Annotated in this window: 54 protein-coding genes, 1 riboswitch and 1 other annotated feature (1 of these 56 running past the window's edge); of the genes, 41 read left to right on the forward strand and 13 right to left on the reverse strand. The window is 28.8% G+C overall.

Going from position 1 to position 57671, the window contains the following annotated elements:
• Positions 1–323: 323 nt before the first annotated feature.
• The 25 genes from rimP to gdhA all read left to right on the forward strand — a co-directional run bounded on the left by rimP (position 324) and on the right by gdhA (position 25827).
• The gene (gene rimP / locus FNZ64_RS12075) at positions 324–782 is read left to right on the forward strand and encodes a ribosome maturation factor RimP (protein WP_142415233.1); all 459 of its coding nucleotides are present in this window, start codon (positions 324–326) and stop codon (positions 780–782) included.
• Between the two features lies 1 nt (position 783).
• Positions 784–1863: a transcription termination factor NusA gene (nusA, locus tag FNZ64_RS12080; RefSeq protein WP_142415236.1), complete on the forward strand. Its 1080-nt coding sequence runs from the start codon at positions 784–786 to the stop codon at positions 1861–1863.
• 24 nt (positions 1864–1887) lie between these two features.
• Positions 1888–2157, forward strand: coding sequence for an RNase P modulator RnpM (gene rnpM, locus FNZ64_RS12085; RefSeq protein WP_142415237.1), 270 nt, complete (start codon positions 1888–1890; stop codon positions 2155–2157).
• A complete protein-coding gene (locus FNZ64_RS12090; RefSeq protein ID WP_142415239.1) occupies positions 2147–2458 on the forward strand; it encodes a ribosomal L7Ae/L30e/S12e/Gadd45 family protein in 312 nt (103 codons plus the stop codon). Before rnpM ends, FNZ64_RS12090 begins: the two co-directional genes overlap by 11 nt.
• 21 nt (positions 2459–2479) lie before the next feature.
• Entirely contained in the window at positions 2480–4552 is a 2073-nt protein-coding gene (infB, locus tag FNZ64_RS12095; protein ID WP_142415241.1) for a translation initiation factor IF-2, read from the forward strand.
• A 12-nt stretch (positions 4553–4564) separates the two neighbouring features.
• Positions 4565–4918 carry a 30S ribosome-binding factor RbfA gene (gene rbfA / locus FNZ64_RS12100; RefSeq protein WP_142415243.1) on the forward strand — a complete coding sequence of 118 codons (354 nt, stop codon included), beginning with the start codon at positions 4565–4567 and terminating at the stop codon, positions 4916–4918.
• A 1-nt stretch (position 4919) separates the two neighbouring features.
• Positions 4920–5885, forward strand: a complete 966-nt coding sequence (locus FNZ64_RS12105) for a DHH family phosphoesterase (RefSeq protein WP_142415245.1) — start codon at positions 4920–4922, stop codon at positions 5883–5885.
• Positions 5875–6747, forward strand: a complete 873-nt coding sequence (truB, locus tag FNZ64_RS12110; RefSeq protein WP_142415247.1) for a tRNA pseudouridine(55) synthase TruB — start codon at positions 5875–5877, stop codon at positions 6745–6747. Before FNZ64_RS12105 ends, truB begins: the two co-directional genes overlap by 11 nt.
• 17 nt (positions 6748–6764) lie before the next feature.
• Positions 6765–7688 (forward strand): bifunctional riboflavin kinase/FAD synthetase, encoded by a 924-nt coding sequence (locus tag FNZ64_RS12115; protein ID WP_142415249.1) that lies wholly within the window; start codon positions 6765–6767, stop codon positions 7686–7688.
• Positions 7689–7806: 118 nt separating this feature from the next.
• A complete protein-coding gene (gene rpsO, locus FNZ64_RS12120) occupies positions 7807–8070 on the forward strand; it encodes a 30S ribosomal protein S15 (RefSeq protein ID WP_142415251.1) in 264 nt (87 codons plus the stop codon).
• 110 nt (positions 8071–8180) lie between these two features.
• Positions 8181–10277 (forward strand): polyribonucleotide nucleotidyltransferase, encoded by a 2097-nt coding sequence (locus tag FNZ64_RS12125; RefSeq protein WP_142415253.1) that lies wholly within the window; start codon positions 8181–8183, stop codon positions 10275–10277.
• 103 nt (positions 10278–10380) lie between these two features.
• Entirely contained in the window at positions 10381–11649 is a 1269-nt protein-coding gene (locus FNZ64_RS12130; RefSeq protein WP_142415255.1) for a M16 family metallopeptidase, read from the forward strand.
• Positions 11650–11711: 62 nt separating this feature from the next.
• Positions 11712–11972 (forward strand): YlmC/YmxH family sporulation protein, encoded by a 261-nt coding sequence (locus FNZ64_RS12135; RefSeq protein WP_142415257.1) that lies wholly within the window; start codon positions 11712–11714, stop codon positions 11970–11972.
• A 15-nt stretch (positions 11973–11987) separates the two neighbouring features.
• The gene (dapG, locus tag FNZ64_RS12140; protein WP_142415259.1) at positions 11988–13172 is read left to right on the forward strand and encodes an aspartate kinase; all 1185 of its coding nucleotides are present in this window, start codon (positions 11988–11990) and stop codon (positions 13170–13172) included.
• A gap of 60 nt (positions 13173–13232) precedes the next feature.
• A complete protein-coding gene (locus FNZ64_RS12145) occupies positions 13233–13931 on the forward strand; it encodes a ClpP family protease (RefSeq protein ID WP_142415261.1) in 699 nt (232 codons plus the stop codon).
• Positions 13932–14003: 72 nt separating this feature from the next.
• Positions 14004–16268, forward strand: a complete 2265-nt coding sequence (locus tag FNZ64_RS12150; protein WP_142415263.1) for an FtsK/SpoIIIE family DNA translocase — start codon at positions 14004–14006, stop codon at positions 16266–16268.
• A 31-nt stretch (positions 16269–16299) separates the two neighbouring features.
• Positions 16300–17631, forward strand: coding sequence for a 30S ribosomal protein S12 methylthiotransferase RimO (rimO, locus tag FNZ64_RS12155; RefSeq protein WP_142415265.1), 1332 nt, complete (start codon positions 16300–16302; stop codon positions 17629–17631).
• Entirely contained in the window at positions 17615–18160 is a 546-nt protein-coding gene (gene pgsA, locus FNZ64_RS12160) for a CDP-diacylglycerol--glycerol-3-phosphate 3-phosphatidyltransferase (RefSeq protein ID WP_142415267.1), read from the forward strand. The genes rimO and pgsA overlap by 17 nt, the downstream gene beginning before the upstream one ends.
• Positions 18161–18336: 176 nt before the next feature.
• Positions 18337–19404, forward strand: coding sequence for a recombinase RecA (gene recA, locus FNZ64_RS12165; protein WP_142415478.1), 1068 nt, complete (start codon positions 18337–18339; stop codon positions 19402–19404).
• Positions 19405–19702: 298 nt separating this feature from the next.
• Positions 19703–21247: a ribonuclease Y gene (rny, locus tag FNZ64_RS12170; RefSeq protein ID WP_142415269.1), complete on the forward strand. Its 1545-nt coding sequence runs from the start codon at positions 19703–19705 to the stop codon at positions 21245–21247.
• Between the two features lie 273 nt (positions 21248–21520).
• On the forward strand, positions 21521–21781 hold the full coding sequence (locus FNZ64_RS12175) for a stage V sporulation protein S (protein ID WP_142415271.1): 261 nt from the start codon (positions 21521–21523) through the stop codon (positions 21779–21781).
• A gap of 226 nt (positions 21782–22007) precedes the next feature.
• Positions 22008–22721: a pseudouridine synthase gene (locus FNZ64_RS12180; protein ID WP_207705530.1), complete on the forward strand. Its 714-nt coding sequence runs from the start codon at positions 22008–22010 to the stop codon at positions 22719–22721.
• Positions 22722–22732: 11 nt separating this feature from the next.
• Positions 22733–23278 (forward strand): tRNA 5-(aminomethyl)-2-thiouridylate-methyltransferase MnmM, encoded by a 546-nt coding sequence (mnmM, locus tag FNZ64_RS12185; protein ID WP_142415275.1) that lies wholly within the window; start codon positions 22733–22735, stop codon positions 23276–23278.
• A 110-nt stretch (positions 23279–23388) separates the two neighbouring features.
• Positions 23389–24267, forward strand: a complete 879-nt coding sequence (locus tag FNZ64_RS12190; RefSeq protein WP_142415277.1) for a MurR/RpiR family transcriptional regulator — start codon at positions 23389–23391, stop codon at positions 24265–24267.
• Between the two features lie 192 nt (positions 24268–24459).
• Positions 24460–25827, forward strand: a complete 1368-nt coding sequence (gene gdhA / locus FNZ64_RS12195; RefSeq protein WP_142415279.1) for an NADP-specific glutamate dehydrogenase — start codon at positions 24460–24462, stop codon at positions 25825–25827.
• Between the two features lie 31 nt (positions 25828–25858).
• On the opposite strand, the gene FNZ64_RS12200 is transcribed toward gdhA, so the two are convergent.
• Positions 25859–26587: an HAD-IB family hydrolase gene (locus FNZ64_RS12200; RefSeq protein ID WP_142415281.1), complete on the reverse strand. Its 729-nt coding sequence runs from the start codon at positions 26585–26587 to the stop codon at positions 25859–25861.
• Positions 26588–26723: 136 nt separating this feature from the next.
• On the opposite strand from FNZ64_RS12200, the gene FNZ64_RS12205 reads away from it, so the two are divergent.
• Positions 26724–28025 carry a CCA tRNA nucleotidyltransferase gene (locus tag FNZ64_RS12205; protein ID WP_142415283.1) on the forward strand — a complete coding sequence of 434 codons (1302 nt, stop codon included), beginning with the start codon at positions 26724–26726 and terminating at the stop codon, positions 28023–28025.
• A 159-nt stretch (positions 28026–28184) separates the two neighbouring features.
• Positions 28185–29306 (forward strand): IS4 family transposase, encoded by a 1122-nt coding sequence (locus FNZ64_RS12210; RefSeq protein ID WP_142412845.1) that lies wholly within the window; start codon positions 28185–28187, stop codon positions 29304–29306.
• 272 nt (positions 29307–29578) lie between these two features.
• Here FNZ64_RS12210 and asnA read toward each other — a convergent pair whose 3' ends face one another.
• Positions 29579–30586, reverse strand: a complete 1008-nt coding sequence (gene asnA / locus FNZ64_RS12215; protein WP_142415285.1) for an aspartate--ammonia ligase — start codon at positions 30584–30586, stop codon at positions 29579–29581.
• Between the two features lie 50 nt (positions 30587–30636).
• Positions 30637–30890 (reverse strand) — a binding site (T-box leader).
• A 161-nt stretch (positions 30891–31051) separates the two neighbouring features.
• On the opposite strand from asnA, the gene FNZ64_RS12220 reads away from it, so the two are divergent.
• From FNZ64_RS12220 to FNZ64_RS12230, 3 genes are all read left to right on the forward strand, one after another.
• Positions 31052–32218 carry a CapA family protein gene (locus FNZ64_RS12220; RefSeq protein ID WP_142415287.1) on the forward strand — a complete coding sequence of 389 codons (1167 nt, stop codon included), beginning with the start codon at positions 31052–31054 and terminating at the stop codon, positions 32216–32218.
• A 76-nt stretch (positions 32219–32294) separates the two neighbouring features.
• Positions 32295–32981, forward strand: coding sequence for a cysteine hydrolase family protein (locus FNZ64_RS12225; protein ID WP_142415289.1), 687 nt, complete (start codon positions 32295–32297; stop codon positions 32979–32981).
• Positions 32982–32996: 15 nt separating this feature from the next.
• The gene (locus FNZ64_RS12230; RefSeq protein ID WP_142415291.1) at positions 32997–34382 is read left to right on the forward strand and encodes an ADP-ribosylglycohydrolase family protein; all 1386 of its coding nucleotides are present in this window, start codon (positions 32997–32999) and stop codon (positions 34380–34382) included.
• Positions 34383–34421: 39 nt separating this feature from the next.
• On the opposite strand, the gene FNZ64_RS12235 is transcribed toward FNZ64_RS12230, so the two are convergent.
• On the reverse strand, positions 34422–35597 hold the full coding sequence (locus tag FNZ64_RS12235) for an NAD(P)/FAD-dependent oxidoreductase (protein WP_142415292.1): 1176 nt from the start codon (positions 35595–35597) through the stop codon (positions 34422–34424).
• Between the two features lie 204 nt (positions 35598–35801).
• Positions 35802–35909: riboswitch (TPP riboswitch) on the forward strand.
• A gap of 79 nt (positions 35910–35988) precedes the next feature.
• Here FNZ64_RS12235 and thiC point away from each other — a divergent pair.
• On the forward strand, positions 35989–37293 hold the full coding sequence (gene thiC / locus FNZ64_RS12240) for a phosphomethylpyrimidine synthase ThiC (RefSeq protein ID WP_142415294.1): 1305 nt from the start codon (positions 35989–35991) through the stop codon (positions 37291–37293).
• A gap of 67 nt (positions 37294–37360) precedes the next feature.
• Complete coding sequence (locus FNZ64_RS14745) at positions 37361–37513, forward strand: hypothetical protein (protein ID WP_185903772.1); 153 nt, start codon at positions 37361–37363, stop codon at positions 37511–37513.
• Positions 37514–37549: 36 nt separating this feature from the next.
• Here the strand turns inward: FNZ64_RS14745 and FNZ64_RS12245 are convergent, their stop codons facing one another.
• Complete coding sequence (locus FNZ64_RS12245) at positions 37550–38041, reverse strand: YajQ family cyclic di-GMP-binding protein (RefSeq protein ID WP_142415296.1); 492 nt, start codon at positions 38039–38041, stop codon at positions 37550–37552.
• Between the two features lie 283 nt (positions 38042–38324).
• On the opposite strand from FNZ64_RS12245, the gene potA reads away from it, so the two are divergent.
• From potA to FNZ64_RS12265, 4 genes are read left to right on the forward strand one after another with little or no spacing between them, the layout of a single operon-like run.
• The gene (gene potA / locus FNZ64_RS12250; protein ID WP_142415298.1) at positions 38325–39380 is read left to right on the forward strand and encodes a spermidine/putrescine ABC transporter ATP-binding protein; all 1056 of its coding nucleotides are present in this window, start codon (positions 38325–38327) and stop codon (positions 39378–39380) included.
• Positions 39377–40198, forward strand: coding sequence for an ABC transporter permease (locus FNZ64_RS12255; RefSeq protein WP_142415300.1), 822 nt, complete (start codon positions 39377–39379; stop codon positions 40196–40198). Before potA ends, FNZ64_RS12255 begins: the two co-directional genes overlap by 4 nt.
• The gene (locus FNZ64_RS12260) at positions 40192–40968 is read left to right on the forward strand and encodes an ABC transporter permease (RefSeq protein ID WP_142415302.1); all 777 of its coding nucleotides are present in this window, start codon (positions 40192–40194) and stop codon (positions 40966–40968) included. The genes FNZ64_RS12255 and FNZ64_RS12260 overlap by 7 nt, the downstream gene beginning before the upstream one ends.
• On the forward strand, positions 40968–42011 hold the full coding sequence (locus tag FNZ64_RS12265; RefSeq protein ID WP_142415303.1) for an ABC transporter substrate-binding protein: 1044 nt from the start codon (positions 40968–40970) through the stop codon (positions 42009–42011). The genes FNZ64_RS12260 and FNZ64_RS12265 overlap by 1 nt, the downstream gene beginning before the upstream one ends.
• 45 nt (positions 42012–42056) lie before the next feature.
• Here the strand turns inward: FNZ64_RS12265 and FNZ64_RS12270 are convergent, their stop codons facing one another.
• Entirely contained in the window at positions 42057–42485 is a 429-nt protein-coding gene (locus FNZ64_RS12270) for a CBS domain-containing protein (protein WP_142415304.1), read from the reverse strand.
• Between the two features lie 269 nt (positions 42486–42754).
• Entirely contained in the window at positions 42755–42967 is a 213-nt protein-coding gene (locus FNZ64_RS12275; RefSeq protein ID WP_142415305.1) for a DUF378 domain-containing protein, read from the reverse strand.
• A gap of 181 nt (positions 42968–43148) precedes the next feature.
• On the opposite strand from FNZ64_RS12275, the gene purB reads away from it, so the two are divergent.
• On the forward strand, positions 43149–44579 hold the full coding sequence (purB, locus tag FNZ64_RS12280; RefSeq protein ID WP_142415306.1) for an adenylosuccinate lyase: 1431 nt from the start codon (positions 43149–43151) through the stop codon (positions 44577–44579).
• Positions 44580–44907: 328 nt separating this feature from the next.
• Positions 44908–45897, forward strand: coding sequence for a tyrosine recombinase XerC (locus FNZ64_RS12285; protein WP_142415307.1), 990 nt, complete (start codon positions 44908–44910; stop codon positions 45895–45897).
• A gap of 52 nt (positions 45898–45949) precedes the next feature.
• On the opposite strand, the gene FNZ64_RS12290 is transcribed toward FNZ64_RS12285, so the two are convergent.
• Entirely contained in the window at positions 45950–46402 is a 453-nt protein-coding gene (locus tag FNZ64_RS12290) for a hypothetical protein (RefSeq protein WP_142415308.1), read from the reverse strand.
• Positions 46403–46607: 205 nt separating this feature from the next.
• Between FNZ64_RS12290 and lexA the strand changes: the two genes are divergently transcribed.
• Positions 46608–47216: a transcriptional repressor LexA gene (gene lexA / locus FNZ64_RS12295; RefSeq protein ID WP_142415309.1), complete on the forward strand. Its 609-nt coding sequence runs from the start codon at positions 46608–46610 to the stop codon at positions 47214–47216.
• A 101-nt stretch (positions 47217–47317) separates the two neighbouring features.
• Here lexA and FNZ64_RS12300 read toward each other — a convergent pair whose 3' ends face one another.
• The 6 genes from FNZ64_RS12300 to miaB all read right to left on the reverse strand — a co-directional run bounded on the left by FNZ64_RS12300 (position 47318) and on the right by miaB (position 55944).
• Positions 47318–48601 carry a methionine gamma-lyase family protein gene (locus tag FNZ64_RS12300; protein WP_142415310.1) on the reverse strand — a complete coding sequence of 428 codons (1284 nt, stop codon included), beginning with the start codon at positions 48599–48601 and terminating at the stop codon, positions 47318–47320.
• Positions 48602–48674: 73 nt separating this feature from the next.
• Complete coding sequence (gene hfq / locus FNZ64_RS12305) at positions 48675–48917, reverse strand: RNA chaperone Hfq (RefSeq protein WP_142415311.1); 243 nt, start codon at positions 48915–48917, stop codon at positions 48675–48677.
• 89 nt (positions 48918–49006) lie between these two features.
• Positions 49007–49948 carry a tRNA (adenosine(37)-N6)-dimethylallyltransferase MiaA gene (gene miaA / locus FNZ64_RS12310; RefSeq protein WP_142415312.1) on the reverse strand — a complete coding sequence of 314 codons (942 nt, stop codon included), beginning with the start codon at positions 49946–49948 and terminating at the stop codon, positions 49007–49009.
• Between the two features lie 23 nt (positions 49949–49971).
• Positions 49972–51846 (reverse strand): DNA mismatch repair endonuclease MutL, encoded by a 1875-nt coding sequence (gene mutL, locus FNZ64_RS12315; protein WP_142415313.1) that lies wholly within the window; start codon positions 51844–51846, stop codon positions 49972–49974.
• Between the two features lie 12 nt (positions 51847–51858).
• Positions 51859–54597, reverse strand: coding sequence for a DNA mismatch repair protein MutS (gene mutS / locus FNZ64_RS12320; protein WP_142415314.1), 2739 nt, complete (start codon positions 54595–54597; stop codon positions 51859–51861).
• A gap of 21 nt (positions 54598–54618) precedes the next feature.
• Positions 54619–55944 carry a tRNA (N6-isopentenyl adenosine(37)-C2)-methylthiotransferase MiaB gene (miaB, locus tag FNZ64_RS12325; RefSeq protein WP_142415315.1) on the reverse strand — a complete coding sequence of 442 codons (1326 nt, stop codon included), beginning with the start codon at positions 55942–55944 and terminating at the stop codon, positions 54619–54621.
• A 178-nt stretch (positions 55945–56122) separates the two neighbouring features.
• Between miaB and FNZ64_RS12330 the strand changes: the two genes are divergently transcribed.
• Both FNZ64_RS12330 and FNZ64_RS12335 read left to right on the forward strand, forming a co-directional pair.
• Positions 56123–57295, forward strand: a complete 1173-nt coding sequence (locus tag FNZ64_RS12330; RefSeq protein WP_142415316.1) for an aminotransferase-like domain-containing protein — start codon at positions 56123–56125, stop codon at positions 57293–57295.
• A gap of 119 nt (positions 57296–57414) precedes the next feature.
• Positions 57415–57671, forward strand: the 5' portion of a protein-coding gene (locus FNZ64_RS12335; RefSeq protein WP_142415317.1) for a pyridoxal phosphate-dependent aminotransferase. 940 nt of this gene lie beyond the right edge of the window; 257 of the gene's 1197 nt are visible here — the first part of the coding sequence; the start codon lies at positions 57415–57417; the stop codon falls past the right edge of the window.

Consider the following 57671-nt stretch of genomic DNA (forward strand, 5'->3'; position numbering starts at 1 on the left):
TAGGGGTAAGTATATCTATTTTTGCGACCTATCGGTCTGCGGGCTTACCAGCCCTTTAAGTAATTGTAAAAAAATATAATTCCAGTAAAAATAAAAATTTCACTGGAATTTAGGTGCTAAATCTCTGGGTATTATATAAAAAACTTGCAAACCAATATGTTTTATGATAAAATCTTAAGTAGTAACTTTGTATAATTTTTGTAACATTTCGAAGAGTGGGTTTTTTACCCGCTCTTTCTATTTGTTTAAAACGCAGCTCATGTTGCGTTTTAATTATAATAATTTTTAAAATTCAGTAAAAACTAAATAAGAGGAGGGATAGCATGAATAATACTTTAACGGATAAATTAATTAAAATAATAGAACCTTTAGTGGTAGAAGCTGAATATGAATTATATCACTTAGAGTTTGTAAAAGAATCAGGAGAAGACTACTTAAGAGTTTATATAGATAAAGAAGAGGGCATTAATCTAGATGATTGTGTAAAAATTAATAAGATTGTAAGTGAGGTTTTAGATTTAGAAGATCCAATTCCTGGTTTCTATTATTTAGAAATTTCTTCGCCGGGGTTAGATAGGGTATTGCATACAGATAAACACTTAAAAAGATATTTAAACCACACTGTTAAAGCGAGATTAAAGAACTTGATTATGGGAAAGAAAAAAATAGAAGGAAATTTAAAAGATTTTACCTCTGAAAGTGTTATAATAGATATAGACGATGAGGATATAACTTTAAACAGAGATAATATTATTAGCATAAGTTTAAAAGGGGAGTATTAAGATGAATGAAGAATTTATAGCTGCGCTTAAAGAAATTGTAAAAGAAAAAGGTATTACAGAAGACTTTTTATTCGATGCTATAGAGGATGCCTTAGTTTCAGCTTATAAAAAGAATTATTCAAAATATACAAATAACAGTCAAAATGTTAAGGTTACTATAGATAGGGTTTCAGGGGAAATTCATGTATATGCTCAGAAAAAAGTAGTTGATGGACTTTGGGATGACATAACTGAAATAGAACTTGAAGATGCCAAAGAAATAGATCCTCGTTATGAAGAAGATGACATAATTGATATTGAAGTAACACCAAGAGAATTTGGAAGAGTAGCTGCTCAATCTGCAAAACAGGTAGTTGTTCAAAGAATAAAGGAAGCAGAAAGAAATGTAATCTATGAAGAATTTTTGGAAAAAGAATTTGATATAATAACTGGTACAGTACTTAGAAAAGATAAAGGAAATGTTTTTGTAAATCTTGATAGGTTAGAAGCAGTTTTAGGTCCTAATGAACAAATTCCAACAGAAAAATATGAATTTAATCAAAAAATTAAACTTTATATTGTAGAAGTTAAGAAGACTACAAAAGGACCTCAGATTATTATCTCAAGAACACATCCAGGCTTAGTAAAAAGGTTATTTGAATTAGAAGTTCCAGAAATTTTCGAAGGTGTTGTTGAAATCAAGGGAATATCAAGAGAAGCTGGATCTAGAAGTAAGGTTTCCGTATTTTCAAAAGATGAAAATGTAGACCCTATGGGTGCATGTGTTGGACCTAAGGGAATTAGAGTTCAAAACATAGTAAATGAGCTAAATGGTGAGAAAATTGATATTATTCAATGGGATAAAGATCCTAAAGTATATATATCAAATTCTTTAAGCCCAGCAAAGGTATTAAAAGTAGTTATAGAAGATGAGGAATCTAAATCTGCTAAGGTTATTGTAGATGATAGTCAACTTTCCTTAGCTATAGGAAAAGAAGGGCAAAATGTTAGGTTAGCAGCAAGGCTTACTGGTTGGAAAATAGACATAAAGAGTAAATCTCAAGCACAAGACATAGACTATACCCTAATAGAAGAAGAATAATATCTAAATTAGGAGTGGTTTTTTATGAAAGTAAAAAAAACACCTGAGAGAATGTGTGTAGGTTGTATGGAAATGAAACCCAAGAAAGAATTAATAAGGATAGTTAAAAATAAAGAAAATGAAATTTTTATGGATATAACGGGTAAAAAGCCAGGCAGAGGAGCTTACATATGTAGAAGTACATCATGCTTAGAATCTGCTTTTAAAACAAAAAGATTAGAAAAAAATTTATCCCATAAGGTAGATGAAGAGATTTACCTTAAATTGAAGGAAGAAATTGAAAATGGAGAGTAAAGATAAGTTCTATAACCTTCTTAGAATAGCTTCCAAGGCTGGAGCTATAGCAGAGGGATACAATAAAGTAGAAAATTGTATTAAAAATAAAAAAGTTTTTTTAGTCTTTATTTCTAAAGATTTATCATTAAACTCACAGAAAAAATTTAGAAATTATGCACTAAAGTATAAATTTGATCTAGTAGAAGATGCTGATTTAGAAGAAGTTGGAAGTTTTTTAGGAAACACTAGTTTAAAAGTACTGGGAATAACAAATGATTCCTTTAGTACTAGTCTAAAATCTTTATATATTAAAGATTAAGTTAATTTGGGGGTGAATAGTTTGGCGAAAATAAGAATTTATGAGTTAGCTAAAGAATTAGATACATCAAGTAAAGAATTAATTGACTTATTAATGGAAGAGTTTGATATAAAAGTGAAAAACCATATGAGTGCAATTGATGAGGAAGATGCAGAATTAATAATGGAACTATTTGAGGCTAAAGGTACTGATAAGGAAAAATCTGATATAGTAAGCCATTATGAAAAATTAGAAGATAAGAAAAAAAATAATTTTAAAAAGAAAAAAGTGAAAAATGAAGAAGCAAGTAATAACGAAGAAATCTATTCTAATGAAGAATCAGAAGATACTATTGTTGTACAAATGAGTGAAACAATTACAGTAAAAGAATTTGCAGATAAAATAGATAAACCTGTAACAGATGTTATAAAACAACTTATGTTATCAGGTGTAGTAGCTGGTATAAATCAAGAAATTGATATTCCTACTGCTGAAAAAATAGCAGAGAAATTTAATGCTGTAATTGAAGTTATAAATAGAGATGATGTTTTAGATAAAGAAAATGAATTAATGGACACTATAGAAGATCTTGAAGAAGATTTAGTAAAAAGACCACCAATAGTTACTGTTATGGGCCACGTTGACCATGGAAAAACTTCACTTTTAGATGCAATTAAGAAAACTAAAGTTACAAATACAGAAGCAGGTGGAATTACTCAACATATAGGAGCTTATACTGTAGAACTAAATAAAGAGAAAATAACTTTTTTAGATACTCCAGGACATGAAGCTTTTACAGCAATGAGAGCTCGTGGAGCTCAAATTACAGATATAGTTATACTAGTTGTTGCTGCAGATGATGGTATTATGCCTCAAACTGTAGAAGCTATAAACCACTGTAAAGCTGCAGGTGTTTCCTTAATAATTGCAATTAATAAAATTGATAAGCCAGCAGCAAATATAGACAGAGTAAAGCAAGAATTAACAGAATATGGATTAGTAGCAGAGGACTGGGGTGGAGACACTGTATGTGTTCCAGTATCAGCTCACACTAACGAAGGGATTGATAATCTCCTAGAGATGGTAATCTTAAGTGCTGAAATGCTAGAATTAAAAGCAAGTCCAAATAGAAAAGCAAGAGGAACAGTAGTAGAAGCACAACTTGATAAAGGTAGAGGACCAGTAGCTACATTAATAGTTCAAAATGGTACTTTAAACGTAGGTGATTCTATAGTTGTTGGAACAAGTTATGGAAGAATAAGAGCTATGTTTAATGATAAAGGAAAGAATATAAAATCAGCAGGTCCTGCTATGGCAGCTGAAGTTTTAGGGTTGTCAGAAGTTCCAGAAGCTGGTGACAAATTTGTGGTAATGAAAGATGAAAAAACTGCAAGAAATACTGCTGAAAAGAGAAAAGATAAATTAAGGGAACAAAAACTTTTAAAATCTCATAAAGTTTCCCTTGAAGACTTATACAACCAAATTCAAGAAGGTAAAGTTAAGGAATTAAGTTTAGTTGTTAAAGCTGACGTTCAAGGTTCTGTAGAAGCCTTATCTCAATCTTTAGAAAAACTAAGCACTGATTCTGTAAAGGTTAGAGTAATTCATGGTGCAGTAGGTGCTATTACAGAAACAGACGTAATATTGGCATCAGCTTCAAATGCTATTATTCTTGGATTTAATGTTAGACCTGATGTAAATGCTACTATATCAGCTGAAAAAGATGAAGTAGATATTAAAACATATAGAATAATATATGATGCCCTTGATGATGTTAAATCTGCTATGTTAGGCTTATTAGATCCAGAATATAAAGAAGTTGTTCTTGGAAGCGCTCAAGTTAGACAAATTTATAAAATTTCTAGTATTGGAACTATAGCTGGATGTTACGTTTTAAATGGTAAACTAACAAGAAATAGTGGTGTTAGAGTTATTAGAGATGGAATAGTAATATTTGAATCTACTCTAGCATCTTTAAAGAGATTTAAGGATGATGTTAAAGAGGTAAATACAGGTTACGAATGTGGACTTGGAGTTGAAAAGTTTAATGATTTAAAAGAAGGAGATATAATAGAAGCTTTCACCATTGAAGAAATAAAGCCACAAAGTTTATAAAGGAGTGGTATTATGGGCAAATATAGAAGTGGAAGAATAAACGAAGAAATAAAAAAATATGCAAGTGATATTATACAAAATAAAATAAAAGATCCAAGACTGCAAGGAATGATTAGTGTTACTCATGTTGAAGTTACAAGAGATTTAAGTTATGCAAAGATATATGTTAGTATTTTCGCAGATGAAAAAGTTGAAAAAGAATCCTTGGAAGTGTTAAAAAGCTCTTCTGGATTCATAAGAACAGAACTTAGCCGAAATTTAAAACTAAGGCATATTCCTGAGATTATAATTGAAAATGATAAGAGCTTAGATTATGGTATGCATATAGATTCAATACTTAGAAAAATAGAAAAAAAAGAAGAATAATATGTTAAATAAAATAGTAGATAAAATAAAGAACTCCAATAAAATAGGAATCACCTTTCACACTTCTCCAGATGGTGATTCCTTAGGAAGTTCTTTAGCACTTTTACAAATTCTAAGAAAACTAGATAAAGAATCTTATATTATATGTAAAGAAAACATACCAGAAATTTTTAAGTTTTTACCTAATTCTGAGGAAATAAGCTCTGAAATCAGTACCCCAAAGGAAGAAACTGATTTAATTATTGTTTTAGATTGTGGAAATATAGAAAGAATTAATGGTGATATAGATTTAAATAGTAAAGAATATGATGTAGTAAACATAGACCATCATAAGTCAAATGGAAACTATGGATCATTGAATTATGTAAACACAGAAGCCGCTGCTGTTTCTGAAATAATATTTACCTTAATGGAATTACTTAAAGTGGAATTAGATAAAGATATAGCAACTTCATTGTATACATCACTTTTAACAGATACTGGCTCATTTAGACATTCCGGCACTTCAAAAACGACCCACAAAATAGCGGGAGAACTTATAGGTACTGGAATAGATTTTTCTGAAATTCACAGAAGTATTTTTGATAATAAACCATTTAACAGGATAAAACTATATGGGAAAGTTATAGATAACATGGAACTTTCTTCAGATGGTAAAATTGCTTTTATATACGCTAAAAAAGAGTATTTTAAAGAACTTAATATAGAAGAAGCTGACACTTCGGATTTGTTAACCTTTGGAATGAAAATTGATACAGTAGAGGTAGTAGTTTTATTTAAGGAAAAAGATGATAAGTTAAAGGTAAGTTTAAGATCTAAGAATTTTATTGATGTTAGCCGTATATCAGAAAGTTACAATGGTGGTGGACATGTGAGAGCCGCAGGATTTGTAACTAAATTACCTTTTTCTCAAATTAAAAATGATTTAATATTTAAAATAGAAAGTGAATATAGAAATGGACTATAATGGGATTATTGTTATTGATAAACCTGAAGGAACAACTTCTTTTGATGTAGTAAAGAAGGTTAGAAGTCTCACAGGTTCAAAAAAAGTAGGTCATACAGGGACTTTAGACCCCTTAGCAACAGGGGTCTTACCTGTATGTATTGGTAAAGCTACTAAAGCTGTAAACTATTTAATAAAAGATAACAAAGAGTATATTGCAGAGATAAAGTTAGGTGAAGTTACAGATACTTATGACAGGGAAGGACAAATACTAGAAACAAAAGAAGTGAATTGTTCTACTGAAGCCGTAATATCTGTTATAAACTCTTTTAAAGGTAAAATAATGCAAGCACCACCAAAGTATTCTGCCTTAAAAATTCAAGGTAAAAAGATGTATGAACTTGCTAGAAAGGGAATAGAATTTGAAATTCCCAAAAGGCCTGTTGAAATCTATAAAATAGATATACTGGATATAACTTTGCCTTATATAAAAATTAAAGTTCTTTGTTCCAAAGGTACATATATAAGAAGTCTTGCTTATGACATAGGAGAAAAATTAGGAGTTGGAGCTCACATATATAACTTAAGACGAACCTGCTCTGGGAATTTTAACATAGAAACTTCTACTAAACTAGAGAGTTTAAATAATGATAACTTAATAAAAAATATAATATCTATAGAGGAAATTTTTTTAGGCTTTAATAAAATCGAATTAGATCCTTACTTTGAAAAATTATTTCTTAATGGTGTTCCTATAAAGGATAAAAGATTAACCTCTAAACTTATAGAAAAAGGACATTATACAGTGTATAATGTTAGTGGAAACTTTTTAGGTTTAGGTAATCATATAGAAAATTATTTTAAAATGGAAAGTTTATTTTAAGAAATAGAGGTCATATCATGATAATTATAGAAGATAACTTCAAAGAAAAACTTTTATATAATACTTATATTGCATTAGGAAGCTTCGATGGACTTCATAAAGGGCATTTAAGTCTTATAAGAAAAGCTGTAACCTTAGCTAAAGAGAATCACTGTAAAAGCATGGTATATACATTTAAAAATCATCCTATGAGTATTATAAATAAAGAAAGAATGCCTAAACTAATTCAAAGTAATAAGGATAAAATTAAAATCTTAGAAAAAGAAGAAGTTGACATATTAAATTTTGCTAACTTCAACCAAGAGTATATGGAGATTAAACCGGAAGAATTTATAAAGAAGCTTTTAGAGTTTTATAAGGCTAAAGGTATTGTTGTGGGGTTTAATTATAAATTTGGATATAAAAATCAAGGCAACATTGAATTACTAAAAGAGCTAAGTAAAGTCTATGACTTTGAACTTTTTGTATTTGAACCTGTAAAATGTAATGAAGATATAATTAGTAGTACATACATTAGAAATCTTATAAAAAATGGAAGCGTTGCAGATGTTGTATCCATACTAGATAGACCTTTTTCTATAGAAGGTATCGTTATAGAGGGCAAAAAGCTTGGAAGACAATTAGGGTTTCCAACTATTAATTTAAAGTTTGATGATCAGATGATAATTCCTAAAAGAGGTGTATATTTTACAGCAGTAGAGTATAAAGAGAAAGTTTTTAAGGGAATTACAAATGTAGGATTTAATCCAACAGTAAATGGGACTTCATTAAGTATTGAAACTTATGTATTAGACTTCCATAAGGAAGTGTACGGTGAGGAAGTAAAAGTTTATTTCTTAGAAAGAATACGAGATGAAGAAAAGTTTAGTTCCTTAGATAAGTTGGTAGAAATATTAAAACAAGATAAAGAATATGCAGAAAAAAAAGAATTTAAATTATAATTAAAAAGAATTTACAATTAGTTGTTTATTTGCTATAATTGTTATGAACCTTAGACTAAGATTTACGATTTGCCAACGTGTTCTTGGATTAAGGGGATAATTTTTGGAGGTGTTTTTAATGGATAAGGCAACAAAAGAACAAATAATCAAAGAATTTGGTAAACATGAAGGAGATACTGGTTCTCCAGAAGTTCAAATTGCACTTTTAACTCACAGAATTAATCATTTAAATGAGCACTTAAAGTCTCATAAAAAGGATTTCCACTCAAGAAGAGGTCTTTTAATGATGGTTGGTCAAAGAAGAGGATTTTTAAACTATCTTATGAAAGAAGATATTGAAAGATACCGTGCAATAATTGAAAAATTAGGATTAAGAAAATAAAAATAATAGAGCGGCTCAGCCGCTCTATTATTTTAAAAAACTTTAAATAAGAATTAAATTTAATTTATTAGATAATATAATACTATATTATTGTTTTTGGAGGTATGCTAATGAGTCGTGTACATGAAATAGAATTAGGCGGAAGAAAACTTAGAGTAGAATCTGGCAAGGTAGGTATGTTATCAGATACTGCTATATTCATCAGTTATGGTGAGACTGTTATAATGGTCAATGTAAATGCATCAAAAGAACCAAGAGAGGGTATTGACTTTTTTCCATTAAGTGTAGAGTATGAAGAAAGACTTTATGCTGTTGGAAAGATTCCTGGTGGGTTTATAAAGAGAGAAGGAAGACCTTCTGAAAAGGCTATCTTAAGTGCTAGAGCAATTGATAGACCAATTAGGCCTCTTTTCCCTAAAGGATATAGAAATGATGTTCAAGTAGTTTGTACAGTACTATCTGTAGAGCAGGATAATTCACCAGAAATTTTAGCAATGAATGGTGCATCAACGGCTCTTTGTTTATCAAGTTTACCATTTACAATTCCTGTTGCAAATGTACTTGTAGGTCTAATAGATGGTGAATTTATTTTAAATCCAACTACAGAACAGAGAGAAAAAAGTATACTTCATTTAGTTGTTAGTGCTACAGAAGAAAGAATAATGATGATTGAAGCAGGTGCTAATGAAGTTGATGAAGAAACCATGATAGAGGCTATAAACTTTGGATTTAAATATTGTCAGGAAATTGTTAAATTCCAAAAAGAAGCTATGAAACTTTTTGGAAAAGAAAAACCAGAGCCAGTTTTATATGAAGTTTCTGAAGAATTAGAAAAAGAAATTAGAGATTATGCATTTTCTATGATAAAGGATGCTATGTATATTACTGATAAAGATAAGAGAAATGACAAGATTGACGAAGCTAAGATTAAAATTCAAGAATATCTTGGGGACAGATACGATGAAGTTGCAAAAGATGTTGCTGATATAGTATATAGAATTCAAAAAGAAGTCGTAAGAAATATGCTTCTAAACGAGAAAAGAAGACCTGATGGAAGGGCTTTTGATCAAATTAGACAAATAGAATGTGACGTTGCAATCTTACCTAGAACTCATGGCACAGGATTATTTAGAAGAGGTTTAACTCAAGTAATGACTGTTGCTACCTTAGGAGCTTTAGGTGATGTACAGATAATAGATGGTATCGGTGAGGAAAATTCAAAGAGATACATGCACCACTATAATTTCCCAGCTTACAGCGTTGGAGAAGTGAAACCGCTTAGAGGACCTGGAAGAAGGGAAATAGGTCATGGAGCTTTAGCAGAAAGAGCTTTAGAGCCATTAATTCCATCAGAAGAAGAATTTCCTTATACAATTAGACTTGTTTCAGAAGTTTTAAGTTCTAATGGATCAACTTCACAAGCCAGTGTTTGTGGTAGTACTTTAGCATTGTTGGATGCAGGAGTTCCTATTAAAAGACCTGCTGCTGGAATAGCTATGGGGCTTATTACTAACGAAGATTTATCTAAAGAAGAAGTTATTACTGATATACAAGGTTTAGAAGATTTCTTTGGGGATATGGACTTTAAGGTAGCTGGTACAGAGGAAGGTATAACTTCAATACAAGTTGATACTAAAATTAAAGGATTATCAGAAAAGGTAATTCATGATGCTATATATGGAGCTAGAAAAGCCAGACTTCATATATTAGAAAAAATCAAAGAATGTATAGCTGAACCAAGAAAAGAACTTTCACCATATGCACCAAGAATGCTAACAATGAAAGTAGACCCAGAAAAAATTAGAGACGTTATTGGAGCAGGTGGAAAAACTATTAAAAAGATCATTGCAGAAACTAATGTTACAATCGATACAAATGATGATGGAACAATTGTTATAATGTCTAGTGACATGGAAGCTGCAAATAAAGCCTTTAAAATTATAGAAACTATCACAAAAGATGTAAAACAAGGGGAAGTATATTTAGGAAAGGTTACTAAGATAACTGCTTTTGGAGCTTTTGTTGAGGTATTACCAAATAAAGAAGGCCTTGTTCATATTTCAAAACTTGATAATAAAAGAGTTAATAAAGTTGAGGATGTAGTATCATTAGGAGATGAGATTCTTGTAAAGGTTGTTGAAATCGACAGCCAAGGAAGAATTAACCTTTCTAGAAAAGATGCTATGGAGCAAAACGAAGAAAAATAATTTTTAAAATAAAAAATAGTTTTTACGTAGAAGGGCATAATAAAAATGCCTTTTTATTTTTGCTAAAATAGAATATAATATTATAATATTTAGAGGTGATGATATGTATGAAATGATTACTTTAAAAAATGGATTAAGAGTAGTCTTAGAACATATAAGTTATGTAAATTCTATTAGTATAGGTGTTTGGATTGAAAATGGTTCTAGAAATGAAAATGCTTATAATAATGGTATTTCTCATTTTATTGAACATATGCTTTTTAAAGGTACCCACAATAGAAGCTCAAAAGATATAGTTGAAGTTATTGAAGATGTGGGAGGACAGATAAATGCATTTACCAGTAAAGAAGTAACTTGTTTTTATACTAAAGCTTTAGATACTCATTTAGAACTATGTTTAGATGTATTATCTGATATGATATTAAACAGCAAATTTGAAGAAGAAGATATTGAAAAGGAAAAAAAGGTGATTTTTGAAGAAATAAAGATGGGAGAAGACAGCCCAGAGGATATGTTATCAGATATACATAATATAGCAATTTGGGGTGAAGATCCTATTGCTATGCCAATACTTGGTACTTATTCTAGTTTAGAAAATTTAAATAGAGACACTATGCTAAACTATTTAAAAAAATACTATGTTCCAGAAAATGCTGTAATATCTATTTGTGGTAACTTTAAAAAAGATACTATATATAATATACTAGAAAAGTATTTTGGGGAATGGAACAGCTCATTAGGCAAAAAAATTAATTATACTACCCCTAAAATATTAGATAAAAAATTATTTAAAGAAAAAGATATAGAACAAACACAATTTAGTTTAGGAATTGAAGGACTTCCAATGGGACATGAGGATATGTATTCATTAGCGCTACTAACTAATATGTTTTCAGGTGGAGCTTCTTCAAAACTTTTTCAAAAAATACGAGAAAACTTAAGCTTGTGCTATACAATATATGGATACACTTCATCTCTAATAAATACAGGTGTAGTTACTATATATACAGCATTAAGCTCTGAGTATGTAAAAGAGGCATACATGGAAATTGAAAAGGAACTATATAAGTTTTCAAAAGAAACTTTATCAGAAGATAAACTGATAAAAGCTAAGGAACAATTAAAAGGTAATTATATATTAGCATTAGAAAGTACTACTAGTAGGATGTTCAGTAATGGCAAATCTTGCCTAATACTAAATGAAATTAAAACACCAGAAGATATATTAAATAAAATAGAAGCCATTAATAAGGACTCTATAGAGAGGGTAATGGATAATACCTTTAGAAAAGGAATCTGTAATGCAGCATTCTTAAGTAAAAACTATGAAGAAGTAAAAAAATCCCTTCCATTTGATATTATAAAGTTATAGTAAGTTATACTCCTCCCCTTATACTCATAAAATATATAAATGTATATAAGGGAGGAATTTTTATGGATAATACTAAATTTTTTAGTGAGATGGAGCGATATGAAATAATCAATATAAATGATGGTGATAAATACAGTTTTTTAGGAAATAACGATGTTGCTATAGATGAGCATGGAAATTTAAAATTATTATTATTAAATGATTCTAAATCTAGCTTTAGCCTCTTTAGTAAAAGCGATTTTTTTGAAGTACCTTGGGAGTGTGTTAAAAAAATTGGATCAAGAACTATAATAATTGATATGGAAAGAGAAGAAAATAAGTAAATTGTAGGTGATATAATGAAATTAATAGTACAAAAGTTTGGTGGAACATCAGTTTCCACTGATAGTAGAAGAAAGCAGACTGTAGAAAAAATTAAAAATGCAATTAATGAAGGCTACACACCAGTAGTTGTAGTATCAGCTATGGGAAGAATGGGAGCACCCTATGCCACAGATACCCTAATATCACTTTTAAGTAAAGATTTTAGGAAAAAAAATTTACAAGCTCAAGATACTTTAATAAGCTGTGGAGAAATAATAAGCACTGTAGTAATGTGTAATGAACTTTTTAATGAAGGTATAGATGCCATACCATTATCAGGCGGACAAGCTGGTATAATAACAGATAACTCCTATAGTAATGCAGGTATATTAAAAGTTGATGAAAATAAAATTTTAGAAATTTTAAAGGAAGATAAAATACCTATAGTAGCTGGATTTCAAGGTGTTACTGAAAAAGGATTTACAACAACTTTAGGAAGAGGTGGCAGTGATGTTACTGCAGTCTTGCTTGGTGTTGCTATAAAAGCTGAGAAAGTTGTTATATATACAGATGTGGATGGAATTATGACTACAGATCCTAGAATAGTTCCAGAAGCTTCTTTAATTAAAGAAATAAATTATGAAGAAATTTTTCAATTTGCAGAACAAGGTGCTAAAGTTATTCATCCTCGTGCGGTGGAAATTGCTAAGAAAAATAGTATGCCGCTTTTAATTAAAAACACCATGAGTGAAAGTGGTGGCACTTTAATTAGTAATTTTTATGATTCAGATTTAAATAAAGTTGTAACAGGTATTACCAATATTAATGAAAGAGTACAATTTAGAGTGAAAAATTCTAATGAAAATTATTTTAAATTGTTTGATACCTTTGCTGAAAATAATATAAGTTTAGATCTTATAAATGTATTTCCTCAAGAAAAAATATTTACTATTGATAAAGAGGATAAGGATAAGGCAAATGAAATTATAAATAGTCTTAATCTTAAATGTGAAGTTGTTGAAAATTGTAGTAAGATTTCTATAATAGGTTCTGGAATGAAAGGAATGCCTGGAGTTATGGCTAGAATTTTAACAGCACTTACAAGAGAAAAAATTGAAATTTTTCAAACTGCAGATTCACACAATACTATTTGGTGTTTAATAAAAGAATGCGATGTAATTAAAGCCTTAAGATCCCTACACAAAGAGTTTAAACTATAAAGTTAATTGCATAAAAATCCTTCTAAAGCAAACACTAAGTTTAAGTTAGGAGGGATTTTAATGTTTGATTTAAAAAATAACGCAGAAGAAGAAAGAGAAAATGAAGTAGAGGAAACTCGTGAAAATATTAAAGAATTAGGATTGCCTAATATAGCTAAAGTAGACGATAGTATTCAAGTAGTACCTATAATAGGTCAAATAGAAGGTCATATGGCTCAAAATCCTCAAACAAAAACTACAAAATATGAGCATATAATACCGCTATTAATCGCCATGGAAAGGGATAAAAATGTTAAGGGTATTTTAACTGTTTTAAATACTGTTGGTGGAGATGTGGAAGCTGGTCTTGCAATATCTGAGATGATAAGGAGTATTAGCAAACCCACGGTATCTTTAGTTATAGGAGGCGGACATTCTATAGGTGTTCCCTTAGCTACGGCTGCATCCTATTCTTTTATATCCCCTTCAGCAACTATGATCATTCATCCTATAAGAATGAATGGACTTGTAATTGGAGTTCCTCAAACCTTTGAATATTTTAATAAAATGCAGGAAAGAATTACTGAATTCATAGTTAGAACATCCCATATTGATAAAGAAACAATAAATAAATTAATGCTAGAAACTAAAGACTTATTGAATGATATGGGTACTATACTAATTGGTAAGCAAGCAGTAGATTGTGGGCTTATTGATGAAGTTGGTGGCATAAAAGAAGCACTTTGCAAATTAAATGAACTAATAGGAAAAGAATCATAGTTCACACTATGATTCTTTTTTAAAGGAAATATATAATTTATGTAGAAATAATAAAAGTGGAGGTGATATTTCGTGGCAAGATCTAAAAAAACTACGAGTAATAAAGAGATTAAAGGAATAATACTAATTACTGTAGGCATATTAATTTTACTAAGTCTATGTTCTATATTCTTTGAAAATTCTTCTCCAGGAATTATAGGTAAATTTATTAGAAACATATTATTTTCTTTTTTTGGATTAGGTTCATATGTCCTCCCCTTTATTCTAATATTTATAGGAAATTGTTATATTATTAAAAAGGGTAAAATACAGTTTAATGAAAAGTTCTATGCTGGTTTAACTGCAATTATAAATACAATGTTAATAATACAAATGGTATATTATAATATTTTTTATGACAAAAGCCTTATAAATGTTTTTTTAAATTTTTACAATTCAAAGAGTATAGTTCATGGTGGTTTTTGTGCATACTTAATTGATTGGCCCTTAAAAATACTTTTAGGTAAAACTGGTTCATATATTGTATTTTGCTGTGTGTATATAATAAGTTTTATGATACTATTTGCATTTTCTCTAGAAGATATTTTTATAAGATTTAAAAATAATATTACATATAAAAGAAAAGTATTTAAGGAAAATAAGAATAAAAAAACTAAAGAATCAATAAAAATAATTGATGACACAATTGATATAATTGAAAAACAGGAACCCTCCATAGCTATGGACTCCATGAGCATAAATAAGATTAAGGTTATGGATTTTTTAAAAAGTTCAAACTCAGGTGAAGAATACTATGATGAAGAAAAGAATGAAAGTTCATACATAGAAAAAGAAGATTCCCCCAAAAATGAGGAGGACATATCTTCAGAAATTCAAAAAAACTATAGTATTAAAAATACTAATATAGATTATAAACTTCCACCCTTAGAATTATTAAAAGAGAACAAAAGCTTAAAAAATAAAAGGGGAGATAACAAAGAACTACTAACTAATGCTAGTAAACTACAAGATACCTTAAGTAGCTTTGGTGTTAATGCTAAAGTTGTACAAGTTACCAAAGGTCCCTCTGTAACTAGGTTTGAAATACAACCGGAAACAGGGGTTAAGGTAAGTAAAATAGTAAATTTATCTGATGATATTGCATTGAACTTAGCAGCCCCTGGAATTCGTATAGAAGCACCAATTCCCGGAAAAGCTGCTATTGGTATTGAGGTTCCAAATGAAAACCTAAGTCCTGTATTTTTAAGAGAGATAATAGAGTCTAAGGAATATATAAACTCTAATAAATCAATCTCTTTTGCTCTAGGTAAAGATATTGGTGGGAATTCTGTTGTTGCAGATCTCTCTAAAATGCCCCATTTATTAGTTGCTGGTGCAACAGGTTCTGGTAAAAGTGTTTGTATTAATACCCTAATAGTAAGTCTTCTTTATAAGTATTCACCGAAGGAAGTAAATTTATTATTAGTTGACCCTAAAGTAGTTGAATTAAGTGTATACAATGGAATACCTCATCTTCTAATACCAGTAGTTACAGAACCTAAAAAAGCAGCAGGGGCTTTAAATTGGGCTGTAAATGAAATGACAAGGAGATATAACCTTTTTGCTGAAAATGGTGTTAGAAATATTGAGGGGTATAATGAATTAGTTGCAGATTCTAAAGAGATTGAGAAACTTTCATATATAGTCATAATAATAGATGAACTTGCTGATTTAATGATGGTATGTCCAAAAGATGTTGAAGACTATATAGCAAGACTAGCTCAGATGGCTAGAGCTGCGGGTATGCACCTTGTTATAGCTACTCAAAGGCCTTCCGTAGATGTAATTACTGGAATGATAAAAGCTAATATACCATCTAGAATTTCTTTTGCTGTATCAAGTCAAATAGATTCAAGAACTATTTTGGATTCTTCAGGAGCTGAAAAATTGCTAGGTAAAGGTGATATGTTATTTTATCCTGTAGGAGAGTCAAAGCCTGTTAGAATTCAAGGTGCATTTATTTCAGAAAAAGAGGTTGAGGATATTGTAGAATTTATAAAAGATCAAAGTGAAGAAGTTAAGTATGATGAGGACATTATAGAACAGATTCATTCAGCAGCTGAAGGGAATAGTATAGAAAATCCTGAAGAAGAAGTGGATGAGCTCTTAAACGATGCTATAAATTTTGTTGTAGAAAGCGGATATGCATCAACTTCTATGTTGCAAAGGAAATTTAAGATAGGGTATAATAGAGCAGCAAGAATTATTGATAGTATGGAAGAAAGAAATGTTATTTCGCAAAAAAATGGAAGTAAACCAAGGGAAGTCTTAATATCAAATAATGAACTAAATTCTTAGAATAAATTCATACAAATTAGGAGGAACATAAGTGAAAAAATATAAAGTTGGATTAATAAACTTAGGTTGTGATAAAAATAGAATAGATGGTGAAATTGCTCTTGCAAGTTTAAATAAAAACTATATATTATGCAAAGATCCTGAGGAAGCTGAAATTATAATAGTAAATACTTGTGGTTTTATTGAAGATTCAAAACAAGAATCAATAAATACTATTTTAGAAATGGCCTATTATAAAAAACAAAATTGTAAAGTTTTAATTGCTACAGGCTGCTTAACCCAAAGATATGGTGATGAACTATTAGAACTTATGCCCGAACTTGATGGTATTTTAGGGGTTAATAATTATGGTAAGTTAGATGAAATTATAGAAAAAGCTTTAAATAATGAAAAATCTTCTTATTGTAATTATAGTGATTCTAATATAAATGAAGGTGATAGAATAATAACTACAGATAAAGGAACTGCATATATTAGAATTTCCGAAGGCTGTGATAATGCTTGTGCATATTGTGCTATACCTAAGATAAGAGGTAGGTATAGAAGTAGAACCATAGAAAATATAGTAAACGAAGCAGAAAAATTAGCTGAGTGTGGGGTTAAAGAACTTATACTAGTAGCACAAGACACTACAAGATATGGGGTAGATATATATAAAGAAAAAAAACTTCCACAATTATTAAGAGAAATTTCTAAGATAGATGGAATACAGTGGATTAGAATATTATACTGTTATGCTGAAGAAATAACAGAGGAATTAATAGAAGAAATAAAAGCAAATGATAAAGTATGCAAATATCTTGATATACCAATTCAACACATATCAGATAATGTATTAAAGAACATGAGAAGAAAAGGAAGAAAAAAAATAATCACAGATAATATTAATAAGCTAAGAGAAAAAATACCTGGTATAGTACTTAGAACAACATTAATTGTTGGCTTTCCTGGAGAAACTGAAGAGGATTTTTTAGAATTAAAGAGTTTCGTTGAAGAAACTAAATTTGATAAATTAGGTGTTTTTAAATACTCAAAAGAAGAAGATACAGCTGCCTTTTATATGAAGGATCAAATAAGTGAGGACATTAAAGAAATAAGAGAAGCTGAGATAATGATAACCCAACAGAAAATTTCTAGAAAAATTAATGAAAATAAATTGCAAAGGGTATATAATGTAATAGTAGAGAGTTTTGATGGCGTGTTATACCACGGAAGAAATTATGAAATGGCTCCTGAAATAGATGGAGATCTGATTTTTATCAGTGATAATAAATTAAACTTAGGTGAGTTTGTTCAGGTTAAAATTACAGAAGCCTTAGAATATGATTTAATAGGAGTTGTATGGAATGAATCTAGCAAATAAACTTACTATACTTAGAATATTTTTAATACCTCTTTTTTTAATGTTTATAGCTGTTAAAGGTATACCTTATGGAACCATAATTGCTACTGCAATTTTTATTATAGCTTCCCTTACAGATAAATTAGATGGGTATATAGCTAGAAGTAGAAATCAAATAACTACATTTGGTAAATTTATGGATCCCTTAGCAGATAAACTTTTAGTTACCTCAGCCCTAATCTCCTTAGTAGAATTACATGTAATTCATTCTTATGTTGCAGTAATAATAATAGCACGAGAATTTGCAGTATCTGGACTTAGAACTTTAGCTGCCTCAGAGGGAATAGTAATTGCTGCTAGTTGGTGGGGAAAGATTAAAACAGTTATACAAATAGTAGCAATAATATTAGCATTATTTAATTTAACATACAAAATACCAATTTTAAATATCTTATCTCAAATAAGTATGGTGCTTGCTGTTATAATTACTATAGTTTCAGGAATTGATTATTTTAATAAAAATAAACATGTAATAAAAGTAAATAAATAGTTTAAGTTTAAATTAATAGAAATATGTAAATAATACGAATAAGAAAAAAGTTCCTATGATATTAAATTTAGGAACTTTTATTAATAATGGTTGACTATAAATAATTAATATAGTATAATCATTTTAGAACAGATGTTCGAAGTTGAAAGGAAGGTGAACCCTTAATGGGTAATAATATGGATAATGAAAAACTTAAAGCCTTAGAAGCGGCTATGGGGCAAATAGAAAAACAATTTGGCAAGGGCGCTGTAATGAAGTTAGGAGAAAAAACAGGCTTAAATATAGATGTAATTTCAAGTGGCAGCTTAAGCCTAGATATAGCGCTTGGTATAGGTGGAGTTCCAAAAGGAAGAATCATAGAAATATATGGACCTGAGTCTTCAGGTAAAACTACTGTTGCATTACATGTAGTTGCTGAAGCTCAAAAAAAAGGTGGAGTTGCAGCTTTTATAGATGCAGAACATGCTTTAGATCCAATTTATGCTAAAGCTTTAGGAGTAGACATAGATAATCTTATTGTATCTCAACCTGATACTGGAGAACAAGGACTAGAAATAGCTGAAGCTTTAGTTCGATCAGGGGCTATTGATATAATTGTAGTAGACTCTGTAGCAGCCTTAGTACCAAAAGCTGAAATTGAAGGAGAAATGGGTGATTCTCACGTAGGATTACAAGCTAGATTAATGTCTCAAGCATTAAGGAAACTAGCAGGAGCTATAAATAAATCAAATTGTGTTACAATATTTATAAATCAGTTAAGAGAGAAAGTTGGCATAATGTTTGGAAATCCAGAGACAACTCCTGGAGGAAGAGCATTAAAGTTCTACTCTTCTGTAAGAATGGATGTTAGAAGAATAGATTCTATAAAGCAAGGTGATGATGTTCTTGGTAATAGAACTAGAGTTAAAATAGTTAAAAATAAAGTAGCCCCTCCATTTAAACAAGCTGAATTTGATATAATGTATGGAAAGGGAATTTCAAAAGAAGGAAATATATTAGATTCTGGAGTAGATAATGGTATAGTTCAAAAAAGTGGTGCTTGGTTTTCCTATGGGGATATTAGATTAGGTCAAGGAAGAGAAAATGCAAAACAATTCTTATCTGAAAATCCTGATGTTTCATTAGAAATAGAAAATAAAGTAAGAGAAAAATTTGAATTACCTCTAGCAGTTCAGCAACCTAAAGCTAATTCTTCAAAAGAAGTCACTGCTTCTAAGAAAGATAAGGAAGATAAATCTGAATAACTTATATTCTAGGCACAAGGCTACTTGTGCTTTTTTGTTTAGAAAAAAAGTTTTAAGTCAATAATATAGATATAATTTTATAATTAAAACTATAAAGTTAAAATATAAATGCTCTACATTTTTAAAGTAAGAAAAAAATTGATACATTTTCTAGTTGCTTGACACAAATTAAAAAGTAATATAAAATAAAATCAAATGCTGTTTTAGTATATTCAAATTGCTAACGATTTTTTAAATATAACACCTTTTTCTAGCTTTTAAAAATGCTATTTATTTTGACAAAAGGAGGTGTTGTTTTATGGAAAGCTCAATGATGCTTATATTTGCAACTATTATAGTTGTGTTAATTGGTATATTTGTTTTAGTATATGTAAGGAAAAATATATCTCAAGCAAACATAGCTAAAGCACAAGAAGAGGCAAATAGAATAATTGAGGATGCAAAGAAAACATCAGAATCAAAGAAAAAAGAAGCCCTTTTAGAGGCAAAAGAAGAAGTTCATAGACTTCGTTCTGACTTAGAAAGAGAAACAAGAGAAAGAAGAAATGAAATCCAAAGGCTAGAAAGAAGAAACATACAGAGAGAAGAATTACTGGACAAAAAAAGCGAAGCTTTAGAAAAGAAAGAAGAAATACTTAACAATAAGCAACAAGAGATTGGCACCTTAGAGGAAGAGATTAATAAGCTCCATGAGGAACAAAGGACTGAGCTTGAGAGAATATCCAATTTAACTGCTGAGGAAGCAAAAGAAATATTACTTGAAGAAGTTAAAAAAGAGATAACTCATGAGTCTGCTATGATGATCAAAGAAGTTGAAAGTAAAGCTAAAGAAGAGGCAGATAAAAAAGCTCGTGAAATTATAACTTGTGCAATACAAAGATGTGCAGCAGATCATGTTGCCGAATCTACCGTTAATGTAGTTCCTCTTCCAAATGATGAAATGAAGGGAAGAATCATAGGAAGAGAAGGAAGAAATATAAGAACTCTTGAAACTTTAACTGGTATCGATTTAATAATCGATGATACTCCAGAAGCAGTTATAATATCAGGATTTGATCCTATAAGAAGGGAAATTGCTAAAATAGCCCTTGAGAAACTAATTGTAGATGGACGTATTCATCCAGCTAGAATTGAAGAAATGGTAGAAAAGGCTAAAAAAGAAGTTGATAATGTTATAAGGGAAGAAGGAGAACAAGCTACTTTTGAAACAGGAGTACATGGACTTCATTCAGAACTTGTAAGGTTACTTGGAAGATTAAAATACAGAACAAGTTATGGTCAAAATGTTTTAAAACATTCAATCGAAGTTGCATATTTATGTGGAATAATGGCTTCAGAACTAGGCTTAGATCCATCTATAGCTAAAAGAGTAGGATTACTTCATGATATAGGTAAAGCTGTAGATCATGAAGTAGAAGGACCACACGCACTTATAGGGGCAGAGATTGCCAAAAAATATCATGAGTCTCCAATAGTAGTTAATGCTATTGCAGCACATCATGGCGATGTAGAATCTCAATCAATAGAAGCTATATTAGTTCAAGCCGCAGATGCTATTTCGGCTGCAAGACCAGGGGCAAGAAGAGAAACTCTTGAAGCATATATTAAAAGATTAGAAAAGCTTGAAGAAATAGCAAACTCTTATGAAGGCGTTGAAAAATCATTTGCAATTCAAGCTGGTAGAGAAGTTAGAATAATGGTAAAACCTGAGCAAATAGATGATATTACAGCTGTAGAAATGGCTAGAAGTATAATAAAGAGAATTGAAAATGAAATAGAATATCCAGGACAAATTAAAGTCAATGTAATAAGAGAGACAAGAGCTGTAGAATATGCTAAATAAATCTAATTGTAAATAAAATATTAACTTTGTAAAAATCCTTTTAATTTGAATGTTTTTAAAATCAAAATAAAAGGATTTTTTTACTATTTGTAGAATATTATTAAAAGATGATAAATTTTTATCCAATGTCTATTCCCTTTAAGATTAGTAAAGTATAATAATTATTTTATAGGGTTTGCGACCTGGATAATGGTTTCTAAGCTTCAGATGGAGTAAATCTCAGACTGAAACTAAGAATCTTATCTATACTTATGAATTATTAGGAGGTATACTATGGAGGTATTAAAAGTTTCAGCAAAATCAAATCCTAATTCTGTTGCAGGTGCTTTAGCTGGTGTTATAAGGGAAAGCAAGATAGCAGAAATTCAAGCTATCGGTGCAGGTGCGATTAATCAAGCAGTTAAAGCAATAGCTATAGCAAGAGGTTTCGTAGCCCCTAGTGGTATGGATCTTGTTTGTGTACCTGCTTTCACAGATATAGAAATAGACGGGGAAGAAAGGACAGCTATTAAGTTTATTATTCAAACTAAATAATTAGGTATAAACAGATTTCTAGGCTTCACAGAAAGTTTTTCACTTTCATTGAAACTTAGAAATCCTTATCCATAGACCTACTCAGCTTAATACTTCTACTTTAAAAAATGGCAGTATTAAATTTAGTAGTCATGAGATAAATATTTTAAAACATGAAGATTAACCTTCATGTTTTTTTGATTTTATTGTATTATAATATTTGTACTTAAAAAATAAGAAATAGGTGATTTTATTGGAAAGATTACAAAAGTATATGGCAAGATGTGGTGTAGCATCTAGAAGAAAATGCGAAGAAATTATTATGAAAGGTAGGGTTAAGGTAGATAAAAAAGTTCAAAGAGAACTTGGAACTAAAATTGACCCTACTAAAAATATTGTAGAAGTTGATGACAAAATAATAAAAATAGAAGAGAATAAAATATATATAAAACTAAATAAGCCTGTAAAGTATATTACTACAGCAAAAGATGAAAGAAACAGAAATACTGTATTAGATCTTATAGATGTTAAGGAAAGGATATATCCTATTGGCAGATTGGATTATATGACTTCAGGATTACTGCTTTTAACAAATGACGGAGACATATATAATAAAATAATTCATCCAAGAAAAGAAGTAGAAAAAACTTATATAGCTAAGGTAAGAGGGACTTTGACAAGAGAAGAAATAGAAATTTTCCAAAATGGCGTAGATATAGGTGGATATATTACGGCCAAAAGTAATGTTAAAGTTATAAAAAAAGAAGGGGAAAACTCCATATTAGAAATTAAAATTCATGAAGGCAAGAATAGGCAAGTAAGAAGAATGTGTGAAAAAATTAATCACCCTGTAATAGAGTTAAAAAGAGTATCTATTGGCGAGATTACTTTAGGTAATTTAAACCTAGGAGAGTATAAAGAGTTAACTTTAGATGAACTTAAATATATTAGAAATTTATAGGCGGTGATATAATGTTTTCTTATGCAAAAGATGTAAGTTTAATGGCTCAAGACATAATTAAAAATTATTGTGGTAAATTTAATACTGCGGTAGATTGTACCTTGGGAAACGGACATGACACAGAATTTTTATCAAAATATTTCAATAAAGTTTATTCTTTTGATATACAAGAAATAGCAATTAGAAACTTTGAAAAAAATAAACCAACTAATGTAGTATTAATACATGATTCCCATGAAGAAATAGAAAAATATATAGAAAATGAACATATAGATTGTTTCATGTATAACCTAGGTTTTCTACCCGGTGGAAATAAAGAAATAACAACCAAAGCCAACTCTAGTTTAAATAGTATTAAATCTTCCTTGAAAAAGTTAAGTAATAATGGCATTATAACTATTTGTCTATATATAGGACATGAAGAAGGAAAGAAAGAGGCCGAAAGTCTGTTGCCTTTTTTAAAATTTTTAGACAAATCAAAATATGCTGTAGTAGTACATAAAGTTATCAATAGAAATAGTATCTCTCCTTCTTTAATAGTAATAGAAAAGAAGTAATATGAAATTTATATTGATATAAGTTTCAAATAATGATAAAATGAAGATAATATTTCATTTTTTTTAAAATTGAAGTATTTATTGCGAAGTATAAAAAAGGGGTAGTTTATATGGAACAAAATAAAGATTTAATGAGAATAATACAAATTAAATTTCCAAGACTAAGCAAGGGTCAAAAGTTAATAGCAGAATACATATTAAAACATTATGACAAAGCTGCTTTTATGACTGCTGCAAAGCTTGGAACCAGTGTAGGTGTTAGTGAATCTACTGTAGTTAGATTTGCTAATGAATTAGGGTTTAGTGGATATCCAAAACTTCAAAAAGCATTACAAGAAATGATTAAAAATAAATTAACAACAGTACAAAGAATAGAACTTTCAAATGATTATATAACTGAGGAAAATGCCTTAAAAGGTGTGTTAAAATCTGATATGGAAAATATTAGAGCTACTTTAGAAAAAATTAATCATAAAACCTTTGATACTGTAGTTGATTCATTGTTTAAAGCAAAAACAATATATATAATAGGACTTAGAAGTTCTAGTGCAATAGCTGAATTTTTAGGTTTCTACTTAAACTTAATTTTAGATAATGTTAGAATTGTTGCTTATGGAGTTAGTGATATATTTGAACAAATGCTAAATGTTTCAGAGGAAGATGTAGTTATCGGTATAGGGTTCCCAAGATATGCTAGTAGAACTATTGAAGCTTTAAACTTTGCCCATAGTAGAAAGGCTAATGTAGTAGCTATAACAGATAGCTTACTTTCACCACTGGCAACAAAAGCAGATTTAACATTAATTGCTCAAAGTAATATGGCATCTTTTGTAGACTCATTAGTTGCACCTCTTAGTGTAATTAATGCTTTGATTATTGCTGTAGGACTTAGAGAAAAAGAAAATATTTCAAATACATTTATGAATTTAGAAAATATATGGGAAGAATACGGAGTTTATTCGTATAAGGATAAAAAAACTGAACTATAACCTAACCTTATATTCTTTAAATTGTATACTCTAATTATTTTAAAGTTTTATATAAAGGTTATATTATTCAAAATATTTTGTATGATTAGAAGGATATTTATTATATGTATAGAATATATAATATAAAAGCAGTTATTAATTCAAACTTTATAATAAATGAAAAAAAATTTTCATATTTTAGGAGGTTTTATTATGACAAAGGGGAATTTAGATCCAAAAGCTTACATTGATCAAGCAATTGAAAATGTAAAGAAGAGAAATGCAGGGGAACCAGAATTTATTCAAGCAGTAGAGGAAGTTTTAACATCTTTAACTCCTGTTTTAGAAAAACATCCAGAATATATTGAATCAAATTTATTAGAAAGATTCTGCGAGCCTGAAAGACAAATCATGTTTAAAGTGCCATGGGTTGACGATGCAGGAAATGTTCATGTAAATCGTGGATTTAGAGTTCAATTTAACGGATGTATAGGACCTTATAAAGGGGGATTAAGATTCCATCCATCTGTATACTTAGGTATTATAAAATTCTTAGGATTTGAACAAATACTTAAAAATTCATTAACTGGTCTTCCAATTGGAGGAGGAAAAGGTGGTTCAGACTTTGATCCAAGAGGAAAGTCTGATGGAGAAATTAGAAGGTTCTGTGAAAGCTTTATGACAGAATTATATAGACATATAGGTCCTGATGTAGACGTTCCAGCAGGAGACCTTGGAGTTGGCGCAAGAGAAGTAGCTTATCTATATGGTTATTATAGAAGAATTAAAGGATCATTTGAAAATGGAGTTTTAACTGGTAAAGGTTTATCTTTCGGTGGTTGTATAGGCAGACCTGAAGCAACTGGAGCTGGTGTTACTTATTTCTGTCAAGAAATGTTAAAACATAATGGAACAGATATAAAAGGAAAAACAGTAGCTATTTCTGGATTTGGTCAAGTTGCATGGGGAGTTTGTAAAAAAGTAGCTGAACTTGGTGGTAAGGTTATAACAATATCTGGTCCAGACGGATATGTTTATGATGAAGAAGGAGTTATAACTGAAGAAAAGATTAACTTCTTATTAGAAATGAGAAACTCTGGAAGAGATAAAGCTCAAGATTATGCTGATAAGTTCGGTGCACAATTCTTCCCTGGTGAAAAGCCATGGGGAACTAAAGCAGATATTATAATTCCATGTGCTACTCAAAATGATATACATTTAGAACATGCAAAACAAATCGTTGATAATGGTGTTAAATTTGTATGTGAAGCTGCTAATATGCCATGTACAAATGATGCTCTTAAGTATTTCTTAGAGAAAGGCTTAATAGTTGGACCTGCAAAAGCAGCTAATGCTGGAGGAGTTGCAGTATCAGCACTTGAAATGGCACAAAACAGCATGAGACTTGCTTGGACAGCTGAAGAAGTTGATACTAAATTACATCAAATTATGAAAGACATCCATAATAATGCTATGAAAGCAGCTGAAACTTATGGATTTGGATATAACTTAGTTGCTGGTGCTAATATAGCAGGATTTGTTAAAGTAGCAGAAGCTATGTATGCTCAAGGTATTTATTAATATATAAAAGACAGCCAATTTGGCTGTCTTTTTAAAATTCTATATTTTCAGGACTTAATCTATATACAACATCTTTTCTTTCAACTATAATCTTAATTTTTTCTTTCACTTCATTACGTTCCATTACCTTTGTTAAAAGTTCTTTAGTAGGATTTATAGTAACAGGATTTCCAACAGAACTAAGCATAGTAAAATCTCCTGAAGTATCACCATAAGCAAAACTTTTAGATAAATCAATATTATACTTATCACAAAAATATGATATTGCCCTTTCTTTACTTTCACTATCCCACATAGGTTTAATTTCACCTGTATACTTATTATTTTCATCCATTTCATATATAGATCCTATATAATCATTAAATCCATATTTTTCAGTCATATTTCTTACAAGCTCTATAGGACTTCCAGAAATAGCTATAACTAAGTGACCGTTTTCTTTATGATATTTTAGCCTATCTCTAGTATAAGTATAAACCCTATCACCTTTTTGTTTAATTACTAATTCAGCAATAAAATCTATTTGAGATTTATGCAATCCTTTAATAGCTTCAGTATATATATCAGCCATTTTTAGTAGATAATTATCATAGTTTCCTTGTCTACGATCCCACTTAATATAATATGGGCGTACTTCATTATACCATCTGGAATTCTCTATAATTTCACTCTTTATAAGTTTTTTAAAAACTTCTGTTATTAATCCTTCTCTGTATAAAGTTCCATCAATATCAAAAAATGCTGCAATTGAACTTGACATTATGAACCAACTCCTTTAAATTTATTATAGTAAGTATTTAACTTAAAAACATATATTTCCAAGGCAATTATTTATAAGGTAATACCAATTATATATAATATAAATTTAAATTTCAAATAAATAATAGGGTGATTATATGAATATAACTAAACATAATATTATTTTGCCTAAAACCGTGAAATATATCATTTCTTCTTTAGAATCCTATGGCTTTGAAGCTTTTGTAGTTGGAGGAGCTATAAGAGATAGTCTTTTAGGTCAAATTCCTAAGGATTATGATATTGCAACAAACGCTACTCCAGAAAACATCGTGAAAATTTTTGGAGATAAAGGGCACAAAACCCTTGATGTAGGTAAAAATTTTGGAACAATAATTGTAAATATAGAGCAAAATAATTATGAAATAACTACCTATAGGATTGAAAAGGATTACTTGGATAATAGAAGACCTAGCACGGTATATTTTACTAAACAAATCTATGAAGATTTAAGAAGAAGAGATTTAACAATTAATGCTATGGCATACAATGTAAAAACAGGAGTTCTAGATTTTTTTAATGGAACAATGGATTTAAGCAACAATATAATTAGAACTGTTGGAGAACCTTCCGAAAGATTTAATGAAGATGCTCTTAGAATGCTTAGGGCAATAAGATTTAGTAGTAAATTAAATTTTAAAATGGACAAAAATGTTGAAAATAGCATATTAAAAAATAAATCTTTAATAAGAAATATAAGTTACGAAAGAATTAATGTAGAAATAAATAAAATTTTATCTTCTAAAAATCCTTGTATGGGTATAAGAGAACTTATTTCTACAGAATTAATATATGAAATACTAGATGTACCGGATAAAAGTATTGATAAAAGCAAACATTTAGAGTACCTTAATATTTTAGATGAAGTTTATACTAAGTTATGCTGTGAAGGTATAGGACGATTATGTTTTTTTTACTTTTTTCTTTTAAAATATATATTAGAAGAAAAAACACCTATAAAATCTTCTCAGATCTTAAAACTTCTTAAATATGATAAACTTACTATAACAGCTATAAATTCTATTATAACCGCTTTATATTATATACCAGATATAAATAATCTAATTGAAATGAAAGATTTTATAAATAGAATTAAACAAAATAATATATGTCCATATATAAATATATTATCTCTTTATAGTGAAGAAATAGGGGACATGGGCCTTAGGATTAAAGCTAATAATATAAAAAACTATTATAAAATCATAGAAGAAAATAAAATACCAATAAATATAAAAGACTTAGCTATAAATGGTAAGGATCTAATTGTTTTAGGATTTAAACAAGGAAAAATCATTAAAGATATACTTGAATATTTACTAGATTTCACCATAGAAAATCCGTCTCTAAATAATAAAGAAATCTTAATAAAATTAGTTAAAGAAAGATTTAATAGTTAAAATATCACTAGTGTTTAATTAATGGATTGAAAATCCTATTGACAATAATAACTTGTAATAAATTTCTATGTGTACCAGCAATATATAAATGAAAATAGTCAGCACCTTTGCTTTAATATAATTACCACAATCATATCGCAAAGGAGTTGCTGACTATCTATGAATAATTATATCACTATTTTTGAAAAATTATTAGATATTGTTAACTGGAACACTTTGAAAAAATCTACGTATAAGTTAGATGTTGACTATAATATAGCATCAAATCATTTGAAAACTCACCTTTACTTTCATTTAGCGAAGCTAGATAGCTTAAGGGATGTTGATGATTTTATGCAATCTGATTCTAAGCTAAAGGAGTCAATAAAAAGCGTTAGCTTGGGAACGTTGTCTAATTATAATAACTATATGGATTATAATGTTTACATTCCAATATTAAACGAACTAATTGATACTGCTTTAAAACAATTACCTGTAAATGAGAAACTTAAAAAGTTTGGAACCATAAAACTAATAGATTCTTCAACTATAAGTATGGCCAAGACTTATTTTCAGTGGGCAGAATTTCGCTCTACAAAAGCAGGAATAAAGCTTCATACAAAATTCAACTTAAGCAAAGGAGTTCCTGAGCTTATAATTGTGTCTAATGCTAAACCACATGATAGAACTAAGATGAAAGAACTTATTACAGAAAACAACTGTATATATGTCTTTGACAAAGGCTATGTTGACTATAAAAAGTTTGATGAGTTTAGCAATAAAGGAATACGCTTTATTACCCGATTAAAAGATAATGCTGCTATAACTGAAGTAAGTAAGCTTGAAATAACTTACTCTGACGTTACTCTACTAGATGATTCTATAAATATCATTGAAGATATTATTTGCTATCTTGGTACAGAAGATATTAATATGACAAAAAATCAGTATAGGGTTATCACTGTAGTTGATTCTGAAGGTCAAATACTAACCTTTGTAACTAACATATTACAATATACTAGTGAAGATATAGCATGGTTATATAAAAAACGTTGGGATATCGAGCTATTCTTCAAATGGATTAAGCAAAATTTAAAAATTAAAAGATTCATAGGACATAGCCTTAATGCAGTTATGATGCAAATTGTTTCGGCAATAATAACATTCATTATAATAAAACTAATACAAGACGTAGCCAAAACAGCCTACGGCTTATTAAAAATAAAGAGATTAATAAAACATTCAATTACAAAATTAATAGATAATATCTTGTTTTCTTGGGAGAAGTGGTTAGGTGGCTAACTGCAACTATAAAACCATATACTTCCATACAAGCTATCACTATGCGGGCAAGTCTGCCCTTTGTTATAGGAATATTATTCTATATTAGCTTAATTTAAGAATTTTACTATAAAGAATGATTATAATACAAATGTCAATGAAAATATTTTCTAAAAATTAAACACTAGTGTTAAAATATATATATTAAATAATTATATTTTTACATATGCTATGAACATAATTATTATTAAATAATCTTAAAAGAAGTAGGATATACCTACTTCTTTTAAGATTTAAAGTAAATTTATACTCTTTTCAGTACATTCCATTAAAATATCCTCACTCCAAACCGAAGATTGAACCTCACCTATATGTAACTTTCTTAAAAAGTACATACATATCCTTGATTGTCCTATACCTCCACCTATAGTAAAAGGTAGTTCATTATTAATTAAAGATTTATGATAAGGTAATTCTTTTCTTTCTAAAGTATTAGATTTTTCTAACTGATCTAATAGTGATGCTTTATTTACCCTAATACCCATAGAAGAAAGCTCAAGGGCACAGTTTAAAGGAGAATACCAAAATAATATATCACCGTTTAAATTCCAATCATCATAATCAGGAGAACGATGGTCATGTTTCTCACCACTGTTTAGTAAATCTCCAATTCCTATAATAAATACTGCTTTTTTTTCTTTTGCAATAGTATTTTCTCTCTCCTTAGAACTCATATTAGGATAAAGATCTTCTAATTCCTGAGAACTTATAAAATAAATATCGTCAGGAAGTATTTTTTCATAATCTTTTATAAAGCTACTTACATATTCTTCAGTACACTTAAAAACTTTGTATATAGAATTAACTGTATTTTTTAAAGTATCTAGGGTTCTTTCCTCTTCTAAAATTATTTTTTCCCAGTCCCATTGATCCACATATATAGAATGTAAATTATCTAAATCTTCATCTCTTCGTATAGCATTCATATCTGTATAAAGGCCTTCACCTGGATTAAAACCGTAATACCCCAATGCTATTCTTTTCCATTTTGCCAGAGATTGAACTATTTGAAGTTCTGAGTCTAATGACTTAGTATCAAAAGCAACTGGCCTTTCCGAACCACTTAAATTATCATTAATTCCACTATTGGTTTTTACAAATAGTGGCGCTGATACTCTAATTAAGTTTAATTCTTTAGATAAATTACTTTCAAAAAAATCCTTTATATTTTTTATATGTATTTCTGTCTCTTTAATTTTTGAATTTTTTTCTTTTAAGCTAAGTTTTTTAAAATCTACCATAGCATTATTTCCTCCTTAGTATAAATAAAAATAAAAAAACCCCCATCCCATAAAGGGACGAAGGTTATAATTCGCGGTACCACCCTGATTAGTCAAATTGACTCACTTTAACAGTACAAAATAATATTATTATTTAATACTTTTCCTCATGTTAACGATAGGATTTCGTCTAAGCCTACTATTTGTAAAAGTTCGGTTAGAAACTCCGAGATGTTCTTCAATATAAATATTAATACCAATCTTACACCACCATTGGCTCGCTGAAATTTTAATTTATATTTACTCTTCTCATCATAGTCTTTGTATATAAATTTGAATTTTATTTTACATGCAATTTAAAAATATGTCAAGGTAATTTTAAAAGTTAGGTATATGATTTTTTAAGTAAAAGAAAAGACATATTTGTTTTACATATATTGTAAAATATGTTATACTACAATATATGTTAATAATGGAGGTAAATACATGAAAAAAAAGAAGAAAAGAAACCTTTTAAAAGTTCTGTTTGTTTTATTTTTATTTTCTACTTTAATATTAAGTTTTCTTAAATCTGATGCTAAAAATTTTGATAAAAGTTTAAAATCTAAATCAAATACAATATATGCTACTGCAAGTAATAATAAAAATAATAAGTACGAAAAGGAATATAAACTTTCTAAAAAAGAAAATAAGGACATAACTTTATTAATTGGAGGAAGTATAACTTCTATAGATGATATGGATAATATATTTATAAATTCAAAAGAAACGTATAATGATTTATTTTATTATATGAAAGATACCATAGATGATTCCGTACTTTTTTTAAATTTAAATACCATATTAAATCAAAAAAAATCACATGAACAATTTAGTGAAGCCTTAAAGTCCCTTAAAGTAGATATAATAAATACAGGCTCTAAAAACTTACTGTGCCATAGTAGTAAGGGTTTTTTTGAAACTTTTAATGTATTAAAAAATAATAATTTAAATGTACTTGGATTAAAAGATAATCTTGCAGAAAAAGACTATAAGATTCTTAATAAAAATGAAAATAAAATAGGGATTATTAGTTATAATCTTATTAATAATCAGTCTAAGAACTCTATGTATAATCATATATGTAGTTTAAATACAGAGAATATGGAAGAGACCTTTTTTAAAGTAGAGGGGCATATGGAAAATTTAAAAAATGAAGGAGTAGATTTCATAATAACCATAATAAATAAGAATGAAGCTAGTAATGAAGAGCTAGATAAAATAATATCAAATTTAAAAGAAAGAGGAAGCAACCTAATTTTAGTCTATGATGAAGAAAAAACTATAATTAATTTATTAAAGGAAGATAATATCCCTATAATAAACAATGCCTCAAATTTTTTATCTTTTAATAATATACAGGATTCTAAAAATTATGAAATGAATTATTTAATTAAATTAGTACTTGAAAAAGATAAAAACACTTATAAAATTCATAATGTAACCTATATCCCTCTTAGTATGTACAAAACAAATAATAAGTTGCACCTAATACCTCTCAAAGATAAAAAGGACTATAAGGATTTAAATATAACTAATCTAAAGGATATAAAAATACTTGATAAAAGAAGGGAAGAAACTTTGGAATACTTGAAAAAAATAGAGAACAATTGAAGATATTAATGCTAAAATTGACAATATAGAAATAGAAACTTATAATCAAAGTATAATTTGATAAGGGGGTTAATTTATGATATTTGATGGAAGTAAGTTTTCCTTTGAGAAATTAGAAAAAGAATTTAATGGGATAATAGGCACCATAGAAAATTCCTATAGTAAAACCATGTCTTTAGATTCTCTACCAGAAGATACAGCTTTGATAATAATTGATATGATTAATGGATTTGCAAAAGGTGGAAATTTATATTCTAAAAACATGGAAAACCTTATACCTACAATAAAAGCTACTGCACAGAAGTTTAAAGAAAAAAATATGCCAATAATTTCTTATAAAGATTGCCATCCTCGTGATTCTCTAGAATTTATAGCTTATCCAGAACATTGTGTCATTGATACAAAAGAAAGTGAATTAGTTAATGAACTTAAAATAGTAGATTCTATTATAGAAATACCTAAGAATTCAACTAATGGATTTTTAGCTTATAATCCTTATGAAGTATTAAAGGAAAAATTCGGAGAAGAAAAGGAATTTACAAATTATGTAGTTGTAGGTGGTTGCACAGATATATGCATCTATCAATTTGCTTTAACTTTAAAAACATTTTTCAATGAAAAAAATAGAAATTCGAAAGTAATAGTACCTATAAACATGGTAGATACTTTCGATGCAGAAGGTCATAATTCAGATGTTGTTAATTTATTCTTTTTAAATAGTATGATTTCAAATGGAATAGAGGTTGTTAAAACTATAGACTAAGGGAGGAATATACAAATGAAGGCATGGGAATTTGAACTAGACCTAAGAAGAAATGCGGTTCCAAAAGTATTAAAAGAAGAGGAACAAACATGGGGAGCATATAAAAAGGTTTTACAAGATGAGGATGATAAAATTAATTTATTTTGGAATAGCCATGTTCCAGGTTCTTACGCACCGGAAAAGGTTTTAATTGGTGCTATTCAATCTATGGAGAACATGGGATACAAGGTTGAAAAAGCTGAAGAACTTTTTGAAAAAGGCTTAGAAGCTCTTAAAAATAATGATATGTATACATTACATCAGTTAACTGCTTCCATCTTTTATGAGCTTAATAATGCAGAAAAAGATGAAGATCATCCTTATTGGAAGTATAAAATCTATAATAACTTTGAAGAATATAGTTCTCAAATAAACTTTCCTAAATATGATAAGTATGAGATGAAGGAAGATTTCTATGATAAAATTAAGGCCTCATGGGTTTATCAAATATGCGGTGGTGCTTTAGGAACAGCCTTAGAAGGCTATACTTCTAAACAATTAAAAGATAAGTTTGGAGAGATAACAGATTATGTACGAACTCCAAACACATTTAATGACGACATTACTTATGAAATAGCCTTTTTAAAGGCCTTTGATAAAAAAGGTTATAATGTTACTTCAAAAGATATAGCTAAAGAATGGATAGGATTAATTCCAGCTGGTTGGTCTGCTGAAGATATTGCACTTAGAAATATAAGACTTGGAATATTTCCACCTGAAAGTGGATATTTAAATAATCCATATAGAGAGTGGATTGGAGCTCAAATGAGAGGTGTTGTATGCGGCATAGTTGCACCTGGTGATCCATATACTGCTTCAAAATTAGCTTATTATGATGGAGAAGTATCTCATCATAACAACGGAGTTTTAGGAGAAGTATTTAATGCAGTAATGGCTTCTCTTGCTTTTGTTGAATCAGATATAAGAAAAATTTTAGAACTTAGTGTAAATATGATTCCTAAATACAGTGAATATTATGCTGTAGTATCTCATGCACTAAACTTATGTAAAGAAAATTCTTCTTGGGAGCACTGTTGGGATATTTGCGAAGAGAAATATAAAACTTATAACTGGATTCATGCATATCCAAATGCTGCAGCAGAAGTTATAGCTCTTTGGTTTGGGGAAAGTGACTTTGAAAAAACTATGAATATAGTATGCATGGAAGGCCAAGATGTTGATTGTAATGCTGCTCAAATAGCTAGTGTAATAGGAATAATTAATGGTATGAAGGGAATAGATTATGACAAATGGGTAGCTCCTATAGGAGATAACATTTGCACTTATGTAAGAGGATATGAAGAGTTTAGCTTAGAAGAATTTTGTAATTGGAATGTAGATATTATAAGAAAATATATATAAATAAAAAAAGCGGATAATCCGCTTTTTTTATTTATACCTTTACACATATCCCTTATATTCTTTTAAAAATTCTTCCAAAGTTATTTTATTTAAACCTTTTAATAATTTCATACCAGATGAAACATCTCCAATTAATATTGCACCTACAAAAACATTATCCTTAAAGAATATTTTCTTATATATTTTTTTACTCTTATCTAAAAACTGCATGGATATAGTGTTGTCATAAAAAATAGAACCCATGCTAAAAATTTTAAGATTAGCTCCAGTAAAGTTTATGGCATCTCTGTATCCTTCAAATTTCATATCTTCACCTATAGAATTAAGTCCTGCCACTTTTCCCATTAAAATAGATGCAGGCCAGTTTCCATAAACTCTACCATTAAACTCACAAATATCACCACAGGCATAAACATTAGCTACGTTAGTTTCCATTTTATCGTTTACAACTATACCTCTATTCACATTTATACCGGTATTTTGTACTAAACTAGTGTTTGGTTTTATGCCAATAGAAAATAAAACCATATCTACATCTAAAACAATATTTTTTGAAAGTTTAATACTAGATACTTTATTAATGCCTTTTATTTCTTCTAACATAGCAGATGTATATACCTCAATACCACTATCTTCAAAAGATTCCTTTAAAATTTGAGCAGCTTCTGGATCTAATTGTTTATTCATAAGATTTGGTGCAGCTTCAATAACAACAACATCCAAACCATACAATTTCATATGAAAAGCAGCTTCAAGTCCTAAAAGTCCTCCACCAATTATAGCAACTTTTCTTGAACTTTTCATCCAAGACTTTATATTATTTAAGTCTTCTATGTCCTTTAAAGTAAAGACTCCTTCCTTGTCATGCCCTTTAATAGTAGGGATTATATTTGAGCTACCATTAGCTAAAATTAGTTTATCATAATCTATATATGAGCTATTAATGTAAACTTTTTTTTGGAAGGTATCTATCTTATCAACAGTAACACCTAATTTTAGATCTATATTATTTTCCCCATACCATTCTTCTTTTGAAAGATAAAATATATTTTCTTTTGGTTCATTATTTAGATACTCAGAAAGTAAAGGTCTATAGTATGTGATTGATTTTTCCTCGGATATTAGTATGACTTTTGAATTTTTATCTTTATCTCTTATTGCTTTTGCAGCATTATATCCAGCACAACCGTTTCCTATAATAACAATATTATTCACTTAAAATCACCTCACAAAATATTACAATACAAATTTTTAATTTTAACTATATAATTTCTATTTTTATTATAATATATATATACCTGCATTTCAAACAACTACTATAAATATAGTTACAAATTCTCTTAATAAGTTAGTTATTAAGAAAATATTATTTAAAATTGATATAACTATGAATTTGTGATAGAATTAAACTGAAAATTTAATATTTACTAGGGGAGCTTATATAATAGGCTGAGAGTGAAATGTTATTTCAGACCCTCATAACCTGATTTAGATAATACTAACGCAGGGAAGTCTTAAAATAAAATTACTAAGTGTATTTTTATTTATAATACTATTAATGAGGGCCTTTTTATAAGGCTCTTTATTTTTTTAAGGGGGAAAATATATGAATTATTCAACTCAATTAGAGGCAGCTAAAAAAGGCATAATAACTAAGGAAATGGAAGTAGTGGCTAAAGAAGAACATATGGATATTAATGAACTACTTTTAAAAGTAAAAGAAGGTAGTATAGTAATACCATGTAATAAGAATCATAAAAATATTCATCCATATGGAATAGGGGAAGGGCTTGCTACAAAAATAAATGTAAACCTTGGAATTTCTAAAGATTGTTATAACATAGATATGGAAATGAAAAAAGTACAAAAAGCTATAGAAATGAAAGCTGAAGCTATAATGGATTTAAGTTGTTATGGGGACACTAAAGGCTTTAGAAGAAAACTAATAAAAGAATCTCCTGTTATGATAGGTACAGTACCTATGTATGATGCCTTAGGATATCATAATAAAGAACTAAATGAACTTTCTTTAGAAAATCTATTAGAAGTTATAGAAGCTCATGCTGAAGATGGTGTAGATTTCGTAACACTTCATGCAGGTATAACTAAAAAAGCCTTAAGTACTTTAAAAAAGTTTCCTAGAACTTTAAATTTAGTTTCCAGAGGAGGGTCTCTAATATTTGCATGGATGAGCCATCATAATGCTGAAAATCCACTTTATGAATATTATGATAAAGTTCTAGATATATGTTATAAACATGATGTAACTATTAGTCTAGGTGATGCTTGTAGACCAGGTTGTATTGATGATGCTACAGATCATCTTCAAATAGAAGAGTTAATGGTATTAGGAGAGCTTGTAAAAAGAGCCAGAGAAAAAAATGTTCAAGTTATGGTTGAAGGTCCAGGACATGTTCCACTAAATGAAATAGAAACCAACGTAGCCTTAGAAAAAAAATTCTGTTTTAATGCACCATTTTATGTTTTAGGTCCTATAGTTACAGATATAGCTCCTGGATATGATCATATAACTAGTGCCATTGGGGGAGCAGTTGCAGCTTCACATGGTGCTGACTTCTTATGTTATGTGACTCCTGCTGAACATCTAAGACTTCCAACTTTAGAAGATATGATAGAAGGAATTATAGCTGCTAAAATAGCTGCTCATGCAGGAGATATAGCTAAGGGTGTTAAAAATGCTAGAGATTGGGATAATAAAATGGGCATGGCTAGAAAAAATCTTGATTGGGAGTCGCAATTTGGTTTAGCCATAGATCCTAAAAAAGCTAGAAAATATAGAGAGGAATCAATGCCAGAACATAAAGATACATGTACTATGTGCGGAAAAATGTGTGCAATTAGAAATACAAACAAAGCATTAGATGGTAAGAAAGTAGATATACTAGAATAATAATACTTGACTAAAATAGATAAAAACTCGTACAATAATATTTGAAAATATAATAAGGAGTTTTTCTATGGATAAAAAAGCGATTGAAAGAATGAAACAATTAATTGAAGAAAAGAAAAATAAAGGTACCAACAACGAAAAGTTGAGACCGGATAAATCCATTGGGCATGTAATGGGGGCTAAAATAAGCAAGAAGTCTGGTGGATTATTTGATAAATAAAAGTAAGTATTCACATTATGTGAATACTTATTTTTATTATCTATAGTTAGTAAATTGAAGCGCTATACCATAATCTTTATCTTTTAGCATAGCCATTACTTGCTGAAGAGAATCTTTATCCTTACTTGAAACCCTAATTTGGTTATCTAGTATTTGAGATTGAACTTTAATTTTACTGCTTTTAATATCAGCAGAAATAAGTTTAGCTTTATCTTTTGAAATTCCCTTTACAATTTTACCTATTTGTCTTATAGTACCCATAGATGCATGTTCTAACTTTCCAAAGTCTAAAGCTTTTATTGAGATACCACGTTTTATTAGTTTACCATTTAGTATTTCTTTCATTGCATTTAACTTATACTCATCTTGTGCATTAATTTTTACTTCTTCATCATTTCTTTCAATCTCTGCTATACACCCTTTAAAGTCATATCTATTACTTAGTTCTCTTACAGCTTGGTTAATAGCGTTATCAACCTCTTGAAGGTCCACTTCTGAAACTATATCAAACGAATAAGTACTTGCCATATAAAACACCTCATTTCTATATATTCAAATTTATATTAGCAAATATATGTAATTTAATCAATGTATTATAAAAAAAATTACATTATACATACTATTATTAAGGATTAAAAAGGAAACTCAAATAAACTTATGATAATCTTAAATTATAATAAAAAACACATTATAAGCATAAAATTTAAAAAGATTTGAAAGAATCATTGAATTTTTAGTTTTTTTTTTATAAAATAGGAGTTGGTTTACTATAAAATAAAATGCTTTAAATAAAATAACAGGGGTGAGGCAAATGGATGAAAATATAATTGAGATTGTTGATATTTGTAAAAGCTATGATGATACAGAAATTTTAAAAAATATTAGCTTTAATGTTAAGAAAAATGAATTTTTAACCTTATTAGGTCCAAGTGGCTGTGGTAAGACTACTACACTTAGATTAATAGGTGGTTTTGATAAGCCTTCCTCAGGTAAAATTGTATTTGAGGGAAAAGAAATTAATAATATTCCACCATATGAAAGACAGATAAATACTGTATTTCAAAAATATGCACTATTCCCTCATATGAATGTATACGATAACATTGCATTTGGACTTAAAATAAAAAAACTACCTAAAAATGAAATAGAAGAACGAATAAAAAAAATGCTAAAACTTGTTAATCTAGAAGGATATGAAAAGAGAAGTGTAACTTCTTTAAGTGGTGGTCAACAGCAAAGAATAGCAATAGCTAGGGCATTAGTTAACAAACCTAAGGTTTTACTTTTAGATGAACCTCTAGGAGCTTTAGATTTAAAATTACGAAAAGAGATGCAAATAGAATTAAAACATATGCAACAAGAGGTAGGTATTACATTTATATATGTAACCCATGATCAAGAAGAAGCACTTACAATGTCAGATAAAATAATAATTATGGATAAAGGCCTTATTCAGCAAATGGGAACACCACAAGATATATATAATGAGCCTAAAAATGCCTTTGTAGCTAAGTTTATAGGTGAATCAAATATAATAGATGGATTTATGAAAGAGGATTATAAGGTGAGATTTTGTAATGTAGATTTTCAGTGTGTAGATAAAAGACCAAATGGACATAATAAAGTTCAAGTAGTCATAAGACCTGAAGATATTAAAATAGTACAAAGTAAGGATGGAATGTTACAAGGAATAGTGCAATCTATAATTTTTAAAGGAGTTCACTACGAAATTTTAGTTAAAGGAACTAATGGAGAGACTTGGCTCTTACATAATACAAAGCATGTACAAGTTGGAAATGAAGTAGGATTGGACATATATCCTGATGATATTCACATAATGGAAGAGGAAGAAGGTATAGTGTCATGAAGAAATATACATCTTATCCTTATATAATTTGGAATATTATTTTCATTTTATTTCCTTTATTGCTTATAGTATTCTTCAGTTTTAATAAAGGGGCAGAAGGATTTTCTTTTACCTTAGTTCATTACGAAAGGTTTTTGGACCCACTATACATAAATATATTGATTCGTTCAATTAAGCTTGCATTTATATCAACAGTACTTTGTCTTATTGTTGGTTATCCACTAGCTTATATGTTAACTACATTAAAACATAGGAATAAAAATATTTTAATACTTCTTCTAGTTCTTCCAATGTGGATGAATTTCTTACTAAGAACCTATGCTTGGATGGCCATACTAGGTAAAAATGGTTTTATAAACTCATTTTTAAAAATTATAGGCTTTGAACCATTAAATCTTCTATATAACGATAGTGCGGTGCTCTTAGGTATGGTATATAACTTTTTGCCATTTATGATACTGCCTATATACACTGTTTTGAATAAAATGGATAAAAACCTTATAGAAGCTGCAAAAGATTTAGGTGCAAATAATTATACAGTATTTACTAAAGTCATATTTCCTCTAAGCTTACCAGGAGTTTTTTCAGGTATAACCATGGTATTTATGCCTGCTGTAACTACCTTTGTTATCTCAAGGTTATTAGGTGGAGGACAATATATGTTAGTAGGTAACCTAATAGAACAACAATATCTTGCAGTAGGAGATTGGAACTTTGGTTCTGCTGTTTCTATTATAATGATGATAATTATTTTAATTTCTATGGGCTTTATGTCTAAATATGATAAAGAGGAAAGTGGAGGTGGAGGACTATGGTAAAATCTTTTATAAAAAAATTATATGTATTTCTCGTTTATCTTTTTCTCTATGCTCCAATTATAGTTTTAATAATATTTTCATTCAACGATTCTAAATCCAGGGTACGTTGGAATGGGTTTACACTAAAATGGTATATAGGGCTTTTAAATGATACACAAATATTAAAATCTTTAAACTATACAATTATAGTTGCTATACTTGCAGCCTTAATTTCTACTGTATTAGGAACTTTTGCAGCCATAGGTATACATAATTCTTCATCTCGTATGAAAAAGGTTCTACTTAATATAAATTATTTGCCTGTTTTAAATCCTGATATAGTAACTGCAGTAGGACTAATGCTTTTATTTAATATGATGAGAATAAACAAGGGACTTTTAACTATGCTACTTGCACATATCAGTTTTTGTACCCCGTATGTGGTTTTAGCTGTGTTACCTAAATTAAGACAATTACCTAAAAATATATTAGAAGCAGCTTTAGATTTAGGGGCTACACCTTTCTATGCTTTAACTAGAGTAATTTTACCAGAAATAAAGGAAGGTATAGTGTCTGGTGCATTAATAGCCTTTACCTTGTCTATAGATGACTTCGTAATAAGTTTCTTTAATACTGGTTCAGGAGTATCCAACCTTTCAATTAACATATACTCCATGGCCAGAAAAGGTATAAACCCTACAATCAATGCTCTATCAACTATTATGTTTTTAACAGTATTAGTTTTGCTACTAATAATAAACAAAAGAAGCTTGAAAGGAGAAAAAAAGTAATGAAAAAAATTATATCTTATACTATGAGCTTACTCGTACTGTTTTCTTTAATAATAGTCCCTGTAGGTTGTGGAAGTAGTAAGGAAAAGCTTAAAGTTTACAACTGGGGTGACTACATTGATAAATCTTTAATAAAAGAATTTGAAGAAAAGTATAATATTAAAGTTGTATATGATGAATTTGCTACAAATGAGGAAATGTATGTAAAAGTAAAAAATTCACCGGGGCAGTATGATGTTGCAATACCATCAGATTATATGATAACAAAGATGGTTAATGAAGGTTTACTTGAAAAAATAGATTTTAATAATGTTAAAAATTATGATGAGATAGATGAAAAATTTAAAAATCTGGCTTTTGACCCTAAAAATCAATATTCAGTACCATATATGTGGGGGACTGTGGGAATTATATATAACACTAAGATCATAAAGGACAACATTACTAGCTGGCAAGATCTTTGGAATCCTAAATATAAAGATCAAATTATAATGCTTGATAGTCAAAGAGATTCTATAGGTGTTGCCCTAAAAAAACTAGGATATTCTTTAAACTCAAAAAATATAGATGAATTAAATAAAGCAAAGGAAGAGCTTATAAAGCAAAAGCCGCTAGTACATGCATATGCTGGAGATGAGGTTAAAGATCAGATGATTGAAGAAGAGGCAGCCATAGCAGTTGTATGGTCTGGTGATGCTATGTACATGATGGAGAATAATAAAAATTTAAAATATGTAATTCCAAAGGAAGGTACAAATCTTTGGTTTGATAATATGGTAATACCTAAAGGAAGTAAAGCAAAAAAAGAAGCAGAAATGTTTATAAATTTTATGACCAGCGCAGAAGCTTCAAAGAAAAATGTTGAATACATAGGTTATTCAACTCCTAATAAAAAATCTAAGGAACTACTACCAAAAGAAGTTAGGGAAAATCCTACTGCTTACCCAGGCGATGATGTAGTTAAGAAAGGTGAGGTATTTATTGATTTAGGGGATTTTGTAAAAGAATATGATAGAATTTGGACTGATATAAAGGCAAAATAATACATGAATATAAATTAAAGAGCTCGCAAATGTGCGAGCCTTTTTTTATATTATAATTTTTTTATCTTTTAACTTTTCATAACAATAGTCTATTATTACACTTCTCTTTATTATTCCTATAAAAGTATTTTCATCATCCACCACTGGAACAAAATTTTGGGATACAGCAAGTCCGATAAGATTTTCAATATTAGAATTAATTCTAACTGCAGAATTTTTAACTTTTCTAGGAACTTTTTTTATAGATACTTTTTTTATATTTTCTAGATTAAAATCTTCTTTTTTAAGCTTATCTTCTATGTACCATAAAATATCACCCTCAGTTAAAGTACCTATATACTTTCCCTTTTGATCAATTATTGGAACTGCACTGTATTTATTTTTTTCCATAATATTTAGTGTTTTATCTAGAGTAAGATCTTCAGTTATAAAAACAACTTCAATTTTTGGTGTAAGAAAAAATGCTATATTCATCTTAAAGACCATCCTTTTTAATGTTTATTATATTTATTATAACATAAAAATTATCTACATAAATTGCATAGATCCTGAAACATATTTTTTTACATAAATTTAATATATGCTAATATTATTTTTAGATACATCTTTATATAGTATACATATTAGAAAACGTAAACTAATCTCAATATATCATTGAAGCTTTTAATAGTTTATTAGATGGATTATAACCTAAATTTTAAATAAAAGTAACTCCCCAAAATTTTAGGGAGTTATTTAAGTTTCTAATCAATTCTTACTGTCTTAAATAGAAATAAAAGCAAATCAATACCACTTAAACCTACTAGAATATAAATTGTTCTCTCTAAAAAAGGTATTGAATTTCTAAATAATACTTCTATTATGTTTATTCCTATGATTCCGTAAATTCCCCAAAGTAAAGAACCTATTATAACTAATATAAAAGCTATTTTATCTATACTGTTTAACTTGTACATATTCACCCCTCCAATAATGTGTTTCTTTTTAATAAAAATATACTTTATAAAACATAATATTATTACACAAATAGTAAATTTTTTATAAAACACGAATGAAACAATTACAAATCACATTACTATATGTTATAATATGAATAAATAATATAAAAATTAATATTTTGTACGTATGGAGGTATTTATGAGAAGTAAATATAGTTCACCATTAAATTCAAGATATGCATCACCTGAAATGTCCTATATTTTTTCTGATGATATGAAATTTAAAACTTGGAGAAGATTATGGGTTGCCCTAGCTGAGGGAGAAAAAGAACTTGGTCTTAATATTACAGAGGACCAAATAGAAGAACTAAAAGCTAATATTGATAATATAAACTTTGAAGATGCAGAAAAAAAAGAAAAAGAAATAAGACATGATGTTATGAGTCATGTTTACGCTTATGGACTTCAATGCCAAAAAGCTAAAGGGATAATCCACTTAGGAGCTACATCTTGTTATGTAGGTGATAATACTGATCTTATTATTATGAAAGAAGCATTAATATTAATAAAAAAGAAAATAATAAACATATTAGCATCTTTAAAAGATTTTTCTTTAACACATAAAGATTTACCAACCTTAGGTTTTACTCATTTCCAACCAGCTCAACTTACTACAGTAGGCAAAAGAGCGACTTTATGGATGGAAGAACTTCTTTTAGATTTGGAAAATTTAGAATTTGTAATTTCAAATCTAAAACTAAGAGGAGTAAAGGGGACTACTGGAACTCAAGCAAGCTTTATGAAATTATTTAATGAAGATGAGTCCAAGGTAAAATCTTTAGATAAAATAGTAGCTGAAAAAATGGGATTTAAAGATACATATCCTGTAACTGGGCAAACATATTCAAGAAAAGTTGATTCTATAGTACTAAATACTTTATCTGAAATAGCACAAAGTGCTTATAAATTTAGTAATGATTTAAGACTTCTTCAAAGTATGAAGGAAGTTGAAGAGCCTTTTGAAAAAAATCAAATTGGATCTTCTGCTATGGCTTATAAGCGTAACCCTATGAGAAGCGAAAGAATAGGAGCACTTTCAAGATATATAATAATAGATTCTTTAAATCCTGCAATTACTGCAGGAACTCAATGGTTTGAAAGAACTTTAGATGATTCTGCTAATAAAAGAATTGCAGTACCAGAAGCTTTTTTAGCTTTAGATGGTGTATTAAATTTATATTTAAATGTATCAAGTAACTTAGTAGTTTATCCTAAAGTAATAGAAGCACATGTAAATAATGAACTTCCTTTTATGGCTACAGAAAACATTATGATGGAAGCTGTAAAAAGGGGAGGGGACAGACAAGAACTTCACGAAAAAATAAGAGTTCATTCTATGGAAGCTGCAAAGGAAGTTAAAGAATACGGACGCGAAAATGACTTAATCAAAAGAATAATAGAAGATCCATCATTTAAGATGTCAAAAGATGAGATTTTAAGTATAATAGATCCTAAAAAGTTTGTAGGAAGAGCTCCAAATCAAGTTGTAGAATTTATAGAAAACTTCGTAGATCCAATTTTAGAAGCTAATTCTGAGCTTATTGGAGTTAAATCTGAAATTAATGTTTAATAAGTAATCTGACTTTTAAGATACCATTAACATAGGTCATAGAACACTCAACCAATACAAACCATATATAAACGATGATTTTCATTTATATATGGTTTTATATATAGTCAATATATCCCTTTATGCTTTTTCTATAAATATTTTATAATAATTTTTATTTTACCAGAACTATTTCTATACTTAATTATACTTAGTAATAAAGCATATTAAAATAATCTAGACAGATATGGATTTATAATATATTTTATAATATAAGGGCATACAAAGAAAACGACGTGAAATAATAATTTAACGTCGTTTTGCGAAAAAATAAACAGGGGAGGTTTTTATGAATAAAGAATATTCTGAAATTTTTATAGGAAATATTCCTTCACTATTAAGAGACTTTCTAACCTACTCTCTTTCAGTAAAAGGTCATTCTATTAATTCTATTAAGGGTTATCGTTCAGATTTAACTTTATTTTTTAAATTTATATTAATGGATAATCAAAATAATGAAATTAAATTTGAGGATATTGATATTTCAGTTATTAATATAGATCATATCAATATTATCACCTTAGATAATTTGATTGATTTTATAAGTTTTACTGAACTTTATTTAGATAATAGTAATTATGCAAGAGCTCGTAAAGTCTCTGCCCTAAAATCATTTTTTAAGTACTTATATGATATTAAATCCCTTATAAAAGAGAACCCTACTGAAAATTTAGAGCTTCCCAAAATTCCAAAAAGGCAGCCTATTTATTTAAGTTTAGATGAAAGTAAGGAATTGCTTAAAGTCGTTAAAAATAGTAAGGATAGAAATAAAGAAAGAGATTATTGTATAATAACTTTCTTTTTAAATTGTGGACTTAGGCTTTCAGAGTTATGTAATATAGATATATGTAAAATAAAAGATGATACTTTAAGAATAGTAGGTAAAGGAAATAAAGAAAGGACTGTATATTTGAATAAGCCTTGCATAAAGGCATTAGATGAATATCTGCCTATAAGAGAAGCTATTTTAAATGAAGTTCCAGAGGAACATAAAGAAGCTTTATTTATATCTTCTAAAAAAAGAAGAATTAGTGAAAGAGCTGTAGAAAGATTAGTAAAAAAACATGTTGAAAAAGCTGGACTAGATTATAGGATATTAACCCCCCATAAGTTAAGACATACCTCTGCAACTTTAATGTATAAATACGGTAAAGTAGATTTAAGGTCAATACAAAACTTATTAGGTCATGAGAGTATATCTACAACAGAAATATATACGCATGTTGATGAAGAAGATTTAAGAGAAGCAGTTTATGCAAATCCTCTAAGTTCAAATTAAAATAAAGCTTTGCTAATATAGATAAATAATCTAATTAGCAAAGCTTTATTTATTATTTAAATTTAGATTTTTTAACAACTATTAATCCAGGAAATTCTTCTTCAAAATTGCTTTTATAAAGATCCCTATCTTCTAAAAGTTCATTTAATCCATCTTCATCTTCTATATATGCAAGATCTTCCCTATCCATTACATCACAAGATTCTTTTCCTTCTATTATGGTATAGTTTTTATAAGCAATTAAATCAAATTCATCTTCTTCATCTTTATAATCTATTTTTTTATCCTTATTAAGTATAATTCTCTTCAAGTCTTTATTTTGTATATTAATTTTTTCTATCTGAATTTCATTATCAAAAATACCATCAATTTCAATAGATCTTAAGGCATCCTTCTCCACCTCTAAATATTCTCCACAGAGATTACAGAACTTAATTCCATCTACATAACAAAAATCATTTCCGCCACATTTTGTACATGTAAAATCCTCATTTTTTTTATTCATAATATCAACCTCTTTAAACTTTACATATTTTTAAGAACTTTTATTTTAACACATATTTGAATACTTATCAATACAAAAGTTAAAAATATACATTATTCTAAAAATTTATTATTAAACTTCTGTACCAAAATTTTAATACTAGAACATTAGTTTGATTAATTTACGGTCATGTGATATAATTTTTTATTATAGTGAGGTGAATTTTATGTCAAGCAAACCAGTAAATAAACAATTAGAAATATATGAGTATATAAAATCTCAAATTCAAGAAAAAGGTTATCCACCATCTGTTAGGGAAATCTGCAAGGCTGTTGGTCTTAGTTCAACTTCTACAGTACACGCTCACCTATCAAAATTAGAACAAAAAGGATACATAAGAAGAGACCCTACTAAGCCTAGAGCCATAGAACTATTAAAAGATTCTCTAATAAAAAAAGAAATGATTGATATACCTATAATAGGCAAAGTAACTGCTGGTCAACCTATTTTAGCCTTCGAAAATATTGAAGATCATTTTACCTTACCATTAAGTTTTGTGAAAAACAACAAAGAATTATTTATGCTTAAAGTGTCTGGAGAAAGCATGATTAATATAGGTGTTTTAGATGGAGACTATGCTATAATAGAAAAATGCAATGTAGCTGAAAATAATGATATTGTTGTGGCACTTATTGATAATGAAGCTACTATAAAACGTTTTTTCAAAGAAAATGGCCACTATAGACTTCAACCTGAAAATTCAACTATGCAACCTATAATAGTTAAGGAATGTGCAGTTATTGGGAAATTAGTAGGAGTATATAGAAGGTATTAAAAAGGGAGATCTCTCTCCCCTTTTTATTATATATCTTATTTTATACTATATTAATTTTAAAGCTTCAGTACACTTTATTTTTATATAATTTTAGTATTTTATTATTTTAGATTCATTATTCTTTGAACAGCTATTAATATACCCATCTTAGAATGATCAAAAGTAAGTCCACCTTGTAAGTATGCAATATATGGCTCTCTAATAGGAGCATCGGCAGAAAGTTCAATAGAAGACCCTTGTATAAAAGCACCTGCTGCCATAATTACTTTATCTTCATAACCTGGCATCTCCCATGGCTCACACTCTACAAATGAATCAATTGGAGAACCATTTTGAATACCCTTACAGAACTGAATTAACTTATTCTCATCTTTAAATTTAATTGCTTGAATTATATCACTTCTTTTTTCATTATATTTAGGGAGAACTTCAAAACCTAACAGTTCCATAATTCTAGCGCATAATATAGCTCCCTTTACAGCTTCACTAGATACGTGAGGTGCTAAAAACAGCCCTTGAAACAAAGTCCTCATAACCCCAAAAGTAGATCCACATTCAGCTCCTATTCCTGGAACAGTTAGTCTATAAGAAGCTTGTTCTACATATTTTTCTTTTCCAGCTATATACCCTCCTGTTGGAGCTATTCCGCCTCCTATGTTTTTAATTAGAGATCCAGCTATTAAGTCAGCTCCAACCTCTGTTGGCTCTTTAGTGTCAATAAATTCTCCATAACAATTGTCTACAAAACAAATTATATCTTCATTTATATCCTTAACAGCAGAGATGATTTCTCCTATTTCTGATATTTGAAGAGAATGTCTCCACCCATACCCTGTAGAACGTTGAATATGTACTAGTTTTATAGTTTTATCTTTTCTAAGTACTTCTTTCATCTTTTCTATATCTACTTTACTATCTTTTAATTCTATTAGATTATAATTAACACCATATTCTTTTAAAGACCCCATATTGTTTCCTGTGATACCAATTATACCATGAAGAGTGTCATAAGGAAGACCACATACAGATAGCATGGTATCTCCGGGTCTTAGGTTACCAAAGAGAGCACTTCCTATAGCATGGGTTCCATTTACAAAATGTGGTCTAACTAAAGCACACTCACAGTTAAATACCTTTGCAAAAACTTTATCTAGGGTATCTCTTCCAATATCACCATATCCATAACCTGTTGAATTAGTAAAATGCATATCACTAATTCTCTCTTCTTGGAAAGCTCTTAAAACTTTTAATTGATTATATTCCCTAATGTGATCAATAGATTTAAATATTTCACTTACATCTTCCATGGCTTTTTCATATACAGAAATAACTTCGTCATCAATATTATAGAATTTTTTTAAAGTGTTTAAAGTCTCTTTTAACATAAAAATCTCCTTTTCTTGAAAAATTTTAAAGCCAATAATAAAGAATAGGTTCTACCCTATTCTTTATTGGTTACTATTTAATATTATTGTTATTATTATATAAGATCGGGTTTTGAGGTGTTATGGTTGAAATAGCATGTTTATAAACTAAAATTTGTTCATTATTACAGTCTAAAATTACTGTAAAGCTATCAAAGCCAGTGACATATCCTTTTAAGCTATATCCATTTAACAATCTAATGTTAACACTTATTTTATTTTTTCTTGCATTGTTTAAAAAAATGTCTTGCAAATTAGTATTTAATTTATTATTCATTTCATACCCTCCGTTTGCACTAAAGAAAAGCACTTTAAATTAATAATTCTATATTATTATGGAAAATCCTTTTTAATTTTAACTATTTATTAAATTGTTTTTCTTTTTAAATAATCATTATATATATGTTGAATAATTTCATCCTCTGAAGAAAAATTATCCTTATCTATCCAAATCACTCTTTCATCTTTTCTAAACCAAGTAAGCTGCCTTTTTGCATAATTTCTACTGCCCTTTTTTATTAAGTAAATAGCTTCATCGTAGCTAATTTCGCCCTTAAGATATCTTATAATTTCTTTATAACCTATACCCTTCATTGATTGCATATCCTCTGTTAATCCCATAGACATTAGAGTTTTAACTTCATCTATAAGTCCTTTATCTATCATAATATCCACTCTTTTATTTATTCTCTCATATAATTTTTCTCGTTCCATAGTTAGAACATAATAATATACATTATAAGGGATATCATATATATCTCTCTCTTCATTGACTTCTCTAATGGTTTTCCCAGTGGTTTTGTAAACTTCTAAAGCCCTAATAGTTCTTTTTATATCTTTAACACTTATTCTATTGTAAGACTCTATATCTATATCTTTAAGCATTTCATGAACATACTCATTACCTTTTTCTTTTGCTATACTTTTTAATTGTTCCCTATATTCTTCATTACGATTACTTTCAGCAAAATTATAATTAAATATTAAGGAGTCTATATATAGTCCTGTTCCACCAACTAACATAGGTAAATGTTTACGAGCCGTTATTTCATCTATATATTTTTTTGCATTACTGGAGAACTCTGATACACTAAACTCTTCCCTAGGGTTTATACAATCTATTAAGTAATGTGAAATACCTTTCATTTCTTCTTTTTTAATTTTAGCTGAACCTATATCCATGTTTTTGTATATTTGCATTGAATCTGAAGAAATTATTTCTCCTTTTAAAAGTTTTGCCAAGCTTATTGATATATCAGTTTTTCCAACAGCTGTTGGCCCTGCTAAAATAAATAAGTCTTTTTTCATACTATCCCTCTTATATTTTTATTTTATTGAATCCTTTTAAATTGTTTTTCTAAATCCTTTAAAGTATATTTAATTATAGTTGGCCTTCCATGAGGACAAGTGAAGGGCTCATCTATAAACCTAAGTTCATTTAAAAGATGCTCCATCTCTTCTAAGGATAAACTCTGATTTGCTTTAACCGCCGCTTTACAAGCTAAGGTTGCAATCTTAATGTATCTTACAGTAGTTTTATCCCCTTTTCCCATGTTATTTAAGTCTTCTAAAATATCATTAAAAAGTGAATTTACATCTGTTTCTCCAAGAAATATAGGAACTTCTCTTATACTTATAGTATTTTCTCCAAAAGGTTCTATGTTAAAACCTACATTTAAAAAAGTTTCTTTATTTTCCTCATATAATAAATATTCTTCTGGTGTTAGTTCTTGTATTTGAGGAACTGCTAAAGCTTGAGAAACTATAGTTCTATTTTTAATTTCCTTTATATATTTTTCAAAAAGTACTTTTTCGTGAGCTGCATGTTGATCTATAATATAAAGTTCTTTAAAAGCTTCACCTATAATATAAGTTTTATTAAACTGACCTATAATTTTAAGTTGTGGAAATTTAGCTTCTTTTAATTCTATAGGTATAGTTTTTAATTCTTTGTTTAAAGGAAGTGGAAAGCTTTCTTTAGAAATCTTATTATCTACATTTTTATTATTGCAAATTGAAAAATCTTTTTCATTAACTGTATTTAAATAAGTTCCATAACTATCTTTTGTATTATCCTCGGAAGTGGTAAAACCATCTAAATTAAACTTTTCTTGAACATTTTCACTAAAAGTTTTACTCTTTTCCTGTTCTACATAAACTGTTTCATTTATCTGTCCATCTATGGGAATATTAAATGAATTTTTTAATGACTCCCTTAAGGCATGGTGTACAGAATCAAAAATAAATTTAAACACAAACCTTTCATCTTTAAATTTTATCTCAGATTTAGTTGGATGAACGTTTACATCAATAAGCTCAGGATATATTTCAAGGAAAAGAGTGAAATATGGAAATTTATTTATAGTTAAAAAGGACTTAAATGCATTTTCTACAGCAGCAGTTATTAATTTACTTTGAATCATTCTATTGTTAACGAAAATACTTTGACGATTTCTACTTCCCCTGCTCACCTCTGAATTTCCAATATATCCATATACAGATAGGGTATCGCTATGCCCTTCAAAAAAGTTCACATTTTCATATACCTGTTTTCCGTATAAAATTCTTATATTTTCTAAAAGATCTCCATTACCTGTAGTATGAAAAACTTGTTTACCATTACTTACAAATTTAAAAGATATATGACTATGTGACAATGACATTCTAAGCACCATATCTGATATTAAAGCACTTTCTCTTCTACTTGATTTTAAAAACTTTTGTCTAGCAGGTACATTAAAAAAAAGATCACTTATTTCTATAGTTGTTCCAGTAGAACAGCCAGTATCTTTAAAATCTACTATATTTCCACCCTCAATTATTATTTCTTTTCCTGCTAAAAAATCCTTTGTTCTACTTTTTAAGTTAACTTTTGATATAGCAGCAATGCTTGCTAAAGCTTCCCCCCTAAAACCTAAGGAAGTTATGCTATATATATCATCTAATTCTCTTATTTTGCTTGTAGCATGAGGAATAAAGGCTAGTTTAATATCATCAGGATGAATTCCCGCTCCATCATCTGAAATTATAATAGACTTTTCTCCCCCCTCTTCTATAGAGATTGATATATTTTTAGCTCCTGCATCTATGCTATTTTCTATAAGTTCTTTTACTGCAGAAGATGGTCTTTCAACCACTTCCCCTGCAGCTATTTTATTTGAAGTTTCTTCAGATAGTAGGTTAATCCTTTTATCATAATCTAGCATGATGATATATACCTACCTTTCTTTTAAATTCTTAGCTTTTTGGATAATTTCAAATAGCTTATTAAATCCTTCCATAGGTGTTAAGTTTAAAATATCCACCTTAGAAATTTCATGAATCAGTGTTTCCTTTTCAATATCACTAAAACTAATTTGCAAACCATCACTTAAGTTTTTTTCATCCTTTTTATGCTTTGTATTTTCTAGTTTTTCTTTTAAAACACATTCTCTAAAAGAGGTTTCAGGATCTAAATTTAACATAGTTAGATTTTTATCATTATTATGAATAGCCTCTTTTTCTATACCAGTATTTGAAATCTTATTATGAATTCTATTAGGGCTACTTTCATCTTTTTTTAAATTACTTAATATTTCTTTAGATCTTTCTATAACTTCTAAAGGGAGACCAGCAAGTTTTGCAACTTCTATACCATAAGATTCATCGGTTCCCCCTTCTATTATTTTTCTTAAAAATACTACATCATTGTTAACCTTTTTTACAGCAATAGAATAATTCTTAACTCCCTCTATTTCCTCTTCAAGCTTAATAAGTTCATGATAGTGAGTGGCAAATAAAGTTTTGCATTTTAAATTTTTATTCTTGCATATATACTCTATTACAGCACAAGCTATACTAAGACCATCATGGGTACTGGTTCCTCTACCAACCTCATCTAATATTACAAGGCTGTTTCTAGTTGCATTTTTAAGTATATTAGAAACCTCCCACATTTCAACCATAAAAGTACTTTTACCAGAGGCTAAATCATCAGAAGCTCCTATCCTTGTAAATATTCTATCACATATTGATATGTTTGCCTCTTTTGCAGGAACAAAACTTCCTATTTGAGCCATTAAGCTAATCAAGGCTACTTGCCTCATATAGGTTGACTTACCTGCCATATTAGGACCTGTTATAATAAGTAGCTGATTTTTATCACAATCTAGTTTAGTATTATTTTCTACAAAACTATTTCCATTTAAAGTTAACTCAACCACAGGGTGCCTTCCATCTTTAATTATTATTTCACCATTTTCACTAATATTGGGTTTTATATATCCATTTTCTTTAGCTACAGTGGCAAGTGAACTTAGTGAATCAAGCTCAGAAATTATAACTGCAGTTTCTTTTACCCTGTTTATTTCTCTTTCGATATTATCCCTAACTTCTGTAAATAAATCATACTCTAAAGCCACAAGCTTTTCTTCTGCACCTAAAATTTTAGATTCCATTTCCTTAAGTTCAGGGGTTATATATCTCTCACCATTACTTAGAGTTTGTTTCCTTATATATCTTTCTTCTGGCACTAGACTTAGGTTAGTCTTTGTAACCTCAATATAATACCCAAACACCTTATTATATCCAACTTTTAAAGATCTTATACCTGTGATTTTTCTTTCTTCTTGTTCTAAATTTGCTATCCATTCCTTGCCATGAGATCGTACATACCTTAACTCATCTACATCTTTATTATAACCTTCTTTAATCAGATTACCTTCTTTTAAAGTATTAGATGCCTCTTCATTAAGTGAATCATCTAAAAGCTTATAAAGATCTTGTAATGTATCTAATTTTTTTTCTAAATCTTCAATTACTGAACTTTGAAATTTATTTAATATATCCTTTATGCTTGGAATTTTACATATAGAATTTTTAAGTCCTAAAAGCTCTTTAGCATTTACATTCTTAGAACTTATTTTCCCTACAAGTCTTTCAATATCATAAATTCCTTTTAAGGCTTCTTTTAAATCTTCATGAGCAAAGACATTATTAATTAGAGCTTCTATTGCTTCTTGTCTTTTTAAGATTAATCCCTTATTAAGCAAAGGCTGCTCAACCCACTTTCTAAGTCTCCTAGCTCCCATTGCTGTAGATGTCTTATCTAGCACCCATAAAAGAGAACCCTTTTTTCTTCTATCCTTCATACTTTCGGTTAACTCTAAATTGTATCTTGAATTATTATCTATGATTAAAAAATCTATTATCTCATAAAAATCTATAGAATTTATATTAGAAAGAAGAGTTTTTTGTGTATGATTTATATATTTTAGAAGAATTTTTATAGTTAACTCAAGGGTATCTTCCATATTTTCTTTAAGATTTCTAATTTCTTGAGTTATTTTCAATTCCAAAGCTCCCTTAATATAATCTTCTTCATAAAAAGTAATAGTAGATGGAAATCTTTCTTTTATATTTTTAATAAATTCTTCCTCTGTATCTTTGCTTAATAATATTTCAGAAGGTTTAAATTTTGAAACCTCATCTAGAATTTGATTATATGTAAGTTTTCCAAAGGTACAATAAAATTCCCCAGTAGATATATCTGTAGAACTTATACCTACTTTATCTTCATTCTTATTAAAATAAATGCTCATTAGAAAATTATTTTTACCCTCTTCAAGAAAAGAGGGATCAGTATACGTACCTGGGGTCATTATTTTTATTACATCTCTTTTTACAATACCCTTTGCCTTTGCTGGATCTTCTACTTGTTCACATATAGCTACTTTATATCCTTTTGAAATAAGTCTGCTTATGTAATTATTAGAAGCATGATATGGTATCCCGCACATAGGAGCCCTTTCCTCTAAGCCACAATCACGTCCAGTTAAGACTAATTCTAATTCTCTAGATGCAATTTCAGCATCTTCAAAGAACATTTCATAAAAGTCACCTAATCTAAAGAAAAGTATACAATCCTTACACTTTTCTTTTATATCAAAATACTGTATCATCATAGGAGTTAGTGCCAAAGTTATCTCCTCCTCTAATTCTTATATCTCTTCTCCTAAAAGAGAAAATGATTTTGCTTCTGTTATCTTAACATTTACAAGTTTTCCTATGTTATCTTTATTTCCAGTAAAGTTTACTAACTTTGAAGTTCTAGTCCTTCCCATTAACTTAGTTTCATCATTTTTGCTAAAACCTTCTACTAAAACTTCTACTACTTGATCTTGGTAAGCTTTATTCTTTTTTTCTGATATTTCATTTAAGGTTGTAACTAATCTATCAAATCTATCATGTTTAACTTTTTCAGAAATTTGATCCTCATATTCATTAGCAGGAGTACCTTTTCTTCTAGAATATAGGAAAGTAAATGCAGAGTCATACTGAACTTTTTTAACAAGGTCTAATGTCTCATTAAAATCTTCCTCAGTTTCTCCTGGGAAACCTATAATAATATCCGTAGATAAAGATACATTAGGAATTCTCTTTTTAATTCTTTCTACAAGTTCTAGGTATTGCTCCCTTGTGTAGTGTCTATTCATCTTTTTTAATATTGTACTAGACCCTGATTGAACTGGTAGATGAATGTGTTCACATAATTTATCACATTCAGCTATAGCCTCTATAACCTCATCTGATAGATCCTTTGGATGAGAAGTCATAAATCTTACTCTCTCTAAACCTTCTATTTTGTCTAGCCTTCTTAAAAGCCCTGCAAAATCTATTTTTGGTTCCAAACCTTTACCATATGAGTTTACATTTTGACCTAGTAGGGTTATTTCCTTATATCCTTTAGATACAAGAGACTTTATTTCCCTTTCAATATCTTCAGGGGTTCTACTTCTCTCCCTTCCTCTTACATAAGGAACTATACAGTAGGTGCAAAAGTTATTACAACCATACATTATGGTAACAAAGGCTTTTATATCACTTAATCTATCTACTGGAATATCTTCTACTATATCTTTTTCCTTATCCCAAACATCTACAATAGGTCTTTCCCCACCTAGCACCCTAGTTAAATACTCAGAGAACTTATAAGCATTATGTGTTCCTATTATAATATCTACAAAAGGGAATTTTTTAGAAATCTCTTCTGCCATGCCCTTTTGTTGTGTCATACAACCACAAACTGCAATTATTAAGTCCTTCTTTTTTTCCTTTAAATTTTTTAAAATACCTAAATGTCCAAAAACCTTTTGTTCTGCATTTTCCCTAACGCAACATGTATTAAAAACTATTAAATCAGCATCTTCTCTATTATTAACATATTCATAATTTTTAAGCTTAAGCATTCCTGAGATTTTCTCTGAATCCTCTTCATTCATTTGACAACCCCAAGTTTCTATATAGTACTTCAATTTTTTATCCATTAGTAATCTCCTTTTCTACAGAATAATATTTATCACTAATATCTAATTATATATAAAAACAGTGTACTTTTAAAGTATTTTATACGTTTAATTATATTAAATCTAAATAGTTAATAAGTTGAAAATGGAATAAGTTCTAGAGTATAATAAATTCATTAAAGAAAGGAGGCGAATTAAAATGGATTTTAACTTTTCAAATAGGATACATAATATGGGTGCCTCTGAACTTGGGGATTTCTTGAAATTATCTGAAAATAATAATCTTATTTCTTTTGCCGGTGGATTTCCGGCACCAGAGCTTTTCCCTAGTAAAGGATTAACTGAAATAACATATAAGGTTTTAAATGAATATTCAAGTATTTCACTTCAATACGGTGCTACAGAGGGATACACACCCTTAAGAGAAATTACTGCCCAATCTAGAATGCCTAGAGTGGGAGTAGAATGTACTACTAAAAATATACTCATAACTAGTGGTGCACAACAAGGCTTAGACTTCTCAGGAAAACTGTTTATTAATAATGGAGATACTATAATATGTGAAAGCCCTACCTATTTAGGCGCGCTTTCAGCCTTTAGAGCTTATGAGCCTAATATCCTCCAATGTCCTATGGAATCTGATGGTATGGATATCAATATCTTAGAATACTTGCTTAAAAAAAATAAGAATGTAAAGTTCATATACACTATACCAGATTTTCAAAACCCTACTGGAATTACAATGTCTATTGAAAAGAGAAAAAATATAGCTTTCTTAGCTTCCAAATATAAAGTGCCAATAATTGAAGATGGACCCTATTCGGAGCTTTCCTTCGAAGACTTTATATATCCTAGTATAAAAAGTTTTGATAAAGAAGGTTATGTAATATATTTGGGAACTTTTTCTAAGATTTTTTGTCCTGGACTTAGAATAGGATGGGTATGTGCAGAGGAGGATATAATCAAAAAGCTTATTCTATGTAAACAAGGAGCTGATTTGCAACCAAGTACTTTTAACCAGTTACTAATTTATGAATACTTAAAAAATTATAATATTAATTCACATATAAATAATCTAAGAAGTGTGTATAAAAACAGAAGAGATGCCATGTTAAAGGCAATTTCTACATATCTCCCAGAATACATTACTGCAACGCATCCTAAAGGTGGTCTTTTTACTTGGATAGAAGTTTCAAAAAATTACACTTCAAAAGAGTTTTATAAAAGAGCTTTAGAAGAAAATGTAGCCTTTGTAATTGGAGATGCCTTTTTTGCCTTTGAAGATGATCATAATCACCTTAGGGCTAATTATTCCTGCATGAATGAAGATCAAATTTTTCAAGGTATCAAAAGATTAAGAAAGTTTTTGTAAATAACAGTTGAAAACTAACCCTTAAATCATTTAAAATATAGATGGGTTAGTTTAATAGTTTTAAATTAACTTAATATGCTAATTATATAATATTAAGCAGAAATCACGGGGGGAAAAAAATGAAATTATCTAAAAGGATTCAAGATATGCAATTTTCACCAATAAGAAAACTAGTTCCATTTGGCGAAGAAGCTAAAAAAAGAGGGGTTAAAGTATACCATTTAAATATTGGTCAACCTGATATAGAGACACCTAAAACCTTTGTGGAGGGGTTACACAAATACGATGAAAAGGTTTTAAAGTATGCTAACTCTCAAGGATTAAATGAACTTATTGAAAGTTTTAGAGCTTATTATAAAGAATGGAACATAGATTT

This window comes from Hathewaya massiliensis, from assembly GCF_902143515.1.
Lineage (GTDB): Bacteria > Bacillota > Clostridia > Clostridiales > Clostridiaceae > Hathewaya > Hathewaya massiliensis.

Excerpts from the sequence above, each read along its gene's own strand:
- FNZ64_RS12145 (WP_142415261.1), top strand. The coding sequence starts at position 13,233 with ATGTTTGATTTAAAAAATAACGCAGAAGAAGAAAGAGAAAATGAAGTA.
- mutL (WP_142415313.1), bottom strand. The coding sequence starts at position 51,846 with ATGCTAGATTATGATAAAAGGATTAACCTACTATCTGAAGAAACTTCA.
- FNZ64_RS12125 (WP_142415253.1), top strand. The coding sequence starts at position 8,181 with ATGAGTCGTGTACATGAAATAGAATTAGGCGGAAGAAAACTTAGAGTA.
- recA (WP_142415478.1), top strand. The coding sequence starts at position 18,337 with ATGGATAATGAAAAACTTAAAGCCTTAGAAGCGGCTATGGGGCAAATA.
- rimP (WP_142415233.1), top strand. The coding sequence starts at position 324 with ATGAATAATACTTTAACGGATAAATTAATTAAAATAATAGAACCTTTA.
- truB (WP_142415247.1), top strand. The coding sequence starts at position 5,875 with ATGGACTATAATGGGATTATTGTTATTGATAAACCTGAAGGAACAACT.
- FNZ64_RS12300 (WP_142415310.1), bottom strand. The coding sequence starts at position 48,601 with ATGTTAAAAGAGACTTTAAACACTTTAAAAAAATTCTATAATATTGAT.
- FNZ64_RS12270 (WP_142415304.1), bottom strand. The coding sequence starts at position 42,485 with ATGAATATAGCATTTTTTCTTACACCAAAAATTGAAGTTGTTTTTATA.
- miaB (WP_142415315.1), bottom strand. The coding sequence starts at position 55,944 with ATGGATAAAAAATTGAAGTACTATATAGAAACTTGGGGTTGTCAAATG.
- FNZ64_RS12245 (WP_142415296.1), bottom strand. The coding sequence starts at position 38,041 with ATGGCAAGTACTTATTCGTTTGATATAGTTTCAGAAGTGGACCTTCAA.
- FNZ64_RS12175 (WP_142415271.1), top strand. The coding sequence starts at position 21,521 with ATGGAGGTATTAAAAGTTTCAGCAAAATCAAATCCTAATTCTGTTGCA.
- FNZ64_RS12220 (WP_142415287.1), top strand. The coding sequence starts at position 31,052 with ATGAAAAAAAAGAAGAAAAGAAACCTTTTAAAAGTTCTGTTTGTTTTA.
- FNZ64_RS12330 (WP_142415316.1), top strand. The coding sequence starts at position 56,123 with ATGGATTTTAACTTTTCAAATAGGATACATAATATGGGTGCCTCTGAA.
- FNZ64_RS12210 (WP_142412845.1), top strand. The coding sequence starts at position 28,185 with ATGAATAATTATATCACTATTTTTGAAAAATTATTAGATATTGTTAAC.
- FNZ64_RS12200 (WP_142415281.1), bottom strand. The coding sequence starts at position 26,587 with ATGTCAAGTTCAATTGCAGCATTTTTTGATATTGATGGAACTTTATAC.
- rbfA (WP_142415243.1), top strand. The coding sequence starts at position 4,565 with ATGGGCAAATATAGAAGTGGAAGAATAAACGAAGAAATAAAAAAATAT.
- FNZ64_RS12115 (WP_142415249.1), top strand. The coding sequence starts at position 6,765 with ATGATAATTATAGAAGATAACTTCAAAGAAAAACTTTTATATAATACT.
- potA (WP_142415298.1), top strand. The coding sequence starts at position 38,325 with ATGGATGAAAATATAATTGAGATTGTTGATATTTGTAAAAGCTATGAT.
- FNZ64_RS12105 (WP_142415245.1), top strand. The coding sequence starts at position 4,920 with ATGTTAAATAAAATAGTAGATAAAATAAAGAACTCCAATAAAATAGGA.
- dapG (WP_142415259.1), top strand. The coding sequence starts at position 11,988 with ATGAAATTAATAGTACAAAAGTTTGGTGGAACATCAGTTTCCACTGAT.
- FNZ64_RS12205 (WP_142415283.1), top strand. The coding sequence starts at position 26,724 with ATGAATATAACTAAACATAATATTATTTTGCCTAAAACCGTGAAATAT.
- FNZ64_RS12255 (WP_142415300.1), top strand. The coding sequence starts at position 39,377 with ATGAAGAAATATACATCTTATCCTTATATAATTTGGAATATTATTTTC.
- FNZ64_RS12290 (WP_142415308.1), bottom strand. The coding sequence starts at position 46,402 with ATGAATAAAAAAAATGAGGATTTTACATGTACAAAATGTGGCGGAAAT.
- FNZ64_RS12090 (WP_142415239.1), top strand. The coding sequence starts at position 2,147 with ATGGAGAGTAAAGATAAGTTCTATAACCTTCTTAGAATAGCTTCCAAG.
- pgsA (WP_142415267.1), top strand. The coding sequence starts at position 17,615 with ATGAATCTAGCAAATAAACTTACTATACTTAGAATATTTTTAATACCT.
- FNZ64_RS12285 (WP_142415307.1), top strand. The coding sequence starts at position 44,908 with ATGAATAAAGAATATTCTGAAATTTTTATAGGAAATATTCCTTCACTA.
- purB (WP_142415306.1), top strand. The coding sequence starts at position 43,149 with ATGAGAAGTAAATATAGTTCACCATTAAATTCAAGATATGCATCACCT.
- asnA (WP_142415285.1), bottom strand. The coding sequence starts at position 30,586 with ATGGTAGATTTTAAAAAACTTAGCTTAAAAGAAAAAAATTCAAAAATT.
- lexA (WP_142415309.1), top strand. The coding sequence starts at position 46,608 with ATGTCAAGCAAACCAGTAAATAAACAATTAGAAATATATGAGTATATA.
- miaA (WP_142415312.1), bottom strand. The coding sequence starts at position 49,948 with ATGAAAAAAGACTTATTTATTTTAGCAGGGCCAACAGCTGTTGGAAAA.
- FNZ64_RS12130 (WP_142415255.1), top strand. The coding sequence starts at position 10,381 with ATGTATGAAATGATTACTTTAAAAAATGGATTAAGAGTAGTCTTAGAA.
- FNZ64_RS14745 (WP_185903772.1), top strand. The coding sequence starts at position 37,361 with ATGGATAAAAAAGCGATTGAAAGAATGAAACAATTAATTGAAGAAAAG.
- FNZ64_RS12135 (WP_142415257.1), top strand. The coding sequence starts at position 11,712 with ATGGATAATACTAAATTTTTTAGTGAGATGGAGCGATATGAAATAATC.
- FNZ64_RS12230 (WP_142415291.1), top strand. The coding sequence starts at position 32,997 with ATGAAGGCATGGGAATTTGAACTAGACCTAAGAAGAAATGCGGTTCCA.
- hfq (WP_142415311.1), bottom strand. The coding sequence starts at position 48,917 with ATGAATAATAAATTAAATACTAATTTGCAAGACATTTTTTTAAACAAT.
- thiC (WP_142415294.1), top strand. The coding sequence starts at position 35,989 with ATGAATTATTCAACTCAATTAGAGGCAGCTAAAAAAGGCATAATAACT.
- mnmM (WP_142415275.1), top strand. The coding sequence starts at position 22,733 with ATGTTTTCTTATGCAAAAGATGTAAGTTTAATGGCTCAAGACATAATT.
- nusA (WP_142415236.1), top strand. The coding sequence starts at position 784 with ATGAATGAAGAATTTATAGCTGCGCTTAAAGAAATTGTAAAAGAAAAA.
- FNZ64_RS12265 (WP_142415303.1), top strand. The coding sequence starts at position 40,968 with ATGAAAAAAATTATATCTTATACTATGAGCTTACTCGTACTGTTTTCT.
- rny (WP_142415269.1), top strand. The coding sequence starts at position 19,703 with ATGGAAAGCTCAATGATGCTTATATTTGCAACTATTATAGTTGTGTTA.
- FNZ64_RS12190 (WP_142415277.1), top strand. The coding sequence starts at position 23,389 with ATGGAACAAAATAAAGATTTAATGAGAATAATACAAATTAAATTTCCA.
- rnpM (WP_142415237.1), top strand. The coding sequence starts at position 1,888 with ATGAAAGTAAAAAAAACACCTGAGAGAATGTGTGTAGGTTGTATGGAA.
- FNZ64_RS12225 (WP_142415289.1), top strand. The coding sequence starts at position 32,295 with ATGATATTTGATGGAAGTAAGTTTTCCTTTGAGAAATTAGAAAAAGAA.
- rpsO (WP_142415251.1), top strand. The coding sequence starts at position 7,807 with ATGGATAAGGCAACAAAAGAACAAATAATCAAAGAATTTGGTAAACAT.
- gdhA (WP_142415279.1), top strand. The coding sequence starts at position 24,460 with ATGACAAAGGGGAATTTAGATCCAAAAGCTTACATTGATCAAGCAATT.
- FNZ64_RS12275 (WP_142415305.1), bottom strand. The coding sequence starts at position 42,967 with ATGTACAAGTTAAACAGTATAGATAAAATAGCTTTTATATTAGTTATA.
- FNZ64_RS12260 (WP_142415302.1), top strand. The coding sequence starts at position 40,192 with ATGGTAAAATCTTTTATAAAAAAATTATATGTATTTCTCGTTTATCTT.